At 71.9% G+C, this 54486-nt stretch carries 53 protein-coding genes, 1 tRNA gene and 5 pseudogenes (1 of these 59 only partly in view); 29 read left to right on the top strand and 30 right to left on the bottom strand.

Annotated elements, in window-relative coordinates; genetic code table 11:
- The 6 genes from ACWD1U_RS30865 to ACWD1U_RS30840 form a co-directional block, all read right to left on the bottom strand.
- A protein-coding gene (locus tag ACWD1U_RS30865; RefSeq protein ID WP_451112480.1) for a glycosyltransferase family 9 protein crosses the window boundary here: on the bottom strand, positions 1 to 951 show its 5' portion. The gene continues 123 nt to the left of window position 1, outside the view; only the first 951 of its 1074 coding nucleotides appear in the window; its start codon is at positions 949 to 951; the stop codon falls past the left edge of the window.
- Positions 948 to 1568, bottom strand: a complete 621-nt coding sequence (locus tag ACWD1U_RS30860) for a D-glycero-alpha-D-manno-heptose-1,7-bisphosphate 7-phosphatase (RefSeq protein WP_451112478.1) — start codon at positions 1566 to 1568, stop codon at positions 948 to 950. Before ACWD1U_RS30860 ends, ACWD1U_RS30865 begins: the two co-directional genes overlap by 4 nt.
- Positions 1565 to 2638, bottom strand: a complete 1074-nt coding sequence (locus ACWD1U_RS30855) for a glycosyltransferase family 2 protein (protein ID WP_451112476.1) — start codon at positions 2636 to 2638, stop codon at positions 1565 to 1567. Before ACWD1U_RS30855 ends, ACWD1U_RS30860 begins: the two co-directional genes overlap by 4 nt.
- Entirely contained in the window at positions 2635 to 4323 is a 1689-nt protein-coding gene (locus ACWD1U_RS30850) for a carbamoyltransferase family protein (protein ID WP_451112474.1), read from the bottom strand. The genes ACWD1U_RS30855 and ACWD1U_RS30850 overlap by 4 nt, the downstream gene beginning before the upstream one ends.
- A gap of 67 nt (positions 4324 to 4390) precedes the next feature.
- Positions 4391 to 5356 carry an NAD-dependent epimerase/dehydratase family protein gene (locus ACWD1U_RS30845; RefSeq protein WP_451112472.1) on the bottom strand — a complete coding sequence of 322 codons (966 nt, stop codon included), beginning with the start codon at positions 5354 to 5356 and terminating at the stop codon, positions 4391 to 4393.
- Positions 5357 to 6254: 898 nt separating this feature from the next.
- Positions 6255 to 6494: a hypothetical protein gene (locus ACWD1U_RS30840; protein ID WP_451112470.1), complete on the bottom strand. Its 240-nt coding sequence runs from the start codon at positions 6492 to 6494 to the stop codon at positions 6255 to 6257.
- A 13-nt stretch (positions 6495 to 6507) separates the two neighbouring features.
- Between ACWD1U_RS30840 and ACWD1U_RS30835 the strand changes: the two genes are divergently transcribed.
- Both ACWD1U_RS30835 and ACWD1U_RS30830 read left to right on the top strand, forming a co-directional pair.
- Positions 6508 to 6792: a helicase associated domain-containing protein gene (locus ACWD1U_RS30835; RefSeq protein ID WP_451112468.1), complete on the top strand. Its 285-nt coding sequence runs from the start codon at positions 6508 to 6510 to the stop codon at positions 6790 to 6792.
- A 255-nt stretch (positions 6793 to 7047) separates the two neighbouring features.
- Positions 7048 to 7653: a dihydrofolate reductase family protein gene (locus tag ACWD1U_RS30830; protein ID WP_451112466.1), complete on the top strand. Its 606-nt coding sequence runs from the start codon at positions 7048 to 7050 to the stop codon at positions 7651 to 7653.
- Positions 7654 to 7946: 293 nt separating this feature from the next.
- Here ACWD1U_RS30830 and ACWD1U_RS30825 read toward each other — a convergent pair whose 3' ends face one another.
- Positions 7947 to 8945 (bottom strand): YdcF family protein, encoded by a 999-nt coding sequence (locus ACWD1U_RS30825; protein WP_451112464.1) that lies wholly within the window; start codon positions 8943 to 8945, stop codon positions 7947 to 7949.
- A gap of 852 nt (positions 8946 to 9797) precedes the next feature.
- Between ACWD1U_RS30825 and ACWD1U_RS30820 the strand changes: the two are divergent.
- Positions 9798 to 11284 (top strand): annotated as a pseudogene (locus ACWD1U_RS30820) (peptidoglycan D,D-transpeptidase FtsI family protein).
- A 135-nt stretch (positions 11285 to 11419) separates the two neighbouring features.
- Positions 11420 to 11511 (top strand) — tRNA-Ser (locus ACWD1U_RS30815).
- A 52-nt stretch (positions 11512 to 11563) separates the two neighbouring features.
- Here ACWD1U_RS30815 and ACWD1U_RS30810 read toward each other — a convergent pair.
- Together ACWD1U_RS30810 and ACWD1U_RS30805 are read right to left on the bottom strand one after the other, a co-directional pair.
- Positions 11564 to 12534: pseudogene (locus ACWD1U_RS30810) on the bottom strand (MerR family transcriptional regulator).
- A gap of 123 nt (positions 12535 to 12657) precedes the next feature.
- On the bottom strand, positions 12658 to 12807 hold the full coding sequence (locus tag ACWD1U_RS30805) for a hypothetical protein (protein WP_451112632.1): 150 nt from the start codon (positions 12805 to 12807) through the stop codon (positions 12658 to 12660).
- Positions 12808 to 13019: 212 nt separating this feature from the next.
- Here ACWD1U_RS30805 and ACWD1U_RS30800 point away from each other — a divergent pair.
- Positions 13020 to 13788 (top strand): annotated as a pseudogene (locus ACWD1U_RS30800) (transposase).
- A gap of 68 nt (positions 13789 to 13856) precedes the next feature.
- Here the strand turns inward: ACWD1U_RS30800 and ACWD1U_RS30795 are convergent.
- From ACWD1U_RS30795 to ACWD1U_RS30780, 4 genes are all read right to left on the bottom strand, one after another.
- Positions 13857 to 14288 (bottom strand): VOC family protein, encoded by a 432-nt coding sequence (locus tag ACWD1U_RS30795; protein ID WP_171166537.1) that lies wholly within the window; start codon positions 14286 to 14288, stop codon positions 13857 to 13859.
- A 597-nt stretch (positions 14289 to 14885) separates the two neighbouring features.
- A complete protein-coding gene (locus ACWD1U_RS30790; RefSeq protein ID WP_451112462.1) occupies positions 14886 to 15602 on the bottom strand; it encodes an MOSC domain-containing protein in 717 nt (238 codons plus the stop codon).
- A gap of 27 nt (positions 15603 to 15629) precedes the next feature.
- The gene (locus ACWD1U_RS30785; RefSeq protein ID WP_451112460.1) at positions 15630 to 16247 is read right to left on the bottom strand and encodes a LysE family translocator; all 618 of its coding nucleotides are present in this window, start codon (positions 16245 to 16247) and stop codon (positions 15630 to 15632) included.
- Between the two features lie 437 nt (positions 16248 to 16684).
- Positions 16685 to 17212 carry a hypothetical protein gene (locus tag ACWD1U_RS30780; RefSeq protein ID WP_451112458.1) on the bottom strand — a complete coding sequence of 176 codons (528 nt, stop codon included), beginning with the start codon at positions 17210 to 17212 and terminating at the stop codon, positions 16685 to 16687.
- A gap of 177 nt (positions 17213 to 17389) precedes the next feature.
- Between ACWD1U_RS30780 and ACWD1U_RS30775 the strand changes: the two genes are divergently transcribed.
- The gene (locus ACWD1U_RS30775; RefSeq protein WP_451112456.1) at positions 17390 to 18049 is read left to right on the top strand and encodes a hypothetical protein; all 660 of its coding nucleotides are present in this window, start codon (positions 17390 to 17392) and stop codon (positions 18047 to 18049) included.
- A gap of 37 nt (positions 18050 to 18086) precedes the next feature.
- On the opposite strand, the gene ACWD1U_RS30770 is transcribed toward ACWD1U_RS30775, so the two are convergent.
- Positions 18087 to 18410, bottom strand: coding sequence for a hypothetical protein (locus ACWD1U_RS30770; RefSeq protein WP_451112455.1), 324 nt, complete (start codon positions 18408 to 18410; stop codon positions 18087 to 18089).
- A gap of 335 nt (positions 18411 to 18745) precedes the next feature.
- Here ACWD1U_RS30770 and ACWD1U_RS30765 point away from each other — a divergent pair, with 335 nt between their 5' ends.
- The gene (locus ACWD1U_RS30765; protein WP_451112453.1) at positions 18746 to 19600 is read left to right on the top strand and encodes a fructosamine kinase family protein; all 855 of its coding nucleotides are present in this window, start codon (positions 18746 to 18748) and stop codon (positions 19598 to 19600) included.
- Between the two features lie 7 nt (positions 19601 to 19607).
- Here the strand turns inward: ACWD1U_RS30765 and ACWD1U_RS30760 are convergent, their stop codons facing one another.
- Positions 19608 to 21266, bottom strand: coding sequence for a catalase (locus ACWD1U_RS30760; protein ID WP_451112451.1), 1659 nt, complete (start codon positions 21264 to 21266; stop codon positions 19608 to 19610).
- A gap of 408 nt (positions 21267 to 21674) precedes the next feature.
- Between ACWD1U_RS30760 and ACWD1U_RS30755 the strand changes: the two genes are divergently transcribed.
- Positions 21675 to 21860 carry a hypothetical protein gene (locus ACWD1U_RS30755; RefSeq protein ID WP_451112449.1) on the top strand — a complete coding sequence of 62 codons (186 nt, stop codon included), beginning with the start codon at positions 21675 to 21677 and terminating at the stop codon, positions 21858 to 21860.
- A 63-nt stretch (positions 21861 to 21923) separates the two neighbouring features.
- Here ACWD1U_RS30755 and ACWD1U_RS30750 read toward each other — a convergent pair whose 3' ends face one another.
- Positions 21924 to 22160 carry a hypothetical protein gene (locus tag ACWD1U_RS30750; RefSeq protein WP_451112447.1) on the bottom strand — a complete coding sequence of 79 codons (237 nt, stop codon included), beginning with the start codon at positions 22158 to 22160 and terminating at the stop codon, positions 21924 to 21926.
- A gap of 345 nt (positions 22161 to 22505) precedes the next feature.
- Between ACWD1U_RS30750 and ACWD1U_RS30745 the strand changes: the two genes are divergently transcribed.
- Genes ACWD1U_RS30745 through ACWD1U_RS30720 form a run of 6 tightly spaced genes read left to right on the top strand, consistent with a single transcriptional unit; the run spans position 22506 to position 27923 of the window.
- On the top strand, positions 22506 to 24089 hold the full coding sequence (locus ACWD1U_RS30745) for an ATP-binding protein (RefSeq protein WP_451112445.1): 1584 nt from the start codon (positions 22506 to 22508) through the stop codon (positions 24087 to 24089).
- The gene (locus tag ACWD1U_RS30740) at positions 24086 to 24508 is read left to right on the top strand and encodes a roadblock/LC7 domain-containing protein (protein WP_451112443.1); all 423 of its coding nucleotides are present in this window, start codon (positions 24086 to 24088) and stop codon (positions 24506 to 24508) included. Before ACWD1U_RS30745 ends, ACWD1U_RS30740 begins: the two co-directional genes overlap by 4 nt.
- Positions 24505 to 24867, top strand: a complete 363-nt coding sequence (locus ACWD1U_RS30735; RefSeq protein ID WP_451112441.1) for a DUF742 domain-containing protein — start codon at positions 24505 to 24507, stop codon at positions 24865 to 24867. The genes ACWD1U_RS30740 and ACWD1U_RS30735 overlap by 4 nt, the downstream gene beginning before the upstream one ends.
- Complete coding sequence (locus ACWD1U_RS30730) at positions 24839 to 25465, top strand: GTP-binding protein (protein WP_451112439.1); 627 nt, start codon at positions 24839 to 24841, stop codon at positions 25463 to 25465. The genes ACWD1U_RS30735 and ACWD1U_RS30730 overlap by 29 nt, the downstream gene beginning before the upstream one ends.
- Positions 25462 to 26700 carry a cytochrome P450 gene (locus tag ACWD1U_RS30725; RefSeq protein ID WP_451112437.1) on the top strand — a complete coding sequence of 413 codons (1239 nt, stop codon included), beginning with the start codon at positions 25462 to 25464 and terminating at the stop codon, positions 26698 to 26700. Before ACWD1U_RS30730 ends, ACWD1U_RS30725 begins: the two co-directional genes overlap by 4 nt.
- Positions 26697 to 27923: a cytochrome P450 family protein gene (locus tag ACWD1U_RS30720; protein WP_451112436.1), complete on the top strand. Its 1227-nt coding sequence runs from the start codon at positions 26697 to 26699 to the stop codon at positions 27921 to 27923. Before ACWD1U_RS30725 ends, ACWD1U_RS30720 begins: the two co-directional genes overlap by 4 nt.
- Positions 27924 to 28153: 230 nt before the next feature.
- On the opposite strand, the gene ACWD1U_RS30715 is transcribed toward ACWD1U_RS30720, so the two are convergent.
- Positions 28154 to 29647: a helix-turn-helix domain-containing protein gene (locus ACWD1U_RS30715; RefSeq protein ID WP_451112434.1), complete on the bottom strand. Its 1494-nt coding sequence runs from the start codon at positions 29645 to 29647 to the stop codon at positions 28154 to 28156.
- Between the two features lie 138 nt (positions 29648 to 29785).
- On the opposite strand from ACWD1U_RS30715, the gene ACWD1U_RS30710 reads away from it, so the two are divergent.
- The 4 genes from ACWD1U_RS30710 (at position 29786) to ACWD1U_RS30695 (ending at position 33814) form a co-directional block, all read left to right on the top strand.
- Complete coding sequence (locus ACWD1U_RS30710) at positions 29786 to 30406, top strand: L-threonylcarbamoyladenylate synthase (RefSeq protein WP_451112432.1); 621 nt, start codon at positions 29786 to 29788, stop codon at positions 30404 to 30406.
- Between the two features lie 146 nt (positions 30407 to 30552).
- Positions 30553 to 31308: a dienelactone hydrolase family protein gene (locus ACWD1U_RS30705; RefSeq protein WP_451112431.1), complete on the top strand. Its 756-nt coding sequence runs from the start codon at positions 30553 to 30555 to the stop codon at positions 31306 to 31308.
- A gap of 119 nt (positions 31309 to 31427) precedes the next feature.
- Positions 31428 to 32261, top strand: a complete 834-nt coding sequence (locus ACWD1U_RS30700) for an MHYT domain-containing protein (RefSeq protein ID WP_451112430.1) — start codon at positions 31428 to 31430, stop codon at positions 32259 to 32261.
- 47 nt (positions 32262 to 32308) lie between these two features.
- Positions 32309 to 33814 carry a metallophosphoesterase family protein gene (locus ACWD1U_RS30695; protein WP_451112428.1) on the top strand — a complete coding sequence of 502 codons (1506 nt, stop codon included), beginning with the start codon at positions 32309 to 32311 and terminating at the stop codon, positions 33812 to 33814.
- Positions 33815 to 33925: 111 nt separating this feature from the next.
- Here ACWD1U_RS30695 and ACWD1U_RS30690 read toward each other — a convergent pair whose 3' ends face one another.
- Positions 33926 to 34900, bottom strand: a complete 975-nt coding sequence (locus ACWD1U_RS30690) for a TauD/TfdA dioxygenase family protein (protein ID WP_451112426.1) — start codon at positions 34898 to 34900, stop codon at positions 33926 to 33928.
- A gap of 274 nt (positions 34901 to 35174) precedes the next feature.
- Between ACWD1U_RS30690 and ACWD1U_RS30685 the strand changes: the two genes are divergently transcribed.
- The gene (locus ACWD1U_RS30685; RefSeq protein WP_451112424.1) at positions 35175 to 35366 is read left to right on the top strand and encodes a GH32 C-terminal domain-containing protein; all 192 of its coding nucleotides are present in this window, start codon (positions 35175 to 35177) and stop codon (positions 35364 to 35366) included.
- Here the strand turns inward: ACWD1U_RS30685 and ACWD1U_RS30680 are convergent.
- Together ACWD1U_RS30680 and ACWD1U_RS30675 are read right to left on the bottom strand one after the other, a co-directional pair.
- A complete protein-coding gene (locus ACWD1U_RS30680) occupies positions 35329 to 35511 on the bottom strand; it encodes a substrate-binding domain-containing protein (protein ID WP_451112422.1) in 183 nt (60 codons plus the stop codon). The genes ACWD1U_RS30685 and ACWD1U_RS30680 overlap by 38 nt on opposite strands.
- Positions 35512 to 35515: 4 nt before the next feature.
- On the bottom strand, positions 35516 to 35755 hold the full coding sequence (locus ACWD1U_RS30675; RefSeq protein ID WP_451112421.1) for a hypothetical protein: 240 nt from the start codon (positions 35753 to 35755) through the stop codon (positions 35516 to 35518).
- A gap of 56 nt (positions 35756 to 35811) precedes the next feature.
- Between ACWD1U_RS30675 and ACWD1U_RS30670 the strand changes: the two genes are divergently transcribed.
- Positions 35812 to 36642 carry an aldo/keto reductase gene (locus ACWD1U_RS30670; RefSeq protein ID WP_451112419.1) on the top strand — a complete coding sequence of 277 codons (831 nt, stop codon included), beginning with the start codon at positions 35812 to 35814 and terminating at the stop codon, positions 36640 to 36642.
- 40 nt (positions 36643 to 36682) lie between these two features.
- On the top strand, positions 36683 to 37288 hold the full coding sequence (locus ACWD1U_RS30665; protein WP_451112417.1) for a DNA polymerase ligase N-terminal domain-containing protein: 606 nt from the start codon (positions 36683 to 36685) through the stop codon (positions 37286 to 37288).
- A gap of 58 nt (positions 37289 to 37346) precedes the next feature.
- On the opposite strand, the gene ACWD1U_RS30660 is transcribed toward ACWD1U_RS30665, so the two are convergent.
- From ACWD1U_RS30660 to ACWD1U_RS30650, 3 genes are all read right to left on the bottom strand, one after another.
- Positions 37347 to 39689, bottom strand: a complete 2343-nt coding sequence (locus tag ACWD1U_RS30660; RefSeq protein ID WP_451112415.1) for a SpoIIE family protein phosphatase — start codon at positions 39687 to 39689, stop codon at positions 37347 to 37349.
- Positions 39690 to 39750: 61 nt separating this feature from the next.
- Complete coding sequence (locus tag ACWD1U_RS30655; RefSeq protein WP_451112414.1) at positions 39751 to 40218, bottom strand: peroxiredoxin; 468 nt, start codon at positions 40216 to 40218, stop codon at positions 39751 to 39753.
- A complete protein-coding gene (locus tag ACWD1U_RS30650) occupies positions 40215 to 40595 on the bottom strand; it encodes a DoxX family protein (RefSeq protein WP_451112412.1) in 381 nt (126 codons plus the stop codon). The genes ACWD1U_RS30655 and ACWD1U_RS30650 overlap by 4 nt, the downstream gene beginning before the upstream one ends.
- A gap of 1073 nt (positions 40596 to 41668) precedes the next feature.
- Here ACWD1U_RS30650 and ligD point away from each other — a divergent pair.
- The 4 genes from ligD to hemC all read left to right on the top strand — a co-directional run bounded on the left by ligD (position 41669) and on the right by hemC (position 45691).
- Positions 41669 to 42649 (top strand): non-homologous end-joining DNA ligase, encoded by a 981-nt coding sequence (gene ligD, locus ACWD1U_RS30645; RefSeq protein WP_451112631.1) that lies wholly within the window; start codon positions 41669 to 41671, stop codon positions 42647 to 42649.
- A gap of 144 nt (positions 42650 to 42793) precedes the next feature.
- Positions 42794 to 43567, top strand: a complete 774-nt coding sequence (locus ACWD1U_RS30640; RefSeq protein ID WP_451112410.1) for an NPP1 family protein — start codon at positions 42794 to 42796, stop codon at positions 43565 to 43567.
- Positions 43568 to 43664: 97 nt separating this feature from the next.
- On the top strand, positions 43665 to 44687 hold the full coding sequence (locus ACWD1U_RS30635) for a questin oxidase family protein (RefSeq protein WP_451112409.1): 1023 nt from the start codon (positions 43665 to 43667) through the stop codon (positions 44685 to 44687).
- A 68-nt stretch (positions 44688 to 44755) separates the two neighbouring features.
- On the top strand, positions 44756 to 45691 hold the full coding sequence (hemC, locus tag ACWD1U_RS30630; RefSeq protein ID WP_451112407.1) for a hydroxymethylbilane synthase: 936 nt from the start codon (positions 44756 to 44758) through the stop codon (positions 45689 to 45691).
- A gap of 35 nt (positions 45692 to 45726) precedes the next feature.
- On the opposite strand, the gene ACWD1U_RS30625 is transcribed toward hemC, so the two are convergent.
- From ACWD1U_RS30625 to ACWD1U_RS30610, 4 genes and pseudogenes are all read right to left on the bottom strand, one after another.
- A complete protein-coding gene (locus tag ACWD1U_RS30625; protein ID WP_451112405.1) occupies positions 45727 to 46248 on the bottom strand; it encodes a hypothetical protein in 522 nt (173 codons plus the stop codon).
- Positions 46249 to 46439: 191 nt separating this feature from the next.
- Positions 46440 to 47303, bottom strand: a complete 864-nt coding sequence (locus ACWD1U_RS30620; RefSeq protein ID WP_451112404.1) for an ABC transporter permease — start codon at positions 47301 to 47303, stop codon at positions 46440 to 46442.
- Positions 47263 to 47877, bottom strand: a pseudogene (locus tag ACWD1U_RS30615) (ATP-binding cassette domain-containing protein); the annotation flags it as partial. The gene ACWD1U_RS30620 and the pseudogene ACWD1U_RS30615, both read right to left, overlap by 41 nt.
- Before the next feature lie 8 nt (positions 47878 to 47885).
- Positions 47886 to 47963, bottom strand: a pseudogene (locus ACWD1U_RS30610) (MarR family transcriptional regulator); the annotation flags it as partial.
- A 296-nt stretch (positions 47964 to 48259) separates the two neighbouring features.
- Between ACWD1U_RS30610 and ACWD1U_RS30605 the strand changes: the two are divergent.
- A complete protein-coding gene (locus tag ACWD1U_RS30605; RefSeq protein WP_451112402.1) occupies positions 48260 to 49051 on the top strand; it encodes an RNA polymerase sigma factor SigF in 792 nt (263 codons plus the stop codon).
- Between the two features lie 37 nt (positions 49052 to 49088).
- Here the strand turns inward: ACWD1U_RS30605 and ACWD1U_RS30600 are convergent, their stop codons facing one another.
- On the bottom strand, positions 49089 to 49409 hold the full coding sequence (locus ACWD1U_RS30600; protein ID WP_451112400.1) for an ANTAR domain-containing protein: 321 nt from the start codon (positions 49407 to 49409) through the stop codon (positions 49089 to 49091).
- 247 nt (positions 49410 to 49656) lie between these two features.
- Between ACWD1U_RS30600 and ACWD1U_RS30595 the strand changes: the two genes are divergently transcribed.
- Entirely contained in the window at positions 49657 to 50460 is an 804-nt protein-coding gene (locus ACWD1U_RS30595; protein ID WP_451112398.1) for a VOC family protein, read from the top strand.
- Between the two features lie 54 nt (positions 50461 to 50514).
- Here ACWD1U_RS30595 and glgX read toward each other — a convergent pair whose 3' ends face one another.
- Positions 50515 to 52671: a glycogen debranching protein GlgX gene (gene glgX, locus ACWD1U_RS30590; protein WP_451112396.1), complete on the bottom strand. Its 2157-nt coding sequence runs from the start codon at positions 52669 to 52671 to the stop codon at positions 50515 to 50517.
- The gene (locus tag ACWD1U_RS30585; RefSeq protein WP_451112395.1) at positions 52668 to 53180 is read right to left on the bottom strand and encodes a pep a2; all 513 of its coding nucleotides are present in this window, start codon (positions 53178 to 53180) and stop codon (positions 52668 to 52670) included. Before ACWD1U_RS30585 ends, glgX begins: the two co-directional genes overlap by 4 nt.
- A 357-nt stretch (positions 53181 to 53537) precedes the next feature.
- Here ACWD1U_RS30585 and ACWD1U_RS30580 point away from each other — a divergent pair, with 357 nt between their 5' ends.
- Complete coding sequence (locus ACWD1U_RS30580; RefSeq protein ID WP_451112393.1) at positions 53538 to 53837, top strand: DUF5133 domain-containing protein; 300 nt, start codon at positions 53538 to 53540, stop codon at positions 53835 to 53837.
- 74 nt (positions 53838 to 53911) lie between these two features.
- Positions 53912 to 54486, top strand: a 575-nt coding sequence (locus ACWD1U_RS30575) for a maltotransferase domain-containing protein (protein ID WP_451112391.1), incomplete at its 3' end; no start/stop codon positions are given.

Below are 54486 nucleotides of genomic sequence, written 5' to 3'. Positions count from 1 at the left end.
GCAGTGCCGTGCCCGGGTGGCCGCGCACGGGGCGTGCGGGTCGCCGAGCAGGAGGTGCGGCACGCCGTAGGGGGCCCACCGCTCGGCTGGTACGACCGGCGCGAACAGGCTGACGACGGGTGTGCCGACGGCGGCGGCGAGATGCGCCGGGCCGGTGTTCCCGGCCACCACGACCCGGGCGGCGGCCAGGACTCCGGCCAGGTGCGGCAGGTCGGTGGCCCCGCCGAGGTCCAGGGCGTGCCGCCCGGCGACCCGTGCGGTCAGCTCACGCTCGGCGGGTCCGCCGGTGACGACCACCCGGTGCCCCGCCGCGGCCAGGGCGGCCACGGCCTGTGCCGCCCTCCCGGGGGTCCAGGCGCGGGCGGGCACGGCGGCTCCCGGGTGGACGACGACGTACGGCTCGGGGCCGGTGAGGTGGGTGGTGCGGGGCGGTGGTGTGACGGCGAGGGAGCCGTCGTCGCCGTCCGGCAGCGCGAAGCCGGCGGCCTGCGCCAGGTCGAGGGCGGCCAGGACCTCGTGACGGTGCGGCAGCCGGTGGTGTCTGAGGTCGAGCAGGGCGCCCGGGTAGTCCTCGCTGTCGGCGGCGGTCCAGGCGATCCCGGCCAGCTTCAGCAGCAGGGCGATCGGCAGGGGGCTCTGGTGGTACGACACGAGCACGAGCGCCCGGTCGAAGCGGCCCGCCGTGAGCGTCTCCATCAGCCGGCGGGTGGCAGCCCGGGTGACCGGCGGCGGTTCCAGTCCGACCCAGGGGGCGTCGTGGACCAGCACGTCGTCCACGCCGGGCAGCATCCGCCCGGCCGCCGCGCCCTGGGGTCCGCACAGCAGCGCGGTGTACGAGGATCCGGCGGCGACGGCCCGGACGGCGGGTCCTGCCAGGAGCACGTCTCCGGCGCTGTCCAGACGCACGACGAGGGTGCGGGGCCGACGGTCGCGAAGGGACAGGGGGGTCATCGCGGCTCCTCGGCCGGCGCGGCCGGGCGGAGGACGCGACCCACCGCCTCCAGCAGGTCCGAGGCCGTGGCCCCGGCCGCCCGGACCTCCTCGGCCCGGGTCGCGTCGGTGGGGACCAGGATCCCGCGGGCCCCCGCGGCACGCGCGGCCTCCATGTCGGCCCCGATGTCGCCGATGACGACGGTGCGTTCCGGCGGGACGGCGAGCCGCCGGCACGCGGCCAGGACCAGGCCGGGGGCCGGTTTGCGGCAGCCGCAGCCCTCCCCCGGCCCGTGCGGACACACGGCCCAGACGGCGAACGGTCCGAGCAGTTCCTCCACCCGCAGGCGGACGTCCTCCACCTGGCGGCGGGTCAGCAGGCCCCGGGCCACGCCCGACTGGTTGGTCACCACACCGACGGGCACCCCCGCGGCGCGCACGGCGTCGACGGCCTCCCGCGCACCCGGCAGGAGCGCGACGCGCGACGGGTTCCCGTTGTAAGGGACGTCGGCGACGAGCGTGCCGTCCCGGTCGAAGAGGACGGCCGCCGGGAGCGGGCCGCCGGAGCCGCGCGGGTGCCGCCGCTCGAGGGGGGACCCGTGCGGCCGCGTGAGCAGCCAGGGGGCGGGGCGGGTCATGAGCGCAGCCGTTCCCTGACCACGGGGCGGGACGGGGCCGCCGGCTCCCCGGTCCCCGGCGGGGTGTGCGGCGCGGCCCTGCGGTGCGTCACCCGGCCGCGCAGCCAGTGCCAGGTCGCCACGGGCGGGACGAGCACGCTGGTCACGGTCATGGTGAGGACCTCGTCGCGGGTGCCCGGCCCGGGCAGGATCCGGGCGAGGGCGAACTCGGCCGTGCCGGCCAGCCATGCGGCGGCGCAGAACGCGGCCGCGCGGTGCCGGCCGAGCAGGCCGCAGCCGGCAGCCGTCACCCCGGCAGCGGTCACCGCGAGGTGCACGGGCAGGCGGCCGCGGTGTGCCTCCGCCCGCCGCCACCAGTGGCGGCCGTGCAGCCGGGTCATCAGCACGTCGTCGGCGTTGCCGGCCTGGAGCCGGATGGAGATCCAGCGTCCGGCCGGCCGCACCGGGTGGGTGGTGGTGCGCCGGCCCGCCGTGAGGGTCCAGCCGGCGTCCAGCATGCGCAGCGCCAGGTCGGCGTCCTCCCGGAAGGCCCGCCGGAAGCGTTCGTCGAATCCGCCGACGGCCATCAGCGCGGCCCGGCGGTACGCCATGTCGGCGGTGATCCAGCGGGCGCCGGCGAGACCGGCCGTGTTGCGTTCCCAGTCGGTGGGGCGGCGGTCGGCGGGCAGGGGCACCTCGATCCGGGCGGTGATCCCGGCGGTCCGACCGGTCGCGGCGGCCAGGTCCAGGGTCAGGTCGTCGCCCCAGGTGGGGCCGGGTACGACGTCGTCGTCGAGGAAGACGATCCAGGGCACGTCGCCGGCCGCCCGCCAGCCGCGGTTGCGTGCGGCGGCGGGTCCGCGCGCCCCACCGGGCACGACGATCGTGCGCGAGCGCAGGGACGGCGGAACGTCGGCGGTGAGGGGCACCCGGGCCGCGCCGGGCCGGTCGTCGACGAGGACCACCCGGACCGGCCCGGGGCCGGTCGCCTCGGCCAGGGCGTGCAGGCACGCGCTCAGGCTGGGCCGGCCGAGGGTCGGGATCACGACGGCGTACACGGCGTCCCGGGCCGGGGTGTCGGACTCGGTCATCGCGGGCCTCCGGCGTCGTCGCTGCGGGAGTCGGTACGGGAGTCGGTACGGAAGAGATCGCCGCGCCGGATGGCGTACGGGCCGATGGCCAGCAGGTCGACGGGTGAGGAGCCGAAGCACTCCAGGGCGTCGCGCGGGTCGTCGACCATGGGCCGGCCGGCGGTGTTGAGGCTGGTGTTGACGACCACGGGCAGCCCGGTGAGCCGCTCGAACTCGCCGAGCACGCGGGCCACCAGGGGTTCGCGGTCCGGGTCGACCGTCTGGATGCGGGCGGTGCCGTCGACGTGCACGACGGCGGGGATGCGGTCCCGCCACGCGGGGTGCACGTCGTGCACGAACAGCATGTACGGGCTGGGCAGCGGGCCGTCGAAGATCTCGGCGGCGCGGTCGGCGAGGACCATCGGCGCGACGGGCCGGAACTGCTCGCGGCCCTTGACGTCGTTGAGCCGCTCCAGGTTGCCCGCGTGCCCGGGGTGGGCCAGCAGGGAGCGGTGGCCGAGGGCGCGGGGGCCGTACTCGGAGCGGCCCTGGAACCAGGCGACGATCCCGTTGTCCGCCAGGGCGCGGGCGACGGTCGCGGCGATGTCCGGGGGCCGCTCGAAGGGGACCCCGGCGGTCTTCAGCCAGGCGCCGAGTTCGGCGTCGGACCAGTCCCGGCCGAGGTCGGCCCCGGTCATGGCCTCCGGTGCGTCGCCCTCGCGCACGGACAGCAGCAGGGCGCCGCCCAGGGCGGTGCCGGCGTCACCGGCGGCGGGCTGCACCCACACCCGGGAGAACGGTCCGTCGCGGGCGATACGGGAGTTGGCGACGCAGTTGAGGGCGACGCCGCCGGCGAGGGTGAGCACCCGGTCGTGGGTCCGTCCGTACAGCCAGCGCACGAGGTCGAGCAGGGTCTCCTCCAGTACGGCCTGGGCACTGGCGGCGACGTCGGCGTGGTCCTGCGTCCACGGCTCGTCGGGCCCGCGGGGTGCGCACAGCTCCTGCCAGGGCACGCCGGTGGCGTGGAAGCCGCCGTCGCCGGTGGCGTACACGTGGCGGCGCAGTTCGGCGAGCATGCGCGGGGTGCCGTGGGAGGCGAGGGCCATCACCTTGAACTCGTCGGAGGAGCGCAGGAAGCCGAGGTGTTCGGTGAGTTCCTCGTAGACCAGGCCGAGCGAGTGCGGCAGCTCCTGGGCGTGCAGCGCCTCCAGCCGGTCCCCCACGCGGCGTGCGGCCAGGTGGGAGGCGCGTTCGCCGCGTCCGTCGAGGACCAGGACGGAGGAGTCGCCGGCGTCCGGGGCGGCGAAGGCGCCGGAGGCGGCGTGGGCCATGTGGTGCGGCACGAAGCGGACGATGCCGGCGTCGAGGCCGGGCAGGGCCGTGCGCAGGAAGCCGGGTGCTTCGCGGGCGTAGGTCAGCCGCAGGTGGTCCCAGGGGTCGTCCAGGCCCATGTCGTCGGCGGGCCGGGCGAGTTCCGGGTCGAAGGAGTAGGCGACCGCGTCGAGGTCCTGCGGGCGCAGCCCGGCCCGCTTCAGGCACCAGGCGGCGGCCTTCTCGGGCAGTTCCCAGGCGGAGAACGGCAGGGGCCGCTTGCCGTGCTTGCGCCGGGAGAACCGCTCCTCCTCCGCGGCGGCGACGGTCCGTCCGTCGATCACCAGGGCGGCGGCGGGGTCATGGAAGAGGGCGTTGATTCCGAGGATGCGCATGGGGATGCGGGCCTTTCGGCGGTCGGGAGATCCGGACGCGGCGGTTCGGGAGGCCCCCTGGCGGGGGTCAGCCGTCCGATTCGTGCTCGCGGAACCAGGCGATGGTGCGCCGCAGCCCTTCCTCGGCGCGCACCTGCGGTTCCCAGCCGAGCTTGTCGCGGGCCAGGGTGATGTCCGGGCAGCGCACGGCGGGGTCGTCCACCGGCCGTTCGATGTAGCGGATCTCGGAGGGGGAGGCGGCGAGTTCGACGACCAGCCGCGCCAGGTCGAACATCGTGATCTCGGTGGGGTTGCCGATGTTGACGGGGCCGCGCATGCCGTGGGCGGCCGCGGCGAGGACGCCACGCACGGTGTCGTCGACGTAGCACAGTGACCGGGTCTGCCGGCCGTCGCCGGTCACGGTGAGGGGTTCACCGGCCAGGGCCTGCCGGACGAACGTCGGCACCGCGCGTCCGTCGTGGCCGCGCATCCGCGGGCCGTAGGTGTTGAACAGCCGCACGATGCAGGTGTCGGTGCCGTGGGTCTCGGCGTGGGCGGTGGTCAGCGCCTCGCCGAAGCGTTTGGCCTCGTCGTAGACGCTGCGCGGGCCGACGGGGTTGACGTTGCCCCAGTAGCGCTCGTCCTGGGGGTTCTGCTGCGGGTCGCCGTAGACCTCGGAGGTCGAGGCGAGGACGAAGCGGGCCCGGGAGGAGTGCGCGAGTTCCAGGGCGGCGCGGGTGCCGAGGCTGCCCGTCTCCATGGTGTGCAGCGGCAGCCGCAGGTAGTCCGCCGGGGACGCCGGAGAAGCGAAGTGCAGGACGAGGTCCGGCGTCCGCTTGATCCGCAGCCCCTCGGCGACGTTCGCCTGGACGAGGGTGAAGCCGGGCTGTTCGAGCAGCGGAGATATGTTCTCGGGCCGGCCGGTGCTGAAGTCGTCCACGCAGGTGACGGCCGCGCCCGCGTCCAGCAGGGCGGCGCACAGATGCGAGCCGACGAACCCGGCGCCGCCGGTGACGACGGCGTGTTTCCAGCTCCCTGAGAAGGCGGTGGTCATGTCGGTCTCTCCTCCGTCAGCACTGCGCCCTGCCCGGCACGACGGTTGCGCCCCGGGCCGCCGAGGGTCCGGAGGCCGTCGAGCCCACGATCAGGGTCCGCCGACCGCGGCTACGGGGCACGGTCGCTTACGGCGAACCGGTGAGTCACGGAGAGTGAGACAGTGTGCTCGACCGACTGTCGGAGCAGGTCACGCGGGGTGTTCGCGGGTTCGGCAGCGGTCCAGCCCGCAGCGCTCGCCCGGGCCGCCTCGGACAGGCGCTGTGCGGCGATCACAAGCCGGGGCACCGGCGCCGAGTTCTGACGGAGTTCGCCGACGGGATCGCCACGGACGGCACGGTCGTCGAGAAGGGCTACCTCGGGTCCGTGAAAGTCCTGGGCGAAGGCGTCGACACAAAGAACTGTGACTCCGTGTACTTCGCCGACGTACGCGGCTCCATGCCCGACCTCGTCCAGGCCGTCGGGCCGGGCGCTACGGATGCAGCCCGGCGAGGGGAAGGTCGCCTCCCTCGTGGTGCCGGTCCTGCTCGGGCCGGGTGAGACGGCGGACAACATGCTCACCTCACGGGCATTCGGTGGCCTGGCGAAGCGGCTGGAGGCGCTCAGGGCACACGACGCCCGGGTCGTGGAGGCGCTGGCGCAGCAGCAGGCGCCAAGCCACGTCAGGGGCGTACAGAGCCGCAGCGGGCCCGAGGAAGACGAAGCATCTGGCAGCGACCGAAGCGACCGTGGTCTGTCAGTACCGGCCAGAGAGCTGCTGAAATTCAGCACCCCCCGCGACCCCGCCCAGCTGGCCGCCTTCATCAACCTGCGCGTCCTCAACCCCGAACGACGCCAGGGCCGCCGCCCGCCGGGCCGCCGAGAACGAGCAGCGGCATGCCGAAGGCCTGCCGGTTCAGTCAGCTGCCGGCGCCCTGTCGGAGGAACGGCGCGAACAGCTCGAGGAGATCGACCCCTCGCAACGCGCCTTCCACCTCACCCGGCAGCACCTGGAGCAGGGCGGCAAACTGCCCACCGAACCAGGCGACGTCATCCACCAGAGCGAGGACCTTGGACGGCGGGTGAGGGCGCAGCGGCTCGGCTGGGACAAGCTCACCACCGTGCAGCAGTGGATGTGCGAACACATCCTCGGCATCCAACCCGCCGGCGAAGATGAGAAACCCAAACCGCGGACCAGCCAAGCCGACAAATGGGCCCTACACCGCTGCCCGCCAGTTTTACGAGCGTGAGGGGCACCTTCGCGTACCCAGGAAGCACGTCGAGACGATCGTCGTCACCAGCGGGAACGGAGAGGTGGACGGCCACGAGGACAGTGAGGGACAGGAGGTACGACAGCTTCGGCTAGGGGCATGGATCAGCAACCAGCGGAGCAGGGCCGCGACGCTCTCCCCGAAGCGGATCGAACAGCTCTCCGACATCGGCATGCGCTGGACGTAGCCAAGGTGGCGGACACCGCATTGCCTCCCTCCCAGCGGGAGAAGCAGTAGCGTCGCCAAGAGGGTCGGCTCGTTCCCTCGAGTGGGTCGTTCGCTAAGCCACACATGTAGGGCTCCGGGGCCTCCGAAGCGGTGCCGCTGCGCCGACCTGATCTGCTGCAGCGTCATGGGTTTTCTCGTTACTCCACAGCGCGGCCGATGAGTTCGTGACTCCCGGCCGGTCCAAGCTAGTGACACCCTGGGAAAGGACATCGCCATGTCGGAGCTTCTCGTCGACTTCATCACCTCCCTCGACGGCCACGCATCGGGAGAGGGATGGCCCGGGTTCTGGGGCCTGGAGGGCCCGGAGTACCTCGCATGGCTCGGCAAACAGCCCGAGGCCACCTACCTGATGGGAGCGAACACCTACCGCCTGATGTCGGGCTTCGCCGCAGGCGAGGTCCCGGATGGCCAGGACGAGTTCAGGCCCGAAGAAGAGGCGTCCGTGGACGAGCTCACGCAAGCGTCCAAGGTGGTGTTCTCCTCCTCACTCGAGGAACCACTGACGTGGGCCAACTCCACGCTCGTCCGCGACGACGCCGTCGAGGCGGTCCGCGCCATGAAGTCCAGTGGCTCGGGGCTCCTCAGCACGATCGGAAGCCTCAGCCTGTGCCGGTCCCTGCTACGAGCCGGACTCGTCGACCGCTTCCGGGTCGTGATGTTCCCGGTGATCACCGGGGCCACGGGCCAAGAGCGCATCTACGACGGCTATCCGGACGTTGCCCTCGAGATGATCGAGCACCGCACCTTCGACGGCCGCATCCAGCTGGTCGAGTACAAGCCCCGCGTGCTCGAGCACCCGCCGCTCGGCGTTCCTGGATGACGTCGCCCCGTCCGCCGGTCCGGACGGCCGCCAAGCCGGCGCCGGGCACGGAGCAAGACCTGACAGAGGGCGAACGGGGCAACGTCAGGACGCCCGGTCCACATCGCGTCGAAGGAGCAGATCAGCCGAGCACCCTCCTCGCGCAGTACCCTTCCGGTGTCATCGGCGATGCGCAGGCGCAGCGGGCTGCGCGCACCGCGGTCGAGCAGCCCTGCCAGCCCTCCCCTCTCTACTCAACCGCGTCATGTACGGCGCATTTGTCAGGACCTCTTACAAGGTCCCCGGCCGGCGCTTCAGTGCTCGAAGAGCGCCGTCGCCACCGGCACCGCCAGCAGCAGGCTGAGTCCGAGCAGGGGGAGGCGCTCCAACCACAGGATGGCGGCGAATTCGCGCAGCGTCGCGGCCAGCCAGTAGGCGGGAGAGGTCGGCGCACCCACGACGTGCACGGGCACGCCGACACGGCGGGCCAGCAAAGTCGTGCGGTAGACGTGGAAACCGCTGGTGACCACCGTGGCACGCTGGCCGGCAGCGGTGCCGTCCACGAGGGCCGCGCTGAAGCGGAGGTTCTGCCCGGTGTTGACGGAGCGGTCCTCCCGCACGATCCGGTCGGCGGGCACTCCGCGACCGCGCAGATAGTCGGCCATCGCGTCCGCCTCGGAGCGGACCTCGTCGTCGCCTTGGCCTCCCGAGACGACGAACACCACACCAGGCGCGTCCGGTGCGCGGGCGGCGTCGATCGCGAGGGCGCGCTCCAGCCTGCGGGTCAGCAGCGGGCCGGGCCGGTCGCCGTTGAGCCCGGCGCCCAGGACGACGACATGGGTGGTCTCCGGCAGGGGGGTGCTACGGCCCCGGACGAACACGTAGCCGGCGAAGACGAGGAAGAGCAGAGTGAGGTATCCAGCGGCCGCGTTCACCGCGACCACGAGGGCACCGAACGCCTCGCCGCCGACCGCGTGGAAGACCGCGTCGAGGCCGAGCACCGCCAGCAGCGCGCAGCCGGCGGCCCCGGTCGCCGGCAGGGCTGCCTGCGGTCCGTAGCGCCGGACCAGGAGGACGCCGTCGGCCAGCAGCAGCAGGCCCAGCGCGAGCGCCAGGAGCAGGGCGGCGACGGCGAGGACGGTGGCGATGGTCGGGTGGGCTGCCGCACTGCGACCGGCCACGCCGAGTCCGGCAGAGGTCACCGCGAGGCAGAACAGGACGGCGGTGGAGAACCGGTGCGGTGCCAGCAGGGCGTTGACGACGCCACCCGCGGCGAACACGACCGCGGCGAGGTACTCCGGGTACTGAGGCATGTGCCGCACCGCTCCTCTCTCCCGCCCGCCGGGCCGCTGCCCGTACCCGCCCGCCTCTCGCCGCCCGCAGGTTCCCGGACCCGGTACGGACGGCTGCCGTCCATCCTCCCAGACCTGCTGTGGTGCGCCGAACGCGGGCGGGCGGTGGTGCGTTCGACACCACCGGCATGTCGTGCCGGTGGCGCTGCCCGGCAACCGCGCCACCAGCACCGGCCCGGACACCCCCAACCCCGCCGCGACCTCACCCCACGCGCCCGGCCCCCACCCCGCACCCTCCCGCCCACGCAAAAACCGACACCGACCTCCGTGCCGCCGCGCAACCCTCGGAAGGCTCAGAAGTGCCGTTCTCAAGACAGTCGAGCGGAGTGGGGTGTGCCGCCCCATGACAGCCGTATCCGCTACAGAAACCGCCCCCCGGCAATGACCACGCTCTTCCTCAACACCCGACCAGCGAAAACACCCCGGCCTGACAAGCCGTCACTGACACCCACCCCACCGACACCAACCCAGCACCGCAGCTTGGTCATGTCGACCCACGAAGGCGGTTTATCTTCAGAGGCCCAGTGAGGACGTTCTATGACTTCCACCGTCAGGTTGGTCGGGAGGCTGGAACGCGAAGCGTGGTGGAAGCCTGAATCGAAACTGCGGGGCCTGCGGGGAGGATGGGCACCCGAACCATCAAGTCCCCAAGGGGATTCGCCTGGTTGTCGATCGGAGCGGCGGCTCGGGGCTCTTGGTCGTCTAGTGTGAAGGCATGTTGCGTAGACCCATCTCCATATCCGTCCAGCTGAGCGGACGCGGTGGCCTGTCTTCCAGGGGCACCGCGTCCTCGTGCGTCGACGGAGGGTGTTGGTGAACAAGCCGCTGAGGGCTGTGGCGATCTTCTGTGGGTTACTGATGCTGGGCCTGCCCATACGCGCAAACTGGGTGCAGTACGTTCGGGCTCCGGAACTTGCCGCCGACCAGGAGAACCGGCGTGTGCAGATCGAGCAGTTCGCTGCCCCACGCGGAGACATCGTCGTAGGGGGTCAGGCCATCACCGGCTCCACCGAGGTACGGGGCACCGACCTCAAGTACAAGCGCACCTACGTCAACGGGCCGATGTATGCACCGGTTACGGGATACGCGTCGCAGTCGCAAGGCATGACGCTGTTGGAGAAGACGTACGACGGCATCCTGACTGGAAAAGACGATCGACTGGCTTTCCAGCGGTTCGCCGATGTCGTCAGCGGTAAGGGCCATCGCCCCGGCTCGGTAGTCACCACCATCGATCCGAAGGCGCAGAAGGCGGCTTACGACGGGCTGACCGAGCTGAAGGGCGCAAGGGGGGCCGTGGTCGCTCTGGATCCCGAGACCGGGAAGGTGCTGGCCTTGGTTTCAGCGCCCTCCTACGACGCGTCGCGGTTCGCCGGCAGCACGTTCAAGGAGTCGGACCGGTTCGTGGCACTTGATAAGGACAAGCGCAAGCCACTGGCCAACCGGGCGCTACGAGAAATCTACCCCCCGGTTCCACGTTCAAGATCCTCACGGCAGCGGCCGCCTTGGAGCACGGGGTCGTCACCGACATCGATGCCCGTACGGATGCGGTCTCCCCCTATCCGCTGCCGCAGTCGAGCAACAAGATCGGCAGCGAGGCTGGTGACGCTATCTGCGACAAGGCGTCGTTGAAGACCGCGATGCAGTACTCATGCAACAACGTGTTCCTCGACGCTGCCGCCAAACTCGGCCAGGACAAGCTGCGCGAGACGGCTGAGAAGTTCGGCTTCAACGATGACGTCTACTCCGACGACATCGGCGACCTGCTCGCCACCAAGAGCATCTACCCCGAGAACCTTGACAAGCCCGGCACCGCGCTCACTGGCATGGGGCAGGGCAGCCTCACGAGCACACCGATGCAAATGGCCATGGTCACCGCTGCACTGGCCAACGACGGAAAGCTGATGCAGCCCTACATCGTCGATGAAGTTCGTGGCCCAGATCTCAGCACTCTGGACAAGACCCAGCCCGCGGCAATGGGGCAGGCAGTCTCCGCTGCCACCGCTCAGAAAGTCCAGCAGATGATGGAGTTCACTGCCAGGGAAGGAAGTGCTCGCCGCGCCCAGATCGATGGGATCACGGTCGGGGGCAAGACTGGCACCGCTCAGCGTGGTGTTGACGTAGCCGAGCAAGTGCCCTACGGCTGGTTTGTTTCCTACGGCACGAAGCAGGATGGCTCGTCGGTCGCTGTAGCTGTCTTCATCGACCCGACCGACATGGACATCTCACGCGCGGACATCTCCGGTGGCCGTCTCGGAGCGCCCGTCGCGCGCAGTGTCATGAAGGCGGTCCTGCAGTCGTAGCGCAAGGCGTCCTGAAGGAAGGTGCTTTCTCCGTTCCGGCAGCCTGAGCCAAGTGGACCCCGTATGGACCACTACCCACCCGCAAAACGCTTGGTGGCGGTGCGCTGTAGCCGCTCTGCCCCTGGTGGGCGATGCGAAGGCGGGCTGCCCGAGCGGCCGAAGGGAAGGGTCTTGAAAACCGTAGTGACGTGAGACCGTCACCGTGGGTTCGAATCCCACCGCCTCCGCAGGTAGGTCACAGACGTGCTGGTCAGTAGGGGTGTCGCTTGAGAGCAATGCTCAGATCCTGTGGATCGGCCCCGGGAGGACGTACCTTCCCGGGCGATTAACGCGCAGCGCCTGGACGGACCAATCGAACACTGGAGCCAGACTCTCCGGGGCCGGCCAGCCGTTGACCACTGCGAGCAGCTGGAGGTACCGCTCCCTGCGGGGGCCACTCACGCTCTCCAGCCGAGTCGCCAGCCGACGGCGAAGCTCAACGTCGTCGGGGCGGCCGAGAAGGTGCGCGCAGTGCGCCGTGAACGCCGCGACGATCGGATCGGCCTGGGGCGAGGCCGGGTCGATGCCGGCGGCCAGGGCCGGGCCGACCTGGTCACGGACGACTGCGGCAATGTCGCGGCGCGGGCCCATCATGTCCTTCGGGTCTGCTCGGCTGCCTGGTCCTCGGCCATCCGCCGCACCATGGTGCGGAAACCCGGGTCCAGAGACATTTCGGCTAATTCCACCCACGCTTGGACCTGCTCTGCCTCCGGGTTGTCGGACAACTCGGGGGTCATCGAGCGCACGACCCCCGCGAATGCGGGGGCGGCGTCAAGACCGCCGAAGACGGCGTCGAGGAAATCGCCGATCAGACGTCGGCGTTCGTCCTCGGAAAGCTGGGCCAGCCGGTGCATGAGTTCCGTCTCCTCAGGTGCGGCCCCTCGCTCGGCCACCGCCATCAGCACCGCGCGCCGCAGGCGCAGGACGCGGATCTGCGCTGCCAGTGCTTCGGCGTGCGCCGCGGCGACCTCGGGAAGCGAGAGCTCGCGGTCCACGATCTTGCGGATCGTGGGAAGGTCCAGTCCCAGCTCGCGCAGGGTCCGCACGAGGTCCAGGCGTGCGACGGCGTCGATACCGTAGAGGCGGTAGCCGGCCGGGCTGCGGTCCGTCGGCGCCACGATTCCGCGATCGGAGTAGAACCGAATGGTCTTGACCGTGAGACCGGTCCGTCGAGCGAGTTCGCCGATCGAGTAGAGCGTGTCGCCGTCCATGACCCCACCTTTGTGTCTCCCCCTACTGGAGACTCAAGCCCCTTCGCCTGCCGGCAGGCAACCACTCCTCATCCACAAGTCTTGACAATTCCTCCAGCTCGACCACGACCGTGTCGGGGCTGGTTAGCCTGCTGCGGCAGCGGAGCAACGGGCCCCACTTGCGGGGGTGTTGGTGCTGCCGACCGTGCCCGTATCGTCGAGAACGGCGGACACCCGGTCTCCGCACAGCCCGCGTTCGGTGACCGCAACGCTTGTCAGAGCCTCGCCGAGCATGGACTTCACCGGGTACCGGCGTAACGCCGTCACCATTCCCATGGATCAATCATGGGCGCTGTCACACCGCCCCGGGTGCGTTTCAGACCAGGGTGATGGCGTCTTTGACGCCACCCGTTTGTGGCTGGGCGCGTTCACGTGTGCGCCAGCATGATCAGGCACTCACCTAAGGGTTGTCCCGTAAGTGGTCTCGCCCTGCAATGATCTTGATCGTGTCAGGTGTGATCACGGCGTCGGAACCGTCCTGGATAGCCCCGTTTGCCGGGCTGAGCCCGCGCGTCTTCGGCAAGTTGGTGACCGCGCTTCGCCGCGAGGGCGCCAGCTCCCCGGGCCAGGGGCGGCCGTGGGGTCTGCCGCTGGAGGACCGGGTGCTGTTGGTAGTCGCTTACTGGCGCACGAACCTGACGATGCGCCAACTCGCCCCATTGTTTGGCATCTCGAAGTCGGCGGCCGACCGCATCATCGACCAGCTCGGCCCGCTCATCGCATTCCAGCCTCGGCGCCGGTTTGCCAAGGACACCGTGCTGGTAGTCGACGGCACCCTGGTGCCTACCCGGGAACCACAGCATCGCTGAACAGTCAAAGAACTACCGGTACTCCACCAACCACCAGGTCGTCATTGACGCGGATACCCGCCTGGTCGTTGTGGTCGGTGAGCCTTTGCCCGGCAATCGCAACGACTGCCGGGCATGGGAGGAGTCTGGCGCGAAGGCCGCCGTGGGCAGGACCCTCACGATGGCCGACGGCGGCTATCCGGGCACCGGCCTCCTCATGCCCCACCGCCGCACCCCGGGCGAAGAGTTGCCGGGCTGGAAGCGCGAGCACAATCGCTCACACAAACAGGTCCGGGCCCGCGTCGAGCACGTCTTCGCCCGCATGAAGACCTGGAAGATCCTCCGCGACTGCCGTCTCAAGGGCGACGGGGTCCGACACGCCATGCTCGGCATCGCCCGACTGCACAACCTCGCTCTCACGGGATAGCTTCTGCCGCATACGAGACCTGAGAGGTCCCCGGGAGACGGCTCCCCCCTCGCAGTCTCGGAGGAGAATCAGGCGAGGCAGAACTCGTTGCCCTCGATGTCCTGCATCGTGATGCACGACTCGTTGACGCCATCGGCGCGCTGCGTCAGCACGTGTTTCGCGCCGAGCGCCATCAGCCGTGCGCATTCGGCTTCGAGTGTGGCCAGGCGCTCGTCACCCACGAGCCCTGTGCCGACCCGCACATCAAGATGAACCCGGTTCTTGACGACCTTGCCTTCGGGAACTCGCTGGAAGAGCACGCGCGGGCCCACGCCCGAGGGATCAGCGCACGCGAAGTAGACCTCGTCCTCAGGCGGCAGCGAGTGGTGGTACTCCTCCCACGTGGCAAAGCCCTCCGGGACTGTCGGTACGACGTACCCCAGCACCTCGCACCAGAAGGCGGCGAGGCGCGCAGGTTCCGCGCAGTCGAAGGTCACTTGGAACTGCTTGATCGTTGACATCGGCGCACGATAACAGGGGCCCTGCTCATCTCCCCGGGCGGGTGGATCCACACGTTGCCGGGAGGACGGCCCCTGTCATCCGCCGCTGTGTCGTGCGGTCACGGGGGTGAACCGAGGTCGGCGCCTCTTCCAAAGGGTGGGACCCAGGATCCGATCTCAGCCGACCGCTCTCGTGCCAAAGATCAGTTACGGGACAGCCCTCAAGGACTGCGATTTCGGTACGGCCGTCGTCGACCACCACCTCGGAGGCGTGCAGCAGGACAAGGGACCTGGCGGCCGATGAGCCGTACCGGTACCGAGTAGTGGTCCTGACGCACGGTGATCAGCGCGTAGCGGTCGCCCCGTAGTGTCAGCAGCCGCCCGGTCTAAAAGTGGTCTTACGGCAGCGGCTGCAGCAAGGGTTTTTCGATGGCGAAGTACTCGGCGACGGTGCGCGGGCACTCGCTGATCCGCCGCTGGTCGCCCTGCTGGCCCACGCATCGATTTGGGCGTTGAGCTCGGCCGGGTGATGACGTCGGGGACGGGCACCAGGTGGTGGCGGCGGAGTTGGCCGACTTCGCCTTCGACGACCCCCTTTCTCGGAAGTGCCGGAGTGGATCAGGTGAGTTCGACAGTGTCCCCGAGTCGCACACGCCCCGGCTGTGCGACCGTGGCCAGTGCGTCGAGCCGCATGTCATGCCTCTGCGCGATGGCTCGCAGGATCAGCGGGGAGTGCGGCAGGTCCTGCTGGGCCTCGTTGGTCATCACGCACCGTTCGCTGGAACGTTCGAACCGTATACGCAGAGTGCAGCCGAGGCGGGCAGCGCTGCCGAACCACTCGTCCTCCACGAACGCAGGGGTGCCCGGCGGTGTCCGCACCAGCAGGTTCGGCCGGAAGCGGCGCTCGTCGACGGGCACGCCTGGAACGGCCGCGCGGACCCAGTCAAGGGTGGCGGTGGTCAGGACGCTGAGTGGGAGCTGGTCGACATGCGAGACTGTGCCCTCGCGAGCCACTTCGACGTCGTTCCGGCCCAGATAACGCCGCACGTAGGTGGTGGGATTTAATACCGGCACGCCGTCCGGGTCCAGCAGCTCAGGAACCTTTGTAACTGCTCCCCCGGGGTACCGGGATCGCAGCTGTAACAGTCCCGGCATGCGCCGGAACCGGCGCGTGTTCTTGCCCGAGCCGAACTTGCCCTCGGCATCCCGCACCGCGTAGAGCCGGTCGCCCACGAGGCCCCGGGCATCGACGGCGACCTCGTCCAACGGCTCACCACCGGTGGACTTGATCGGGTACCGCCAGATCCGCTCTATCGTGCCGAGCACCGTGCCCATGCGTCCATCCCTCCCGTGAGTTGCTCCTCAGTTGGCTTCCGCAGCCACCCGGACCCCGAAGCCGATGAGCACCACGCCCGTCACTCGGTCCAGCAGGCGCCGGACGCTGGGCCGTTCGAAGACCGAGCGCGCCCTGGAGACGAGGTGGACGTAGCTGCCGAGCCAGGTCAGGGTCAGTGCCGCGTGCAACAGCACCAGCAGTCCCATGCCGACCGCCGTGGGCAGTCCGTCCGGGGCCAGGGTCGGCAGTAGACCGGTGTAGAACACGGCGATCTTCGGGTTCAGGACATTGGTGGTCAGGCCCGTCAGGTACGCGCGCCCAGAGCCAGTGGCCGTCGGCTCAGCGCTCCTCGGCGCGGAACGGCGGCTTTGCCACAGGGCCTGTAGACCGAGGAAAGCCAAGTACGCGGCACCCAAAATCTTGAGAATGAAGTACGCCTCCGCCGAGGCCTCAAGGACAGCCGCGAGCCCGACGACGGTGAACACGCCCCACACCAGTAGCCCGGTGGTGATACCGGCGGCGGTGCGCAGGCCCTCCGACCTGCCGGAGGCGATCGCGCGCTTGGTGACCACGGCCATGTCCGGCCCCGGCACCACGGTCAACAGGGCGAGCACTCCGGCCGCCGCGGCAATCTGCGTCCACATGAGGGTCAGTCTGCTGTGGAACCATCACACTCCGTGTGTGACAACGATCACGGTCACCCCTCCTCCCGCGTGAGTTCAAGCCGACCACCGGGTAGCAGGTCATCCTCGCTGCCGCCGCCTGTCCAGCCCCTGCCGCTCAAATACCTCGATCGCCAAGCTACAGGTGGCGCCACCAGCCCCGAGGAATTGGGCACGGTCGGAACACCACCTCTTCACCAGTAGGACGGCGGCGTGGAGGCGGCGGAGTGCCGGGGGTGGGTCCGCGCCCCCGACCATGTGCGTCCGGAGGCACCGCTCGCGGGGCGTGGCGTCGGCCCGTGCCGGCGGGCTGGTGGGAGCCGTGCGGGACGGGCGCGGCCGGGGGCCGGCGTCTCGGCTGGGCGGTCCGGGCTGCGGCGGAGGAGTGCGGCGCGCTTGAGGTCGCGTCGCGCGGCGCGTCAGGCGATCAGCGTGCGGCCGGGGGCCAGGCGGTCGACCAGCTGAGCGTGGTGCAGTTCGGCGACCGGGGCGAGCAGGTCCGGGTGCCGCAGAAGCGCGGCGGCACCGCGGTCGCTGTCGTCGGGGGCGACGAGCCGCCGGAACTCGGCCGGTGCACCGGTGCCGTGGCTGCCGTCGGCGAGCGCGGCGACCGCCCGGCCGGCCAGCTCGGAGTCGGTGAGCAAGCAGGCCGCCCAGCTCGCGACGACCTCGTCCACCCAGGTGCGCCAGGCGTGCGCGTCCGCGTCGTCGCCCAGGGCCGCGTCGGCGCCGGTGACCCAGTCGAGCCGCGCCGAGCCGCCGGGGCCGGCGATGCCGACCAGGGCGACGTCCATCGCCGTCGGGTACCTGAGCCACGCCGCGACCGTGACGGCCTGCCGGGCCTGCGCCTCGCACAGAGCCGCGGCCAGCGCGCCGCCCGTGGCGGGGAAGGCGCGGGTCAGCCACTGGGCGGTCGCCGCTATGACGGGGGAGAGATCTGCTTGCACTGCCGGGCCGTCCGAACACTGGGGGCGGGGAACTGGTCGTAGACGGTAGCCGCCGCTTCCCGCGTCCGGACGTGACCCGGACCTCCTCCAGGACGTGGCCTCGGCCACATCAACCGGGCCTCGGGGGCCGCCTCCCGGTGTCGTTTCGCCGCGGAGAAGCCGGGGGACCCGGCCCGCGTGCCCTGCCGCGGACCCGCCGACCGGACTCCGCCGCCGGTGCGCACGGTGCGCTTCGACGGCTGGATCGCGGGTATCGGCACGGCGTCCGGGGCTCGCGTGGTGCTCGGGCGCTGGGCGCGGTCGCCGTTCGGGCCGTTCAGCGACGTGATGTTCGAAGGGGCCGACGGGCGGCGGCTGCTGCTGGCGCCTTCGCGGGAGACGGCCGGCTTCGTCGCCGGCACGTACGTCTTCGACGAGGTGCGGGTGGTACCGGTCGGTGTGCGGGTCACCGCCCACGGGCACTGGACCGTCTCCGCGCCGCCCCTCGATCTGAGCTTCAGCACCGGCCGCAGGGGCCTGCCGGGCCTCGCGCTGCGGGCGGTGCCGGGCCGGCTCGCCACGCGTCCGGGCTGGATCGCCCTGTGGGACCTGCCCGCTCGTCTGCTGCTCGGCGCGGGCACCCACGGCAGTGCCCGGCCCGGCCGGCACCAGTGGTACGGCGCCCGGGATCTGCACCCGGTCACCTCGGCCACCGTCAGCTATGAGGGCACGAGCCTCGGCGCTCTCGCCCCGGTGGAGCCGCCCGTGCGGTTCGGGCCCCGTTCGACACCCCGCGACCCGTGCCTCGTGCGGGTCACCACGCGGGTGGCCGTGGAGCAGGACGGGAGTGCGACGTGAGCGGCCTCGTGACCCCGCCCGGGAGGACGGCCACGGCTCACCAGAAGCGGCTGCTGAGGGCGGGCTGATGCGCCAGGTCCACGGCGTCGCGCAGCCGCAGCGCGACGCTGATCGTGGCGCGCAGGGCGGAGGGACGCACGGTCTGGGCGGTCTCGGTGGCGAGGACCAGCAGACAGGACGCCGCCTGCTCGACCACCGAGAGCGGCAGGGTGAAGTCGCTGTCGGCCGCCGAGCGGAACGCCTTCAGCGGGATCGCGGCTCCGTCGATGGCCCGGTGCGCGGCCTGCTCCAGGTACTGGGCGGCCTGTTCGCACACGGGGGCGGGCAGGGCGATGGTGCGCTGGAACGGTGAAGTCGTCATGCCCCGACTGCTCCCCCGGCGGTGGCCGGTTCTGTCGGCGGGCGGCGGGATTTCACCGTCCCGCGTGACCGGCGCGTGGCGCATGTCCCGGGATCGCGACGGCCGCCGGGGACGAGATGTCCACGCCCTGCGTCGGACTCCCCCGGCCCACGGTCCGCCGCGTTCGCGGACCTCGACCCGGCGCATGGCGATGCAGCTGCTCGACGTGGCTCGCGGGTTCGAGGGCTGAGCCTTCGTCCACGCGTGGGTGGGGCCGGTCACGCGGTTCCCCGCGACCCAGGGGCGCGGTCGTACGCTGAGTGCCGATCACACGCGCGGCTGAAAGGGAGCTATGTATGACCGCCTGTGCGGAGGTCGTCGCCCGGCTCACCGGGCAGGCGGTCAGCGGGGAGAGGCCCCTGTCGGGAACCGTCGCCGAGGTCACCCTCGGGACCGGCCGGGTGGTGGTCGTCAAACGATGCGGCGAGCCGGGGGCCGCGCGGGCCGAGGCCGCAGGGCTGCGGTGGCTGGCCGGTGCCGGGACCGTGTGCGTGCCGGTCGTGCACGGGTACGACGCGAACTGGCTGGTCATCGACCGGGTTCCGGAAGGGCGGCCGAGCCGGGAGGCGGCGGTGCGCTTCGGGCGTGACCTGGCCGGGCTGCATGCCGCCGGTGCGCCCGCGTTCGGCGCGCCGCCCCCGGACGGGCCCGCGGACGCGTACATCGGGCTCGCCCCGATGCGGAACGAGCCCGGCACACAGTGGCCTCGCTGGTACGCCGAGCAGCGCGTGCTGCCGTATCTGCGGCGGGCCGTCGACGAGGGCACCGTCCGGTCCGGGGAGGCGGCCGTCGTGGAGCGGCTGTGCGAGCGGCTGCCCGCATTGGCGGGGCCCGCCGAGCCGCCCGCGCGGCTGCACGGCGACCTGTGGAACGGCAATGTGCTGTGGGCGGCCGACGGGCACGTCCGGCTGATCGACCCGGCCGCGCACGGCGGGCACCGCGAGACCGACCTGGCGATGCTGCGTCTCTTCGGCTGCCCCCACCTGGAGCAGGTGCTGGCCGGCTATCAGGAGCAGGCGCCGCTCGCCGACGGCTGGACGGACCGCGTCGGCGTGCACCAGCTGTTCCCGCTGCTGGTGCACGCCGTGCTGTTCGGCCGGGGCTACGCGGAGCAGGCGCTCGCGGTGGCCCGTACGGCCCTGGCGGGGTGACGGCCGGTCAGCGCGTCACGACGTGCCGTTCGTCGGGGACGCAGTGGGTCATGGTGAGCCCCTCGACGTCACGCGGCTTGTTCTTGCCCAGGTGGGACAGGCGCTCGCGGTCCTCGTCGGTGAGGTCCTGGCTCGCCAGCGGCTCCAGACCGGCCACGTCCTCCGGGCCGATGCCCAGGCCCTCGCCGACCCGCAGGCCGAGGTCGTTCTCGACCAGCAGGAAGTGCCAGACCATGCGCTCCTGTACGGCCCGGTCGGCCTGGGACAGTTGATTGATGAAGTTCTTCACCAGGTCGTCGCGCTCCCAGTCCTCCAGGAGCAGGTAGCGCTGACCGGCCTGCAGGTAGTCATTGGTGCGCGGGATGCGCTTGCGGGTCAGACGGCCGTGGATCTCCGGCCCTTGTTCGTCGTGCGTGGGGTACCGGGCCTCGCGCAGCCCGCCGGTGATCGACGGCTCGTAGTTGACGTGCGGGTTCTCACCGCCGCCGTCGACGTAGTACGCCATCTGGCCGTCGCGCTGGTTGGTGCGCACCTCGGCGTTCTTGGCCTGGTTGACGGGGAGTTGGAGGTAGTTCGGGCCTACCCGGTAGCGCTGGGTGTCGCTGTAGGAGAAGGTCCGGCCGATGAGCATCTTGTCGTCGGAGAAGTCCAGGCCGTCGACGAGGACGCCGGTGCCGAAGGAGATCTGCTCGTTCTCGGCGAAGAAGTCCTGCGGCATCCGGTCGAGCACCATCCGGCCCACCGGCTTCGGCGGGAAGTCCTGCTCGGGCCAGGTCTTGGTGTCGTCCAGCGGGTCGAAGTCGAGCTCGGGGTGGTCGTGGTCGTCCATCATCTGGACGAGCAGCTCCCACTCCGGGTATTCGCCGCGGGCGACCGCCTCGTACAGGTCCTTGGTGGCGTGACCGAGGGTGTCGGCCTGGACGTTGGCCGCGTCCTCCTCGGTCATGCTGCGCACGCCCTGCTTGGGCATCCAGTGGTACTTGACGAGTTTGGTCTCGCCGTCGGCGTTGACCCACTTGTAGGTGTTGACGCCGAAGCCCTGCATGTGGCGGTAGTCGGCGGGGATGCCGCGCGGACCGAAAAGGTTGATCAGCATGTGCATGGCCTCGGGCGTCTGCGACATGAAGTCGAAGATGCGCCGGGGCTGCTGTTCGAAGGTCACCGGGTCCGGCTTGAGGGCGTGGATGACGTCCGGGAACTTGATGGCGTCACGGATGAAGAAGACGCCCAGGTTGTTGCCGACCAGGTCCCAGTTGCCGTCCTCGGTGTAGAACTTCACCGCGAAACCGCGCGGGTCGCGGGCGGCCTCGGAGGAGTCGCGCCCGCCGATGACGGTGGAGAAGCGGACGGCCACGTCGGTGCGCTTGCCGCGCTCCTGGAACAGCTTGGCCCGGGTGTAGCGGCTGATCGGCTCGTCACCCCAGGTGCCGTAGGCCTCGAAGTGGCCGTAGGCGGTGACGCCGCGCGCGTGCACGACGCGCTCGGGGATGCGTTCCCGGTCGAAGTGGCTGATCTTCTCGAGGAGTTGGTAGTTCTCCAGCGTGGCCGGCCCGCGGGCGCCGACGGTGCGCTGGTTCTGGTTGTCGTGGACCGGATGGCCCTGACGGTTGGTGAGTACCTTGCGGTCGTCGCCCGGAGCGGGGCCGGTACCGGATACGTCCGTCATATGCGTGGGCTCCTTCGGCTTGTGACCGGTGGCCGGCCGGGCCGGCGCCGCGAGCAGCCGCCCGGCCGGTCCTGGCGGGAGCGTCCGGGTACCCGGAGCGGCGGGGTCAGTCACGTGCCGAAAACGCGGTCGGGTGAGGAGGGCGAGGGCGGGGTTGAACCGTGCCGGTCCTGTGGCGGTGCCGTCCCCGAGGCCGGGAGGCGGCACCGCCATCACTCTCCGTCACATATGGGGCGCGATTTCCTGCTCGCTCGCCTGGCCCAGGCCCTCGGCGCAGCACCGCCCCGGTAGTCGGTCTCCTCCAGGCCGAGCCGCCAGGACGCCTCCCTCGCCCGTTCCGCGCGCGCCGTCCGCCGAGGCGGGCCGGAAGGACACCTCCATACGTCTTCCCAGAAGAAGTCGGGCCGCGTGACCGTGGGCGATGTGGACGGCTGGTTCTGGTGCCCGCTCACGGGCAAGTGCGCCGTCTGCGGGTGCTCGACGGCGAGCGCCGAACCCGCGCCGCTGACGGTGAACCTGCAGTTCAAGCCGTTTCTCGGCTGCTCCGATCCGGGGCACTGCGTCGTGCAGGACGGCAGGGTGCACGCCGGCTGAACCGCCGTCGGCAGCGAAAGGCCCGGCCCCTTGCGGGGTCCGGGCCTGGGCGTGCGGCGGGGCTCAGCCTTCGTCGAGGCGTGCGCGCAGGAGCTTCTTGCCCAGTTCGGCACCCTTGCGGCTGTCCGCCTGAGCCTTGCGGAACAGATCGGCGACCTCGGTGTCCTTGGCGCGCTCGGCGTCCTGGATGTAGCCCTCCAGGCGCAGGGCGTTGTTCAGACACGCCTCGACGTACCAGATCAGGTTGTAGTCCTTGTCCCGCGTACCGGTCACATCGCCGGTCTCCGTCTCGCTGGCCATTCGGACCTCCTTCTCTGCGGAGCGGACCTTTTCGGCGCCGGACGGGTACCCCGGCCTCCGGGCATACACACAACCCACTGCCATTACGTTCGGTGACTGCCCGGCCACGGGGACATCGGGCGCGGGGGCGGCCGCGCCGGACAGACTCCTACGCATCGCCAACTCGCCTGCCGTGTACGGCAATTCCGACACTTGCCACAGAAGCGCCCCGCGACCGATCACTTTCGGAACGATGTGGCTCTCCACCGTGCGAGACCGGTCGATGACGGTGTGTACTGTGCTGCGGATGGCTCGCAAGAGCATCGCGGACTCCGCCCTGCCCGACTCCCCACTGGACTCGACTTCATGATCGACATACCGGACCTGGTCGTCGGTGGTCTCGCCGTCGGCACGCTGTCCGCGTTCGCCCTGGGCGGCGGTCTGCTGCGCTCCCGCCGGCAACTGATCGCGCAGCGCGCGAAAACGGCCTCACTGCGGGCGCAACTGGACGGCACCTCACGGGCGTTCACGGCCGAGGTCGAACATCTGGCGGCACGGCGGGTGCCCGCCGCGGCCCGGCAGGCCGCGCATCCGCACGTCGTCGTGCCCGGCCCGCTGAACGCGCAACTGGCCGGTTCGCCCCTGGAACTGGCCATGGAGCAGGTGCTGCAGGGGCTGCACACCGAGCTGGCCGCACAGCGCACCCGGATCGACGCCGCCGCGCAGGCCGGGATGCGCGGGGCCACCCGGGAGATCCAGGCGGCGCTGTACCGGCTCCAGGACGCCCTGCACGCTCTGCAGCAGCGCTACGACGACCCCGAACTCGCGCAGACCCTGTTCGAGCTGGACCACGAGAACGAGCAGTCGCTGCGCCGCGCGCAGATCGCCGCGGTGGTGTGCGGGGCCTGGGTGGGGCTGGCCCGGCAGGAGTCCCATGTGGTGGACGCGGTGACGGGCGGTCAGGCCCGGCTCGCGGGCTACCGGCGCGTCCGGGTTCACAACCATCTGGAGGCCGGAACCGCCCTGGTGTCCCACGCCGTGGAGCCCGTCGCCATCATCGTCGCCGAGCTGCTCGACAACGCGCTGCGGCACTCCGCGCCCGACACCGACGTGGTGGTCAACCTCGAAGCCGTCCGCCGCGGCGTCTGCGTCACCGTGGACGACTCCGGGCTGGGCATGACGCAGGACGAACGGGCTCGCGCCCAGCGGACGGTCGCCGGTTCCGGGCCGATCCTGCTCACCGAACTCGGCGACCCGCCGCGCATGGGGCTCGCGGCCGTCGGCCGGCTCACCCGGCAGTTCGACCTGAGCGTGGACCTGTCCTCCCCCTCGCCGTACGGCGGGGTGCGGGCGGTGCTGCGGGTCGACAGTCATCTGCTGACGCGGATCGACCCCGAGAAGCAGCCTCCGGCGGCCGGCGCCCCGCGGTCGACCCGCAAGGCGGCGGTGCGGCCCCCGGCGATCGGCTCCGTCCCGTCCGCCGGTCCGGGACAGGACTCGACCGACCCCGCCGCGACGTCCGACGGGGCCGCCCCGTCCGAGCCGGCCTCGGCGCCCCGGCGGCCCGGGCCCCGGACCGCCGCCCCGGACCAGGACCACGGCTACGGCTACGGCTACGGCTACGGCACGGAACAGGACCACGACGCCTCCGCCCCGGTCTCCGGCCACCACGGCCCGCGCGGCGGCGGCCTCCCTCAGCGGCGCCGCCGCGGCCGGACCGCGGCTCCGGCTGGAGCACCCGCGCCCCAGGCGGTACGGCGCAGGCGCCCCGAGGAGTCCGCCGCCGCCCTCGGCGCCCTCCAGTCCGGCACGGCGGCCGCGCGTTCCGCCGCCGCGTCGAACACCGGCGCCGTCCCAGCCGTATCCGAGGATGTGCCGGCCACGACCACGGCCGGCGCGGCATCCGACGAGACCGACAGCAATCACCACGAAGGGGGAACGGCGGGATGACCAGCCGCGCAGCGGGGGACACGGCATGGGTGCTCGAACCGGTCCTGGAGGTGCCGCACGTCGTGGCGGCCGTCCTGCTCACCCGGGACGGGCTGGTGACGGGGTACACCGACGCCCTGTCGCAGCCGTCGGCCGAGCGGGTCGCGGCCATCACCAGCACCGTGCAGGGCGCCTGCCGCACCGCGGCGGCGGCGTTCGCGGACACCGACCGGGCCGACGTCCGGCAGGTCGTCATCGAGTCGGACCACGGCTATGTGCTCATCGTGCCGACGGACCACGGCACCTGCGTGGCGGCGTACGGCGATCCCGAGGTGCGGCTGGACCTGCTCGCCCACCGGGTGCATTCGCAGGTGGCGCGGCTGGGCGAGAAGGCGATGGCCGCCGGGCCCCGGGGCGCCGACGGCGGCACGCCGGCATGACCGGCCGCCGAGGCGGCCGTCCCCTGGTTCCCGCGTACCTGTCGACCGGCGGGGTGGCGCGGCCCAGCCGCGCCCATCTGGAGCGGCTGTCGGTCCTCACCGGCAGCGGTGAGCCGGCTCCCGCCGATCTGCCCGCCGCCCAGGCGGCCCTGCTCGAGGAGTTGGAGCACGGGTCGCTGACGGTACTGGAGGCCGCGGCGCTGCTGCGGCTCCCGGTCTCCGCGGTGCTGGTGCTGGCCGCCGATCTCCTCGACCGCGATCTGGTGCTGGCCCGCGCGCCGATCCCGCCCGCACGGCGCTTCGACCCCGACCTGCTGAAGAGAGTGGCCGATGGCCTCCGCGACCTCAAGCACCGTTGACGCCCCGCCCGGCGGCGTGGACATCCACCTGCCCGACATCGCCCGCGACCTGGTGAAGATCGTGGTCACGGGGCCTTTCGGGGTGGGCAAGACCACCCTGATCCGCTCCGTCTCCGAGATCCGCCCGCTGCACACCGAGGAGCGGCTGACCGAGGCGTCCGCGCAGGTGGACGATCTCGCCGGCGTGCGGGACAAGTCGACCACCACGGTCGCCCTCGACTTCGGCCGGATCAGCCTGCCGGGCGGGATCGTGCTGTACCTGTTCGGCACACCCGGCCAGGAGCGGTTCCGGACACTCTGGGACGACATCGCCTACGGGGCGCTCGGCGCGCTCGTGCTGATCGACACCCGAAGGATCGACGCCTCGTTCGACGTGCTCGGGCTGGTGGAGGAATCCGGACTGCCGTACGCGGTCGCCTTCAACACCTTCCCGGACGCGCCCCGCCACCACACGCCCGAGCAGCTGCGCGCCGCCCTGGACCTGGAGCCCGGCACCCCGATGGTGACCTGCGACGCGCGGGAGGCGGACTCCTCGATCGACGCCCTGCTCGCGCTGGTGCAGCACCTGATCGACCACCACCCCCCGGAGCCCCGGTGACCCGACCCTCCCCCGCCGAGCAGGCGTTCTCCCTCGCGGCACCCGTCCGCCTGTGGGAGGACGGCTTCGCCCGCGACCCCCGCCCCTCCTACGCCGCCCTGCGCGCCCAGGGCCCGGTCGGCTGGGCGGAACTCGCGCCCGGTGTGCCGGCGTACGTCGTCACGGACCGGCGGGCGGCGCTGGAGCTGCTGCACGACACGGAGACGTTCTCCCGCGACCCGCGGCCGTGGGAGGCGACCGTCCCCGACGACTCGCCGGTGCTCGGCATGATGCGCTGGCGGCCCAACACCCTGTTCGCCGAGGGCGCGGCCCACATCCGCTACCGCACCTCGCTGATCGACGCATTCGACCTGGTGGAGCCGCACGATCTGCGCGCCCGGGTGCACCGGGCGGTACGTCTGCTGGTGAGCCGGTTCGGGCCGCACGGCGAGGCCGATCTGGTCGGCGAGTTCACCCGGCCGCTGATGGCGCTGGTGTTCAACAGCCTGTTCGGGCTGCCGGACGGCGCGAGCGACCGGCTCCACACCGCCCTCGGCAAGCTGATCGAGGGAGGCGCGCAGGCCGCGGAGGGCGAGGCGGAGTTCGGCGGGTACGTGCTGGAGCTGATCGCGGCCAAGACCCGGCGGCGCGGCGAGGACCTGCCGAGCTGGCTGCTGGACCACCCGGCGGAGCTGACCCCCGAGGAGGTCACCTGGCAGGTGTTCCTCACCCTCGGCGCGGGGCACGAGCCGACGGCCAACCTGGTGTCCAACGCCCTGTCCAGGATTCTCGGCAACCCGGACTACTACTCGACGCTGACCAGCGGCGCCCGCCCCGTGACGGACGCGGTGCTGGAGGTCCTGCACCACGAGACGCCGCTCGCCAACTACGGCATCCACTACGCCCGCACACCCGTCACCTTCCACGGTGTGTGGATCCGGGCCGCGGTGCCGGTGGTGATCTCCTACGGGGCGCTGGCGCAGGCCGCCGAGGAGGAGCGCGGCGCCGATCGCCATCCCGGCGACGCCTCCCACCTGTCCTGGTCGGCCGGCCCGCACGCGTGTCCGGTCAAGCAGCACACCCTGCTCATCGCCACCGAGGCGATCGAACAGCTCACCCAGTGGCTGCCCGACCTCGAGCCCGTGCTGCCGCGCGAGCGCCTGGCCTGGCGGCCCGGGCCGTTCCACCGCTCGCTGACGGCGCTGCCCGTCCGCTTCAGCCCCCGCTCCCCCGACCAGCCAGGAGGACGACCGTGACCGTCACCGACCGCATCGCTCTCGACCCGTCAGGCGCCGACATCCCCGGCGAGTGCGCCCGGCTGCGCGCCCTCGGCCCGATCGTGCCCGTGGAGCTGCCCGGCGGCATCCCCGCCTGGGCACCCACCCGGTACGACACGCTGAAGGAGCTCATCCTCGACCCGCGGGTCAGCAGGGACCCGCGGCTGCACTGGCGGCTGTGGCCCGAGATCGGCGAGCACCCGTCCTGGGGCTGGATCCTGGGCTGGGTGGGCGTGGTCAACATGCTTTCCGCCTACGGCGCGGACCACACCCGGCTGCGCAAGCTGGTCGCGCCCAGCTTCACGCACCGCCGCACCGAGGCGATGCGGCCCCGGGTGGAGGCCATCACCACGGAGCTGCTGGACGCGCTGGAGGGCGCCGGCAGCGAGGTCGTGGACATCAAGGAGCGGCTCGCCCATCCGCTGCCGATGCGGATGATCTGCGAACTGATGGGCGTGCCGGAGGAGTTGTGGGAGGACACCGGCCGGCTCATCGCGGCCATCATGGACACCTCCGACCCGAGCCCGGAGCACGCGGCGTCCGTGCAGCGGCAGATCGGGACGGTGCTGCCCGCGCTGATCGCGCACCGGGCCGAGCACCCCGGGGACGACATGACAAGCGAGCTGATCCGGGTCCGGGACGAGGACGGCGACCGGCTCAGCGACGAAGAGCTGCTGTACACGCTGCTGCTGGTCATCGGAGCCGGTTTCGAGACCACCGTGAACCTGATCGGCAACGCGGTCGTCGCCCTGCTGCGCCGCCCCGAGCAGCTGGCGGCCGTGCGGTCCGGGGAGATCGGCTGGGACGCCGTCGTCGACGAGACGCTGCGCGCGCACCCGTCGATCGCGTCGTTGCCGTTACGGTTCGCCGTCGGTGACCTCACCGTCGGCGACATCACGATCCCGGCCGGCGACGCCATCATCACGACGTACGCCGCCGCGGGGCTCGATCCCGAGCACTACGGGCCGGACGCCGACGTCTTCGACGCCACCCGCGCCGCAGACGACCATCTGTCGTTCGGGATCGGCGTCCACCGCTGCATCGGCGCCCCGCTGGCCCGGCTGGAGGCGCTGACCGCGCTACCGGCGCTCTTCGACCGGTTCCCGGACCTCGGCCTGGCCGCCGGCGCCGAGGGACTGCGGCAGGTGCCGTCGTTCATCGCCTTCGGCTGGCAGGAGATCCCGGTGCGGCTGCGGGGCTGAAGCCACCAGGAGGTACGACACCTCGCAGGGCCGGCTCGCGGGAGCGCGACCGGTCCCCCGTTCCGGTCGGGCCCCCGCAGTGCGTCGAACCTACGTCCACGTCGGCGGCCTTGGGAATCGTGCCGATGCCCGTTGCACGCTCAACAGGGCTCACCTGTGCACAGCCGCGTCCGGATGGCCCGGATTCGTCCTGCCCGAACCGGCCGACCTTTCGTCCCGGAGGAAGAACGTCAGGCGTGCGGCCGGAAGACCGGCAGGTCGAGGTCGCCCACGGCCAGGTGGGCCAGCACGACCTCGTACAGGTCGGTGCCCCCGGCGAGCAGCTGGCGCTCCAGGACGGGTTCCGCGCTGCGGACGTGTTCGCGCACGGTCTGCGCGTGCACGCCCAGGACCTGCGCGGCCCGTTCGGCGTTACCGCCGGCGGCGATCCAGGTGCGCAGGGTCCGGCGTGGGTTCCTGGCGTCCGCGTCCAGCCGGCCCAGCAGATTCTGTGCCCAGGTGCGGACGGCGGGGCCGGACAGCAGGTCGGCGAGCCGCGGCCCGCAGTCCCCGGTGCCGTCGGCGAACTGGGCGTCGGGCAGGCCGATCTGCGCATTGACCGCCAGGTGGACGACGGCGCGTACCGTGAGCTCGGCGAAGTCGGTGCCGAGCAGGGCCTCGACGCGTTCCATGCGGGCACGGACCGTGTTGCGGCTGACGCCGAGGACCTTGGCGGCGTTGACGGCGGTGAACTCCAGACCGAGCCGGTTGGTGGCGAGGAGTTCGGCGCGGGTGTGGTGCGGCAGAGTGTCGAGCGGGCGCAGCACGGACGCCGTCCAGACGCGCAGCGCCACCGGGTCCATCAGGCGCTCGGGGTGCGTGCGCTCGGCGTACACGGCCGTCTTGTCGGGCCGGAAGCGCGCGACGGCGAGGGCGCTGACGGCCTGCCCGTAGGCGGTGGCGGTCCGGGCGAGGCTCTGCCGGACGCTGCCGCCGAGGAAGAGGTCCGGGTGCCCTCCGACCAGGGACCGCAGGGCGTCGCCCGTGGCGTCCCGGGGACTGACGACGATGACATGGCCGTCCATGGCCGGGCAGCGCACGACCAGGGCGTCCTCCCGGGTGCGGTCCAGGCACTCCTCGGCGATGCGGTCGCGCACGGCGGGCGCGGACTCGACGACGTACACGCACGCCGTGTCGGCGTCGAGCAGTCCGGGCCAGAGTCCGGCTGCGACGCGGCGGGCGGCGATGGTGTCCTCGACCATGAGCAGCTGCAGGATCGCCAGGCGCAGGTCGGAGGTGGCCCGGCGGAGCCGGTGCCCGGCCGCGGTCGACTCGCGTGCCGCCAGCAGCAGCTCGATCACCTGGGCGGTGTGCGTGACGACGTCGGAGGCCCGCCGGTCGAAGGGGGTCTCGCGGGAGACGGCCAGGACGCACGTCTGGGACGGATGCTCCAACCTGACCAGGCGCAGGTGGCGCTCCCGGCTCTCCCAGGCGGCCGAGGCGATCCGGCCGGCGGTGATGTCCGTGACGAGGCCGTCGTCCAGCGGCAGCCGGTTGCCGGCGACGAGGTTCCCGGCGGCGTCCTGCAGGGCCACCGTCGCGTGCACGGCGCCGGAGAGCCAGGCGACGACTCTGCGGACGTCGCGTCCGGCAGGGCGCAGATGCTCGAGCAGTTCCTCCGCCCACGCCCCGTCCGCGCCGCTCGCTGTCTCCCGCTGCCGGTTCTCGCCCTCTCGGCCAGCCACCTCGGCCTTCCCCTCGCTCCTCGTACCGTCTCCGGCACACCGGTCGGGGACGTTACCGCAGACGCCCCCGGTATCCGCCCCCGGGCCGGAGACCCCACCCTGCGCCACCGACCCGCACGCGCGGCATAAGCTCGGCGGATGGCGAAGTACTACGACGTGCACCCCGACAACCCCCAGCCGCGCACCATCGGCCAGATCGCCGACAGCATCCGCGCGGACGCTCTTGTCGCCTACCCCACGGACTCCTGTTACGCACTGGGCTGCCGTCTGGGCAGCCGTGACGGCATCGACCGGATCCGCGCGATCCGCAAGCTGGACGACCGGCACCACTTCACCCTCGTGTGCCAGGACTTCTCGCAGCTCGGCCAGTTCGTGCGGATCGACAACGACGTGTTCCGCGCGATCAAGGCGTCGACGCCCGGCAGCTACACGTTCATCCTGCCCGCGACGCGGGAGGTGCCGCGCATGTTGCAGCACCCCAAGAAGAAGACCGTCGGCGTCCGCATCCCCGACCATGTCGTCACCCAGGCGCTGCTCGCCGAACTCGGTGAGCCGCTGCTGTCCAGCACCCTGCTGCTGCCCGGCGAAGAGGAGCCGATGTCCCAGGGCTGGGAGATCAAGGACCTGCTGGACCACGTGCTCGACGGGGTGGTCGACTCCGGCGACTGCGGCACCGAGCCGACGACGGTCATCGACTTCTCCGGCGGCGAGGCCGAGATCATCCGGCACGGCGCGGGGGACACCTCGCGCTTCGAGTAAAGGACAGGCCAAGGGCCGTTCATGGATGTGCCGCTGGGCGGGGGTGGGCGAATTGCCCCGGGAAGGGGCGTGCCACGATGACCGTGATCCGCCCGGTCACGCGGACGGGTTCCTTGCCCCCACCCCCGCAGAGAGGCAGCCCAGTCATGACCGCCGTACAGCGAACCGCTGTCGACATCCGCACCGAGGACGGCACCGCCGACGCGTATCTGGCCCATCCCGCCGACGGGGCCGCCCACCCGGCGGTCCTGCTCTTCATGGACGCTTTCGGCCTGCGTCCGCAGCTGCGGTCCATGGCCGACCGGCTGGCCGCGGAGGGCTACGCGGTGCTGGTGCCGAACGTGTTCTACCGGGCCGGCCGCGCCCCGCTGTTCGACCTGCCCGAGTTCATCGACCCGGGGGCGCGTCCGGAGATATTCGAGCGGATCATGCCGGTCATGCAGGCCCTGACGAACGAGCGGGCGATGCGGGACGCCGGTGCCTACCTGCGCTGGCTGGCCGAGTCGCCCGCCGTGGCCGACGGTCCGGTCGCGCTGACCGGGTACTGCATGGGCGCCCGCCTCTCGCTGCTCACCGCCGGCACCTACCCCGAGCGCATCGCGGCCGCGGCCGGCTTCCACGGCGGGCGGCTGGCCACGGACACGCCGGACAGCCCGCACCTGGTGGCCGGCGAGGTCACCGCCGAGCTGTACTTCGGCCACGCCGACCAGGACCCCTCGCTGCCCGAGGAGCAGATCGACCGCCTGGCGGAGGCCCTGACGGCGGCGGGCGTCCGCCACCGGTGCGAGGTGTACGCGGGCGCGCCCCACGGTTTCACGCAGGCCGACACCGCGTCGTACCACGAGGAGGGCGCCGAGCGTCACTGGTCGGCCCTGCTCGACCTGCTGAAGCGCACATTCTGACCCCAATCGGTCCGGTGAGCACGGGAGTTGCAGGCCTACCGACGGTAAGGGCTTGCTCTCCAGCGATCCCTGCGCGTAGACCTTGCTGAACACAGCCACGGCTCGGGGGGAGTTGGCTCATGGACGGCACGGTCGACGGGTTCCGCTACGGTGCGGTGACCCCGGTTGCTGCCTATCTGATGGCCTGTCTGGGCGGGGCGCTGGGGCTGCGGTGCATCGTGCGCTCGCTGCTGAACACGCAAGGGTGGAAGCCGGGTTGGCTGGCGTTAGGTGCCGCCTCCATCGGGTGCGGTATCTGGACGATGCACTTCATCGCCATGATCGGCTTCCATGTGGAGGAGACCCGGGTCCGCTACGACGCGGCGACGACGGTGCTCAGTCTCGTCGTGGCCGTCGCCGTGGTCGGCGTCGGCGTGTTCATCGTCGGTTGCCGCGGCACGAGCCGTGCCACCCTGGCGGTCGCGGGCGTGGTCACGGGTCTGGGCGTGGCCTGCATGCACTACCTGGGCATGGCGGCGATGCGGCTGAACGGCGACATCGGCTACGACCTCGTGGGCGTCGCGCTGTCCGTGCTGATCGCCATCGGCGCCGCGACCGCCGCGCTGTGGGCGGCCGTCACGATCCGCGGCCTCCTGACAAGTCTCGGGGCGAGTCTGGTGATGGGGGTGGCGGTGTCCGGGATGCACTACACGGGGATGGCCGCCGTCAGCGTCCATGTGCACGACATGACGGCCGGGACGTTCGCCGGTGACTCCCCCATGTCCCTGTTGTTGCCGATGCTGCTCGGACCGGTCGTCTTCCTGCTGCTGGCCGGCGCCGTGGTGATGTTCGATCCGCTGCTGGTGCTGGGCGAACGGACCGCCTCGCCCCGGCCGGACACCCCGTCCGCCGCCTCCGTCGCCCCCTCGCGTCCTTCGTGGCGCGATGCGACCGCAGGCACCCGCGAGCGGTGAGGAACCCGCCAGCGGACGACTGCTCGACCGGTTGTTACGGTGCACCGGTGTCCGACTCCTCACGCGATACCGCCGAGGGCGCCGGCTGGGGCACCGCCGAACAGGGCGCGTACCAGCAGTTGATGCCGCCGAGGGTGGAGAAGATCTCCTGGCTGAACCCGAGGATGCTGTGGGTGGCGCGCAACGGCGTGCTGGCCTCCTGGTTCGGGGACCCCACCGGCCGGACCCGGAGCCGCTGGGTGGCGCAGCGGGCGGCCACCGGCGCCCCGGCCGACAAAGTGATCCGGCGCGACGACCCGGACCGGTTCTCGTTCCTGGTCCTCGGCGACACCGGCGAGGGCGACGACCCCCAGTACGCCCTCGTACCGGGGCTGCTGAAGACCGGTCAGGACACCCGCTTCGCCGTGCTGGCCAGTGACGTGATCTACCCGGCGGGCAGCACGGACGACTACGGCCCAAAATTCTTCCGCCCCTACCGGGACTACCGGGCGCCGATCTACGCGGTGCCCGGCAACCACGACTGGTACGAGGACCTCGGCGGCTTCATGCGCGTCTTCTGCGACGACGCCCCGCCCCTGCCTCCCGAGCCCCGGCCACGTCCGCTCACCCGGGCCTGGCTGCGGTCCCTGCTGTGGCACCGGCCGCGTCCGGCAGACGAACAACACCTCGCCGAGGCACGCAAGTTGCGCTCCGCTCCCGCTCAGCAGGCCGTCCAGCCGGGGCCGTACTGGGCGATCGACGCCGGGCCGGTGCGGATCATAGGCATCGACACCGGACTGCTCGGTACCGTCGACGCCGAGCAGGGCGCCTGGCTGCGCGAGGTCTCCCAGGGGTCCCGCCCGAAGATCCTGGTCACCGGCTCGCCCCTGTATGTGGACGGCCGACACGAACCGTGCGCCGTCGAAGGGGGCGGCACGGTCGACGACATCGTCCGCGATCCCGCGCACCACTATGTGGCGGCGATCGGCGGTGACATCCACAACTACCAGCGCTACCCGGTCCGGTTGAGCGACGGGCGCACCCTGCAGTATGTCGTGGCGGGCGGTGGTGGGGCGTTCATGCACGCCACCCACACCATCCCCCGCGTCAACGTCGCGAACGTCTCCGAGCAGGACTTCCGCTGCTATCCGCTGCGCGGCGACTCCCTGGCCTTCTACAGCCGGCTCTACGGCCGCCGGCTGCGCATGCCCCGCTTCTTCACCCTCACCGAGGCCGAGGCGGCGGCCGTGATCGCCGAGCGCCTCGGCATCAGGCCGGCGCGCGCCCCGGGCGCCTCGGCGCGCGTGACTTGGCGCGTCCGGCTGGTCGCCGGGCTGCTCGGCACCGGTCGCCGCCCCGACCGGGCCAAGCGGTTCCGGCTGCCCGTGCGCAAGATCTACACCTCGCTGTTCTCGCCGAGCTCGGCGACCTACAGCCCGCCGTTCTTCAAGTGCTTCCTGCGCCTGGACGTCTCCCCCGAGTCGGTCCGGCTGCGCTGCTACGCCGCCACCGGCAACCGCGCCCAGGAGATCGCCCCGCCGGTCGAGGACGAGGTGACGATCCCGCTGCGCTGACCCGCCGGGACGGGGACGGCACGGACTGCCGCCGGGTGGGCGGGGACGCAGGCCGTTGAACGGCCGCCGAAGGCGGCGCGCAGCCGGCCCGGCCCGCCCGACCGGGGCGATTCACCAGCGGCCGGGCGCGGTCCCGGTGACCGGCTCCGACGGTTTGCCGTCCACCCCCACGGGCACGTCCCCGGCGAGCATCACCCGGTGCATGATCCGCGGGTGGTCGAGGTGGGCGGTGTCACCGGGGGCCAGGTGCATGGTGGCGCGGTTGTCCCAGAACGCCACGCTGCCCGGCTCCCAGCGGAACCGGACGGTGTACTCGGGCCGTACCGCCTGCTCCAGCAGCATCTCCGTGATCACGCTGCTCTCGGGCCGGGAGAGACCGGCGATCTGCTCCACGTAGTAGCCGTTGACGTACAGGATCCGCTCGCCCGTCTCCGGGTGGACGCGCACCAGGGGGTGCAGCGAGGCGACCTGACGGTCCAGCAGGTGGCGGACGTACGCGTCGTCGCCGGGCCGGGGCTGGTAGCCGACGCCGAGCCGGTGCTCGGCCCGCAGCCCGTCGACGAACTGCCGCAGCGGGGCGGACAGTCCGGCGTACGCCGCCGCGAGGTTCGACCAGGTGGTGTCGCCGCCGTAGGGCGGGACGGTCTCGGCGCGCAGGATCGTCGCGGCGGGCGGGTCGATGCGGGCGCCGTGGTCGCAGTGCCAGCCGCGCAGCAGGGTGTGCCGACGGCGCCGCAGCCACTCGTCGTGCTCCATGCCGAACCGCCCGCCCAACTCCAGGCGGTCGGCGGTCGTCTCGATCTCGGGAACGTCCGGCGGCGAGGCCTTGCCGCGCCGCGGCAGCACGACAGGCTCCCCGAACCGCCGTGCGAACGCCACGTGCCCGGCGTGATCCAGCCGCTGCTCCCGGAAGAACACCACCTTCCACCGCAGCACCGCCGCCCTGATCGCGGCGACCACGGCGTCATCGAGCTCGCCGGCCAGATCGACCCCGCTGATCTCGGCCCCGATGTACCCGGCGACCGGCCGCACCTCCACCCCGGCCTCCCGCTCCGCCTCGTCCGTCGTCCGGCTGTCCGTCGTCATGAGCGCTCCGCTGGTCGTGGACCTGGTCGTTCCTTCCCGAGGATCGTGACAGTGATCTCCGCCCGAGGCGACACCGTACCGGTGCCCCCCACCCTCGAAGTCCCGGACTCTGACGGACCTGACTCGTCAAAGGGCGCCCGCGGCCGGGCCACCGTGAGTCTCCTGCGCTCGGCTTCGGGCGCCTGCCTGACAGTCTCCCTCGACCCGGACGAGGGCACCGTGACGCTGGACCGGGGGCGACTGGCCCCGTACGGGGTAGGCGGAACCGGTCGTCGTGCGTGTGCCGCCGCAGGCGGAACTCATTCTTCGCGTCCTCGTCGACGGCTCCCTGTACGAACTCTTCGTCGGCGACCGGGCCACGATCACCGAGCGCCTCTACCAGCGCACCGACGACACTAGAGGATTGAGCGTGCCGCCCGGCGCGGCCGTCACGGGCTGGGAGCTGGTCCCACCGACGCGCGGCTGATCACCGGGCAGGCCAGGCGCCGCACCGTGGCGGGCGGCGTCCGGCCGGTGGCGATCGAGTCGAGGACGAGCCGTGCGGCGGCCTCGCCGATCGCCCGGTGGGGCAGCGCGACGGTGGTGCGGGGCGGCGCGAGGTACGCGGCCATGTGCTCAGCCGGGCCGCCGTACGGCCGCCGGCGCGTTCGGCGGGGACGACGGCGGGCAGCGAGTCGTGGCGGGCGAGAGGTTGCCCTGGGCGCGGCCGTTGAACACGAACGACACCGCGGTGTGCGACACGCCGGCGAGCCGGGCGACGTCCCGCGAGGTGGGACGCCCCGATCCCGCCGCCTTCTCCCCGGCACCGCCCACGCCGTCCGCCGCCCTCGATCCCGCACCCGTCCGGTTGATCATTGCCCACCCTGTCCGTGACGCTGGAAGGACGACACAGTCAACGGGAAGGTCCGACCGTGATCAGCATTCCGACGCACACGCTCAACGACGGTACGACGCTCCCCGCCCTCGGCCTCGGCACCTGGCCACTCGGCGACGACGAGGCGCAGCAGGCGGTCCTCTCGGCCCTGGAGGCGGGCTACCGGCTGATCGACACGGCGACGAACTACCGCAACGAGACGGGGGTCGGCCGTGCCGTCGCCTCCGGCGTGGTGCCGCGCGAGGAGATCGTCGTGACGACGAAGCTTCCGGGCCGGCACCACGGCTACGAGGAGACCCTCGCCTCCTTCGAGGAGTCCCGGACCCGCCTCGGCCTGGAGTACGTGGATCTGTATCTGATCCACTGGCCGCTGCCGCGCGTGGACCGGTACGTCGACTCGTGGAAGGCCATGATCAAGCTGCGCGAGGACGGGCTCGTGCGGTCGATCGGCGTCTCGAACTTCATGGCCGGGCACATCGAGCGGCTGGAGAAGGAGACCGGGGTGCTGCCCTCCGTCAACCAGATCGAGCTGCACCCCTTCCTGCCGCAGGAAGAGCTGCGCGCCTTCCACACCGGCAGGAACATCCTCACGGAGAGCTGGAGCCCGCTGGGCCGGGGCACGTCCCTGCTGGAGGACTCCTCCGTGGCGCGCATCGCCGAGGCGCACGGGGTGACGCCCGGGCAGGTCGTGCTGCGCTGGCACACGCAGCTGGGCGCGGTGCCCATCCCGAAGTCGGCGAACCCCGAGCGGCAGCGCGCCAACCTCGACGTCTTCGGTTTCGAGCTGAGCGAGGCCGAGATGACCGCCGTCGCGGACCGGGCACACCGGCGGGTCGGCGGGGACCCCGAGGTGCACGAGGAGTTCTGACGGGTACCCGGAACCTGCGCGAGGCAGGAAGGAGCCGCACGTGGCTGAGCGGGACCGGCTGCGGGACTACTGCGGCAAGCGTGACTTCGACCGGACCGGTGAGCCCTCGGGCAGCGGGGCGTCCCCGGGCGACGAACCCCGTTTCGTGGTGCAGATCCACGACGCGAGCACCATGCACTTCGACTTCCGGCTGCAGGTGGACGACGTCCTGAAGTCCTGGTCGGTTCCCAAGGGCCCCTCGGCGGACCCGAAGGACAAGCGGCTGGCCGTCCCCACGGAGGACCATCCGCTGGAGTACGAGGAGTTCGAGGGCGTCATCCCCCGCGGCGAGTACGGCGGCGGCACGGTGATCGTCTGGGACCACGGCACGTACGAGCCGCTGAGCCACGACCGCAAGGGGCGGCCGGTGGACTTCGCGGAGTCGCTGGAGCGCGGGCATGCCACGTTCCGCCTGGACGGCTCCAAGCTGCGCGGAGAGTACGCCCTCACCCGGTTCCGCGGCGGCGACGGCGAGGAGGCCTGGCTGCTGGTGAAGCGCGCCGGAGGCCGGGCCCGTACGCACGGCGCCCCCGATCCGCGCCGGGCCCGTTCGGCCAGGTCCGGCCGCACCCTCGCCCAGGTCGCCTCGGACGCGGCCGAGGAGTAGAAGCCGCGGGACCGGGCGCGAGACGCCCGCCGGGCACCCGGCCGCCTGAGGGTCCCGGTCAGAACAGCGGCGTGAGTGACTGCTCGCACCAGATCGTCTTGCCCCGGGTGGTCTGCCGGCTGCCCCAGCGCTGGGTGAGCTGGGCGACCAGCAGCAGTCCGCGTCCCCCCTCGTCGTCCTGGTGTGCCCGCCGCAGGTGCGGGGAGGTCGAGCTGCCGTCCGAGACCTCGCAGATGAGTGTCTGATCACGGATCAGGCGGAGCTGGATGGGCGGGGCGCCGTACCGGATGGCGTTGGTGACCAGTTCGCTGACGACGAGTTCGGTGACGAAGGCCGTCTCGTCCAGCCCCCAGGCGGTGAGCTGGTCGGTGGCGGCCTGACGGGTGACGGCCACCTGCGCGGGGTCCGGTACGACGTCCCAGGTGGCGACCTGGTCGGCGCCCAGCGCCCGGGTGCGTGCCAGGAGCAGCGCCACATCGTCGCTGGGCTCCTCCGGCAGTACGCCCTTCAGCACGGTGTCGCACAGGGCGTCCAGTGAGTCGGCGGGCACGGTCAGAGCGCGGCACAGCTCATCGGTGGCATGGTCGACGTCGCGGTCGCGGTCCTCGATGAGTCCGTCGGTGTAGAGGGCGACGACGGAGCCCTCGGGCAGCTGGAGCTCCGTCGCCTCGAACGGCAGCCCTCCGACGCCCAGTGGGGGCCCCGCGCTCATGGGGATCAGCCGGGCGGACCCGTCGGGCAGCACCAGGGCGGGGGCCGGGTGCCCGGCGGCGGCCAGGTTCAGGCGGCGTGTGACGGGGTCGTAGACGGCGTAGAGGCAGGTCGCCCCGAGTTCCGCGACCTCGTCGCCCTGGTCGTCCGACGCCAGGTGCGTGACCAGGTCGTCCAGGTGGGTGAGGAGCTCGTCCGGGGGCAGGTCCACGTCGGCGAGGGTGCGCACGGCCGTGACCAGCCGGCCCATGGTCGCCGAGGAGGGGATGCCGTGGCCCACGACGTCCCCGACGACCAGCGCGACCCTGCTGCCCGAGAGCGGGATCACGTCGAACCAGTCGCCGCCGATGCCGGCCGCCGAGCCGGAGGGCAGATAGCGGTGGGCGACCTCCACGGCGGCCTGGCCGGGCAGTCCCCTCGGCAGCAGGCTGTGCTGGAGGGCGAGGGCGGTACTGCGCTCCCGGGCGAAGCGGCGGGCGTTGTCGACGCAGACCGCGGCCCGGCTGGCGAGTTCCTCGGCGAACACGGCGTCGTCCTCGGCGTAGTCGTCCGGCTGCGCCACGCGTACGGCCACGGCGACGCCCAGCGTGGTGCCGCGGGCCCGCAGTGGTACGGCCATCATCGAGTGGGCGCCCTTGCGGTAGGGGCGTCCTTGCGGGGCGCGGGAGTTGCGCTCGGCGACCCAGCGCATGAACGCCGGCTCCCCTGCCTGGCTGAGGATGGCCCGGCCCTCCCGCATGGCCCGGGCGATCGGGGAGAACGCGGGGTAGACATCCACTTCTCCCAGATGCACGGCCGCTTCCGGGGTGCCCTCGGTGACGGAACCGTGGGCGACCCGCCGCAGCGATATCTCCTCGGCCGACACCGCCGGCGGCTCGTCCGCGCCCAGCACCCAGTCGAACAGGTCCACGCTCGCGAAGTCCGCGAACCGGGGCACCACGATCCCGATGAGCTCCTCGGCCGTGCGCACCACGTCCAGGGTGGTGCCGATGGCGGCCGCGGCCTCGTTCAGCAGGGCCAGCCGCTCCCGGGCCCAGTACTGCTCGGTGCTGTCGAACGCGGCGAGGGCGGTGCCCAGGAGTTCGCCGGCGGCATCCCGGACCGGCCACATCTCGGTGACCCAGGCGTGCTCCCGGTTCAGCGCCGGTGCGCCGGTGTAGCTCTCGTAACGCAGTGGTCGGCCCGTCTCCACGACATGGCGGAGATGCCAGTTGAAACCGCGGCTGTGCTCGGCCTCCTCCACGGTGTCCGGGAAGTGCCGGCCGAGCAGGGTCTCCTCGGACACGCCCATCACATGGCAGGCGGCGTCGTTGAGGCGCAGGTAGTGCTGATCGGTGTCGAAGACCGACATCGACATGGACGCCTGCTGGAACGCGCGGCCCGCGAGAGAGGTCTCCGCGCGGCCGGGCGGCGCGGCGGTGATCACATATCCGCCCGGCTCCCCGCGCCGGCCGGCCACGGCGCAGGCTCTGACCCGGACCCCGACGAGGTATCCGTCGCGGTGCCGCACCATGACGGTGCCCGACCGCGCGGACACGGCATCGGGCGGCACGGCCTCGGCGAGCAGTTCCCGTGCGGCCCGGCCCACGACCTCGTCGGCCGGGTAGCCGGTCAGCAGCCGGGCACCCTCGCTCCACCCCGTGATGATGCCGCGGGCGTCGATGATCGCAGCAGCGGAGGCGTCCTCCATGTCGTCCAGGATTATCCCTTTGTCGTCCCCTATCAACCGCGGCGCAGCATTCGTGGCAGTGTCAGGCCCGGTGGACGCGCAGCGTCGCCAGCGCCCGGTCGGCGTGGGCGTTCATGCGCAGTTCGCTGCGTACGACGTCGAGGACGGTGCGGTCCTGCGCTATGACGAACGTGGTCCGCTTGGTGGGCGCCATGGAGAAGCCGCGCTTCACGCCGAACCGTTCGCGGACCGTGCCGTCGGCGTCGGACAGCAGCGGCATGCCGAGGCCGTGCCGTCCGGCGAACTCCTGCTGCCGCTCGACGGCGTCGCCGCTGATGCCCACCGGACGTGCGCCGACGGCGGCGAACTCGGCGGCGAGGTCACGGAAGTGGCAGGCCTGGGCGGTGCAGCCGGGGGTCAGGGCGGCCGGGTAGAAGAAGAGCACGACCGGGCCCTCGGCGAGCAGCCCGGACAGGCTGCGGACGGTGCCCGTCTCGTCGGGCAGGGAGAAGTCCTCCACCCTGCCCCCTGCCTCCAGGCGCGCGGTCACGACCGGCCCTCCGCGTCGCGGGCGACACCGCGGGCCCAGAGGACCAGGGGCACCTGCAGGGGCAGGCGGCAGAAGGCCGCGGCCTTCTGTGGCGCGGGGCGGTGGCGCCAGTCGGCGGCCATCTTCACGTTGGCGGGGAACACCCCGACGAAGAACGCGGCCGTGGCCAGCGCGGCCGCCTTGCGGGTACGCGGCAGCGCGAGGCCCGCGGCCAGCGCGAGCTCGACGACGCCGCTGGCGTAGGTCCAGGTCCTGGGCGTGCCGGGGAGGCCGCGCGGGATGGTCGCGTCGAACAGGCGTGGGGCGGCGAAGTGGGCGACGCCCGCGGTGGCCAGCAGGCCGGCGAGCAACTGGGGCGAGCGTTCGGACCGGGGCACGGTTCCTCCTCAGATGACCTGCGGTGCGATATTACTGGACGGTAGCCAGGTCACGTTCTCCGGTCCCCGGAGCGCCTGTGGTGGACGCCCGGCGTGTAGCCGGGGGACCGGCGGAAGACATCGGTGAACGCGCTCGTGGAGGACCGGCCGCAGCAGTGGGCGACGGTCGTGACGGGCAGGCCTCGGCCGGCATCCGCAAGGCGTGGCAGAGCCGCGACTGAGTCCCCCCTGGGGGAACGTCATGCCGAACTCGCCGCGGGAGAGCCGGCTGAGGGGGCGCTCCCCCACAAACCCGGTCGCGGCGCACAGGGCGGCGAGGGTGCGGGCATCGGCCGGGTCGGCGTGGACGAGTACGCAGACGGCGGCCAGGCCCGGGTCGGTGGGCGTCGGCAGGCACAGCGGTTGCCGGGGCGAGAGACGCAGCCGGTCGAGCAGGCCGGCGCAGCCGGCGCCGCTCGGGGCTGCGGTCGCCGGGGGCGCGGGTGTAGGCGAGGATCAGCTCGCGCAGCAGCGGGCTGAAGGAACGGCCTGGTGGTCCGGGCCGAGGGGTTGTCGCCGGCGGGCAGACCGACCAGGTGCAGGTCGAGGGGGCCCTGGGCGCGGCGGGCGTGCAGGGACCCGGATGGCGCGGGTGCCGGGCACGAACCAGGTGCCGGCTCGGTGGCGACGACGCCGGAGCCCGCGTGATGTCGTCGACCGTGGCCGAGCGGGCTTCGGGTTCCTCGTCGGCGGCAGGGGCGAGGAAGTCGTCGACCACGCGGTGGAGGAGCGTTGCGAGCCGCCCAAGGGCCTCGGGCGACCAGAGGGAGGGGGCCGGCCGCATGCCGCGGACTTCCGGCCTGGCGGACCCTGGCGAGCCCCCCGGCCCGCGTCGGTGGGCTGGATGCGCCGGACGCGGCGGTCGTCCGGGGGGCGGGGACGCGGGTGACGTGGCCGGACGTCTGCAGCTGCTGCACGGTTCGGGTGACGTGCGACGCCTGCACCTTCGGCCGGGCGGCGAGCTCCCCCGGCCGTTCAGGGGAAAGACGCGGCAAACGCGCGTGACCGCCCGCCGGCTCGTCGACAACTCACCCGTGGACCTGCCGCTGATCCCGCCCATGCTCGCCACGTCCGGCTCCCTGCCACCGGCCGCGCAGGACATGCGCTGGGCCTACGAGACCAAGCAGGACGGCCAGCGGGTGGTGGTCTACCTCCCCGGGGACGGCAGCGTGCTGCTGCGCGCCCGGTCCGGCGAGGAGATCACGGCCGCCTACCCGGAGCTGCGACCGCTGGGAACCGCCCTCGGCGCCACACCCGCCGTACTGGACGGCGAGATCCTCGCCCTGGACGCGCAGGGCCGCGCGAACTTCCAGTTGCTGCAGTCCCGGATGGGTCTGGCGCACGCTCCCGCAAGGGCCGCGCGGCGGGCGGCGGAGGTCCCGGTCCACCTCGTGCTGTTCGACCTGATGCACCTGGCGAACCAGTCACTGCTCCGGCTCCCCTACGCGCGACGCCGCTCGGCACTGGAGGACCTCGCTCTCGCCGGGCCCTCCTGGTCGACCCCGACCGCGATCGTCGGTCACGGCGCCGAGGCGCTGCGCGCCACCCGCGAGCACGGGCTGGAGGGCCTGGTCTGCAAGCGGCTGGACTCGGTGTACGAGCCGGGGATGCGCTCCCGGGCCTGGATCAAAATCCGCAACATGCGCACCGAGGACGTCCTGGTCGGCGGCTGGCAGCCGGGCAAGGGACGGCTGACCGGTCTGCCGGGCGCGGTGCTGGTCGGGCAGCGCGCAGCGGGGCGGCTGCGATACGTCGGGAGCGTGGGCACCGGCTGGAGCGAGGCCGAACGCACGGAACTCGCCGCACTGTTGGGCGCCGTCGCGACCGACGTCTGCCCCTTCGACCCGGCCCCGCGGGCCCCGGGCGCGCACTGGGTCGTCCCCCGGCTGGTGGGCGAGGTCCGCTACAGCACCCGGACCCGGGAGGGACTGCTGCGGCAGCCGTCCTGGCTGCGGCTGCGGCCGGACCTCGCACCCGAGGAGGCGGCGGCCGACATCCCGGACGACCTGGTCTGAAACGGCGCCCGGACTCCAACTATTGGGCTGCGATTCACCTTTGGGACGATCCCTCCCTCTTGGCATGAACGCGTTCAACCTGGAAGCTGAACCTCCCTTTCCCCCACAGCCGTTGGGCTGCGCCCGGACCAAGAGGAGGACGCGGTGTCGTCACACCCGTTCGCACACCGCAGGAGATGGCTCACGGGGGCGGCCGGTGCCGCCGCCCTCGTCCTCGCGTTCCCGGCCACGGCCTTCGCCGCCCCACCGGGGGCGCTGCCCGCCGACGCGGAGGCCCTGGAGCGGACCTACCAGCCCGCCTACGACTACGACACCGACGGCTGCTACTCCACGCCCGCGATCGGCCCTGACGGCACCGTGAACGGCGGGCTCAACCCGACCGGTGCCCTCAACGGCGACTGCCGGGCCGCCTCGGACCTCGACAACACCAACGGCTACTCGCGCTCCAAGTGCAACAACGGCTGGTGCGCGATCCTGTACGCCCTCTACTTCGAGAAGGACCAGGCCGTGGCCGGCAGCGGCCTCGGCGGCCACCGGCACGACTTCGAGCACGTCGCGGTGTTCGTGCAGGACGACCAGGTCAAGTACGTCTCGACGTCCGCCCACGGCTCGTTCAGCGTGCACCCGGCGTCCCAGGTCCGCTTCGACGGCACGCACGCGAAGATCGTCTACCACAAGGACGGCGTCCGCACGCACTGCTTCCGCCTCGCGAACTCGGGCGACGAGCCGCCGGAGAACCACGAGGGCACCTGGCAGTACCCGCCGCTGGTCGGCTGGAACGGCTACCCGGCCGGGGTGCGCGACAAGCTCACGTCGTACGACTTCGGCAGCGCCAACTTCGGCCTGAAGGACGCCGACTTCGCCCGACACCTCGCCTCGGCCAAGCCCTCGGGCATCGCCTTCGACCCGTACGCCTGATGCCGGCCGTCCCGGCCGGGTCCTAGGTCCCCGGCCGGGACCGTATTCCGCCCCGCGCCCGATCCGCAGGCGCGGAGCGGCCGCATAGCGTCCCGTCATGGACACGCACGACACGACAGGGACCCTCGAAGAAGCCCTCCAACGGCTCCACGCGTCGGGGCCGGAGCGGCTCGGCCGGCTCACCAACCACGCCCCGATGGTCGTGGAGGCGCTCACCGCGCACGGCCGGGCGGACGCCGTGCACCGCTGGCTGGACCTGTACCGGCCCAAGCTGGAGGACTTCCCGACGCCCGTGACTCCGGTGACGGACGTCAACTGGCGCGAGGCGCTGGGCGATCACCGCCGGGCCGCCGACTGGATCGGCCACTTCACCCGCGTCCTCGCCGAACAGCCGTGGCGGGACGTTCTCGCCGTGTGGTGGCCGCGCCTGCTCCCCGGCCTGTACGGCGGCGCCACACACCCCGTCATCCGGGTCGGGCACGCGGTACGGGCCCTGGAGGCGGGCGAGAACGCGCCTCGGCTCGCGGAACTCGCGCACGGCCTGGGCTACTGGGCGGCCCGGCACCGCCCCGTGCCCGGCATCGTCCCGCTGCCCGCCGCACCGAGTGCGGCGCGGTCCTTGGACGCCGTCCCGCCGATCGCCGACCCCCGGGGCGGATTCCCCGACCGGCTGGCGGCCGTACGACGGCTGCCACGCTGGGCGGGCGACGTCACCGACCCGGACACGGCCCGGGCCCGCCTCACCGAACTGGTCCGGGCGGCGACCCACCGCTACGCCACCCACGGCCACGGCGAGGAGACCATGCTCGTGCACGCGGCGACGGCACCCAACGCCGTGCTGCGCGCGCTCGGTTCCCTGCCGCGCGCACTGTGGGCACCGAGCCTGCACGCCGCGTGGACCGCGTCCGCGGCGGTCACCGCCATGTACGCCACCGCCGAGCCCGTCGACCACGTCCCCGCGCCCGGCCGCACCGCCGAGGAAGTGCTGGAACGCGCCCTCGCCCACGGCGACGAACACGTCATCAAACTCACCGACACCGCCCTGGACGTCGGTGACGAACAGGCCCTCGCCGCGGCCCTGCGCGCGACCGAACTGAGTGAGCCGCTCAGCCCGAACTGACGTGCCCTGCCGGGCGGACGGGGAAGGTACGGCGCGTACGCCCCCTCGGGAGGGTCTATCGTGTCCGCATGTCCGTCCCCGAACTGATCCGCATCGTCTCCCGCGACTCCCCCATGGCACTCGCCCAGGTGGAGCGCGTCCGGGCCGAGTTGGCCGCCGCCCACCCGGGAGTGCGCACCGAGGTCGTCCCGGTGAAGACCACCGGCGACAAGTGGATGGGCGACCTGTCCGAGGTCGAGGGCAAGGGCGCGTTCACCAAGGAGGTCGACGCGGCGCTGCTCGCCGGGGAGGCCGACCTCGCCGTGCACTGCGTGAAGGACGTGCCCGCCGACCGGCCGCTCCCGGCGGGCACGGTGTTCGCCGCGTTCCTCAAGCGGGACGACATCCGCGACGCCCTGATCCACCCGGGCGATCTCACCCTGGACGAGCTGCCCGCCGGGACGCGGGTCGGCACCTCCTCGGTGCGCCGGGTCGCGCAACTGGCCGCCACACACCCGCATCTGCAGTGCGTGCCGTTCCGCGGCAACGCCAACCGCCGCCTGGCCAAGCTGGAGGCCGGCGAGGCCGACGCCCTGCTGCTCGCGGTCTCCGGGCTGGAGCGCATCGGCCGCGAGGACGTGATCAGCGAGATCCTCTCCACCGAGACGATGATGCCCCCCATCGGCGCGGGCGTCCTGGCGCTGCAGTGCCGCGAGGACGACGCGGACCTGATCGACGCTGTGAGCGGTCTGGGTGACCCGGACACCCACCGGGAGACCACCGCCGAGCGCATGTTCCTGCATGTGCTGCAGGGCCACTGCAACAGCCCTATCGCCGGGTTCGCGCGGGTGGACCGCAGCGGTGAACTGTCGCTGCGCGCCTGCGTGTTCACCCCGGACGGCAAGACGCGGCTGAACGCCCACGAGTGGGCGGGCCGGCTCGACCCGGCCACGCTCGGCACCTCGGTCGCCGTGGCGCTGCTGCGTCAGGGTGCCCGCGAGATCATCGACGGCATCCCGCACTGAACGCACGGCGCCCTGACGGGCGCCCTGTCGCCGGATCAGGCGGTACCTTCCTCCGCCTGGTCCCGCAGGAACGTGCTCACCTGGTGCGCCAGGCTCTCGCGCGCCGCCACCTGCTGGGACCCGCCATTGCCCTCGTGAGCGCCGATACCGCCCGACCAGAGCCGGCGGTCGGTCCACTCCTCCTCGACCCGCAGCTGGACCTGCACGTCCACCAGGCCCAGGGACGCCTCGGCGCCGGCCGCGTACAGCACGGCGGTGACCCGGCGCAGCGGGTAGACGTCGAAGCCCTCGATGAACTGCGAGTTGCGCCAGTCGATGAAGGCGCTCTCCCCGTCGGGGCCGATCCGCACGTCGATCTGGCCGTCCTCGAGGTGGATGCCGAGATGCCGGCTGCCGCGGTTCTCGACCGTCACGCGGAGGCAGAAGTACGTCAGTCCGTCGGCGGCGTCGTCCCGGCCCCGGGGCGGCTCGGCCGGTTCCAGACGGTGGACGCGGACCCGCAGACCGGCATGCTCGTCGTACTCCTGCCAGTCCCCGACCACGTTCGGCTCGTACACGCTGCACCTCTCGACCTCTGGGAGCTGCTTCCTATCTGTGGTCTCAGCGCACTGTCAAATGAGCAGAATGCGCTGTGGCCAGGCAGTTCACCCCATTTGATCGGTGATCAAGCCGTGCCCAGCGGTTATCCGGGAGCAGCGCGTGAAAGCGCTTGCCACGGCGTGCCGCACATCACTTCCACGAGTGAAGATCAACGGGCCAGCCGGCCCAGCAGGGCCGAGGCGGCCGCGACGCCGAGGGCGGCGGCCACGAGCAGCACCACGAAGTCGGACGCCAGATGGTGCGGCGTGCCGAGCAGGAGGCCCCGCAGGTCGTCCACCTCGTAGCTGAGGGGGTTGGCCTTGCTGACCGCCTGGAGCCAGCCCGGCATGACGGACACCGGATAGAGGGCGTTGGAGCCGAAGAACAGCGGCATGGTGATCGCCTGCCCGAAGCCCATCAGGCGGTCGCGGCTGAGGACGATGCCGGCGATGGTCATCGACAGGCAGGAGAAGAAGGCAGACCCGAGGACGACGATCGCGGCGACGGCGAGCAGCTTGAGCGGGTTCCAGGTCAGCACCACACCCAGCAGCGCGGCGATGAGGAGGACGACGACCGCCTGGACGAGCGACTTCACCCCGGCCGCGAACGCCTTGCCGGTGATCAGCGCCGACCGCGGGGTGGGTGTGACCAGGAGCTTGTTCAGGATTCCGGCATCCCGCTCCCAGATGATCTGGATGCCGTAGAAGATGGCGATGAACATCGCGGACTGGGCGATGATGCCGGGCGCCAGGTAGTCGATGTGGGGGATGCCGCCGGTGGGGATGGCCCTGATCCTGCTGAAGGTCTGGCCGAAGATCAGCAGCCACAGGGCCGGCTGGACCGCGCGGGTGTAGAGCTCGGTGCGGTCGTGGCGCAGCTTCTGCAGTTCGACCGCGCACATGGCGCCGACGCGGGCGGGCAGCAGCCGCCAGCCGGCGGACCGGGGCCGCGAAGGCTTCAGCAGCAGGCCGATGCCGTCGGCGCGGGCGGGGTCAGCCGACACGGCGCGCGGTGCGGCGGGTGCTTCGGACATCGCGGAAATCTCCTGCCCCGTCGTCGAGACCGCTGCCGGCCACGTCGCGGAAGACGTCCTCCAGCGTGGGCAGCGTGTCCCTGGCCGCGCCCGGGGCGCGGCGGCGTGCGCCGAGGCCCTCCCGGAGCTCGGTCGGGGTGCCGAGGGCCCTGATCCGCCCGCGGTGCATCAGCGCGACCCGGTCGCAGTACTGGTCGGCCTCGTCCATGTAATGGGTGGTCACGAGCACGGTCATGCCGGTGGCCGCGCGCACGGCGCCGATGTGCTCCCACACGCCGGTGCGGGCGATCGGGTCCAGGCCGATGGTGGGCTCGTCGAGGATCAGCAGCCGCGGGGCGCTGACCAGGGCCTGGGCGAGTTCGAGCCGGCGGACCATGCCCCCGGAGTACGTGGCGGCCAGCCGGTCGGCGGCATCGGCGAGGTCGACGGCCGCCAGGGCCTGGGCGACGCGTTCGGCGCGTTCCCGGCGGGGCACGTCGAAGACGCGGGCGAACAGGGCGACGTTCTCCCGCCCGGTGAGTCCGGCGTCCGCGGACAGCTGCTGCGGGACGTAGCCGAGCAGGCGGCGTCGGGCATCTCCCGCCGCAGGCGCCGCCGGATCAGCCGCTGGACGCCGACGAGCGCGTGAGCCAGCTCTTCGGGGAAGGTCTCCGGCTCCATGCGGCCGAAGTTAGCTCTGCAACAGAGCTAACCGGCCCAAAACCAGGTCAAGGGAAGTCAGGAGATGCACTCGAAACGTCATGCGCTCCACGCGGCGGCGAGGCCAAGATGCCCCGGATGCCGTATTGTCTGAATTGTTTCGTTATATCCCTGCCCGGGAATGGGCAGTGAAGTGCTTCGGCCAGGAGGCACGTCCGTGGGAGCCGGCGGTCCGGACCCCGGTGCTCTCCGTGAGGTCCGAGTCCGCGCTTCCCATGGTGTCTTCCCGTCAGCACCTGCTCAGGGAGGTGCGCACCATGCGTATCGCCGGCAGCACCAGAACGCACCCCCACGACGACGCACCCGACACCGCCGCGGCGTTCGATCGTCTCGCACGGCTGCCCGAAGGACCCGAGCGCAAGGCCCTGCGTGACGAGCTGGTCGAGGCCTGGCTCCCCATGGCCGAGCGGATCGCCGTCCGCTTCCGGGGCAGGGGCGAGGCCCTGGAGGACCTGTACCAGGTGGCGGCCCTCGGCCTCGTCAAGGCCGTCGACCACTACGACCCGGCACGCGGCAACGCCTTCGAGGCCTACGCCGTGCCGACGGTCACCGGCGAGATCAAGCGCCACTTCCGCGACCACATGTGGACGCTGCACGTCCCTCGCCGGGTCCAGGATCTGCGCAACCGGGTACGGCACGCCGTCAAGGAGCTGTCACAGACCACCGCCGGCCACTCCCCCACGGTCGCCGAGATCGCCGAGTACGCCCAGCTCACCGAGGGCGAGGTGCGGACCGGCATGGAGGCACTGGAGTGCTTCTCCGCGCTGTCCCTGGAGGCGGAGATGCCGGGCACCGACGGCTACGCCCTCGGTGACGCGATCGGCGAGCCCGACCCCGCCTTCGACATCGTCGTCAACCGCGTGGCCGTCCGGCCCTGCCTGGAGGCACTGCCCGAGCGCGAGCGGATCATCCTCTACCTGCGGTTCTTCAAGGGCATGACGCAGAGTCGCATCGCGGAGCAGCTCGGCATCTCGCAGATGCACGTCTCCCGGTTGCTCAGCAGTTGCTTCGCCCATCTGCGTGAGGAGCTTCTCACCGAGGCCCGGTGAGTCCGGGAAACGAAACCGGTGGGGCCGCCGGGGCCGATCAATGCTCCGGCGGCACCCGCGGGATCCGTGTCGGCACGGCGCGGTGCAGGGCCTCTTCCAGCGCGGACCGGATCTCCCGGGGCATCATGCCGGTCCGACCCCAGACGAGGATCACTTCCGCGACGTTGCGCAGCTTGACGTTGGTGTGCTGGGAGACCTCCTTCAGCACGGCCCAGCCCTGGTCGGGCGAGACCCGCCCGAGCGCCACGACCACCCCGATCGCCTGGTCCACGACCGCGTGGGAGACGACCGCCTCCTTCAGCTGCTGGATCTCCTCCTGCAGCTCGAAGATCCGCTCCGAGCCCCCGTCCGTGGGCATGGTCACCTCCGGGTCCGGTGCGCCGCTGTCCCGATGGCCTCACAGAGTGCTTGAGTACCTTGACGCAGTGTCCGATCCATCCATCGTCGTCACTCGGCCCGCCCGGTGCCACCGGGGCGGACCAGGCCGGTTCATCGTTTCGGCGCCGCCGCCGGGGTACTCGACAGGCGCCCACAACGGTTCCGGTCGGACACTGGTGTCATTCCTCCGGTGGCTGCCAGGCCGACGAGATCAGGACGCGACTGCCATGAACCACGACATGCCCACCCCTTCCGGCACAAAGGACGTCATCTCATCGCACTCCGTGTTCGGCGCACCCTGCTGGGTGAGCCTGACCAGCCGGGACGTCAAGGCCACCGAGGAGTTCTACGGGGCCGTGCTGGGCTGGCAGTGGCGGCCGGCCAAGCTCGGCGACCGGTTCCGGATCGCGCTGGCGGACGGATCGCCGGTGGCCGGGATCGCGGGGGTGGCGACCATGTGGCAGATGGCGGTGGCGTGGACGCCGTACTTCGCGGTGCGCAGCGCGGACGACGCGGTGGCGCGAGTGCAGGAACGCATGGGCACGGTCGCGGTCGGGCCGATCTCCCTGCCGCCCGGGCGGGCTGCCCTGCTGGCCGACCGGGACGGGGCGGCCTTCGGCATCTGGGAGGGCGACCTGTTCACCGACTGGGAGACCTGGCGCAACGCGCAGCCGGCCTTCATCACGCTCCACACCCGTGACGCCTTCGACGCGGCCATCTTCTACGGCGAGGTCCTCGACTGGGCGTCCCGGACCCCCGGCTGCTGCGAGGTCCACTACGAGGGCGGCGAGGTCGTGCTGCGCAGCCGCGGCGACGTGGTCGCACGGATCGAGTCGGGCGCCCTGGAGGCGGCCCCCGACCCCGCGATCCGCCCCCACTGGCAGGTCCACTTCACCGTCGACGACGTCGAGGCCTGCGCCCGCGCCGCGGAACTCCACGGCGGCAGCGTCCTGTCCAAGGGCAGCGACGAGGCGGTGCTGCGCGACCACGACGGGGCGCAGTTCACGGTCACGGCGCGCCGCGACCGTTGACCCCGAGCATCCGCCGGCCCCGCGGGCGCTGTGCTCCCGCGGGGCCGGCGCATCTCATCCGGCCTGATCGCGAGTCGCCCGTGAGGGCCGGGACAGCAGGACCAGGCTGCGCGCCCCGACGGTGAGGCCGGTCCCCGCCTTGTGCTCCGACTCATCCGGCGTGCCCTCCGGGGCGGCCGTGTCGATCAGGGCCGTCCAGCGTTCGCCGTAGGCGGCGGCCGGGAGGCGGAAGTCGATCGGCTCCCAGTGGCTGTTGAGCAGCAGGAGGAACGAGTCGTCGGCGACCGGTCGGCCTCGCGGGTCGGGTTCGGCGATGGCGTCGCCGTTGAGGAAGACGCCCAAGGAGTGTGCGTCGCCGCGCTGCCAGTCGTCGTCGGTCATCTCACGGGCGTCGGGCGCCAGCCAGACGAGGTCGGGCAGCGGCTGGTCGGCGCGGGTGATCGTCTCACCGCGGAAGAAGCGGCGCCTGCGCAGTACGGGGTGCCCGGTGCGCAGCTTGATGAGGCACCGGGTGAACTCCAGCAGCTCGCGCTGCTCCTCGGTGAGCCGCCAGTCGATCCAGGAGATCTCGTTGTCCTGGCAGTAGGCGTTGTTGTTGCCGCGCTGGGTGCGCCCGAGTTCGTCGCCGTGGCAGAGCATCGGGATGCCCTGGGACAGCAACAGCGTGGCGAGGAAGTTGCGCTGCTGGCGGGTGCGCAGCTCCCGCACGGCCGGGTCGCGGCTCTCGCCCTCGGCGCCGCAGTTCCAGGACCGGTTGGCGCTCTCGCCGTCCTGGTTGTCCTCGCCGTTGTCCTCGTTGTGCTTGTCGTTGTAGGACACGAGGTCGCGCAGGGTGAAACCGTCGTGCGCGGTCACGAAGTTGACGCTGGCGCGGGGGCGGCGCCGGCTGTGCTGGTACAGGTCGGAGGAGCCGGTCAGCCGGGAGGCGAACTCGCCGAGTGTGTGGTCCTCGCCGCGCCAGAAGTCGCGTACGGCGTCGCGGTACATGCCGTTCCACTCCGACCACAGCGGCGGGAAGTTGCCCACCTGGTAGCCGCCCTCGCCGACGTCCCACGGCTCGGCGATCAGCTTGACGCGGCTGATCACCGGGTCCTGCTGGATGAGGTCGAAGAACGCCGACAGCCGGTCCACCTCGTGGAACTGCCGGGCCAGGGTGGCCGCCAGGTCGAAGCGGAAGCCGTCGACGTGCATCTCGGTCACCCAGTACCGCAGCGAGTCCATGATCAGCTGGAGTACGTAGGGGTGGCGCATCAGCAGGCTGTTGCCGGTGCCGGTGGTGTCGTAGTAGTGCTCCCAGTCACCGTCGACCAGGCGGTAGTACGAGGAGTTGTCGATACCGCGGAAGGACAGGGTGGGGCCCCTCTCGTTTCCCTCGGCGGTGTGGTTGTAGACCACGTCGAGGATCACTTCGAGCCCGGCCGCGTGCAGGGTCTTCACCATCTGCTTGAACTCGGCGACCTGCTGTCCGCGGGTGCCGTGGGCGGCGTAGCCGTTGTGGGGCGCGAAGAAGCCGATGGTGTTGTAGCCCCAGTAGTTGGACAGGCCGCGGTCGTGCAGCACCCCGTCGTGGACGAACTGGTGGACCGGCATCAGCTCCACGGCCGTGACACCCAGGGAGGTCAGGTGCTCGACGACCGCGGGGTGTGCCAGCCCGGCGTAGGTGCCCCGGAGCTCCCCGGGCACCTCGGGGTGGGTGCGGGTCATGCCCTTGACGTGCGCCTCGTAGATCACCGTGTCGGCGTAGGGCCGGCCGGGCCGGGGGTCGTCGCCCCAGTCGAAGGCGGGGTCGGTCACCACACCGAGCATGGTGTGCCCGGCGCTGTCGGCCGGGTCGGGGCCGTCGGGATCGCGCTCGTAGAGCGAGGGATGGTTGTCGATCTGCCCGTCCACCGCGCGGGCGTACGGGTCGAGCAGCAGTTTCGCCGGGTTGCAGCGGTGGCCGGCGGCCGGGGCCCACGGCCCGTGCACGCGGTAGCCGTAGCGCTGGCCGGGGCCCACACCCGGCAGGTACCCGTGCCACACGAAGCCGTCGACCTCGTTCAGCGGCACCCGGGTGTGGGTGCCGTCGTCGTCGACGAGGACCAGTTCGACGCGTTCGGCGACCTCGCTGAAGAGCGCGAAATTGGTGCCCTCCCCGTCGTACTCCGCACCCAGCGGGTAGGGGCGCCCGCCCCAGGCGCACGCCCCTTTCCGGGTCTCCCGGCGGGTCACCGGGCCTGCTCCAGGACCTCGGCCGGGGTACTGGCCGGGTTTGCCAGCTGGGTGATCGGCACCTCGCGAGGCACGTCGAGGCCCTCGCTCTCCCGCGGCGCGGGCGCGGTCGGCACCAGCGGGACGCGCTCGCCGGCGCGGGCGCGCTGCGAGAACCAGATGACCTTGCTGCCGGTCTCGGTGGCGCAGCAGCCCCAGCCGTCGCTCATGGCCGCGAGGTGCTCCAGGCAGCCTCGCAGTTCCTGGTCCGGGCGCAGGGCTCGGTCGTTGTCACCGATGGCGGTGATCAGGTGCTGCCCGTTCCACCACATCTCGATCGACGTGTTCTTGTCCCTGGCGTGCTCGTCGATGGCCTTGAGCAGCATCTCGGCACCGCCGCAGACGGGCTGGATCAGGTTGTCCAGGTCCCAGAACCTCAGGTGAGCGGCCAGAATGCGGCTGACCTGTCCCACCCGTTCCGGGCTGACTTCCACGTCGAGGTGGTAGTAGCAGGGCACTGCGGTCTTCATCGGTCGGCTCCTCACCGCGAAGCTCAGTTCCTTCTCGTCCGCGGTCTGCGGAACGAGCCCCGAACACGGAACGTGAACGCCTATCGCTTCTGAGTCACCATCAGCCTGAGGGTGCTGCTCCGTTCGTGCAACACGAGCGCACGGCTGAGCCGATGGGGCACACAAGTGAGCACAGGACACGGCCCGAACGGCCTACTCGAACCGCTACTGGTTGAAGCTCCAACAAGACGATGTGTCACAGCGCATGCACCATGTGTGAAGAACTCGATCGCCGTTACGGGTCCGTGTCGCTGTGCGCGCGGCCGCCGTCCGACCGTCGGGAGACCGTCCCCTCGAGCCCGAAAGGTGATCGGCGCCATGCTGCTACCCGCCAAAGCCGAAGTCGCCCGACAGTTGCGGCGTTACCGGGCCTGGGAACGTGTGATGCTCGCGGCACCGAACGACCGCACCGTGCGGACCACGTTCGAGGACTCCGGCTACACGCTCTGCGTGCTCATGGGCAAGCGCTGCGCCCGGGAGGCGGCGGACGCGGCCGAGCGGTACCTGCGCACGAACCAGGTCACCTCTCTGCAGGAGCAGAACGAGCGGCCCCGTCCGCCCACTGCGGTCAGACGCAGGCCGCCGGCGGCGGAGCGGAGATCCCCGGCGGGAAGGTAACGCCCTTCCCGCCGCATCTTGTCCCCATGACCGGGCCCGCGGCCCGGCTTTCGAGCACGGTGGAGGTGAGGACCATGAGGAGAACCCGGGCCATCGGCCGTATCCCGGTACGGGACGTCCGTCCGGCCGTGGAGAGCGGCAACCGGCCGGCCAAGGCGGTCGTGGGCGAGACGTTCGAGGTCACCGCCACCGTGTTCCGGGAAGGGCACGACGCCGTGGCCGCCAACGTCGTGCTGAAGGATCCCGAGGGCCGCCCCGGGCCGTGGACGCCGATGCGGGAGCTGGCCCCGGGCAGCGACCGCTGGGGTGCCGAGGTCACCGCGAACGCCGTCGGCCGCTGGACCTACCGCGTGGAGGCCTGGAGCGATCCGGTCGCCACCTGGCGGCACGCGGCCGGCATAAAGGTTCCAGCGGGCATCGATCCGGGCCTGGTGCTGGAGGAGGGCGCAGAACTGTTCGAGCGGGCGGCGGCCGGCGTACCGAAGAACGCCGGCCGCGGCGTGTTGCTCGACGCGGCCGGGACACTGCGCGACGACTCACTGCCCACGACGGCACGGCTGGCGGCGGCGTTGACGCCGGAGGTGGACGCGGTCCTGTCCCGGTACCCCTTGCGGGACCTGGTGACCAGCAGCGAGCCGCTGCCGCTGCT

This window comes from Streptomyces sp. NPDC002788, from assembly GCF_053592115.1.
This window is presented reverse-complemented; position numbering and strand designations above follow the sequence as displayed.

What these genes read in the sequence shown, in the direction of transcription:
- ACWD1U_RS30795 (WP_171166537.1), bottom strand. Translation starts at nt 14,288, where the DNA reads ATGTCAACGATCAAGCAGTTCCAAGTGACCTTCGACTGCGCGGAACCT.
- ACWD1U_RS30690 (WP_451112426.1), bottom strand. Translation starts at nt 34,900, where the DNA reads ATGACGACGGACAGCCGGACGACGGACGAGGCGGAGCGGGAGGCCGGG.
- ACWD1U_RS30745 (WP_451112445.1), top strand. Translation starts at nt 22,506, where the DNA reads ATGATCGACATACCGGACCTGGTCGTCGGTGGTCTCGCCGTCGGCACG.
- ACWD1U_RS30805 (WP_451112632.1), bottom strand. Translation starts at nt 12,807, where the DNA reads ATGCTCGGCGAGGCTCTGACAAGCGTTGCGGTCACCGAACGCGGGCTG.
- ACWD1U_RS30620 (WP_451112404.1), bottom strand. Translation starts at nt 47,303, where the DNA reads ATGTCCGAAGCACCCGCCGCACCGCGCGCCGTGTCGGCTGACCCCGCC.
- ACWD1U_RS30835 (WP_451112468.1), top strand. Translation starts at nt 6,508, where the DNA reads ATGAGAAACCCAAACCGCGGACCAGCCAAGCCGACAAATGGGCCCTAC.
- ACWD1U_RS30765 (WP_451112453.1), top strand. Translation starts at nt 18,746, where the DNA reads ATGACCGCCTGTGCGGAGGTCGTCGCCCGGCTCACCGGGCAGGCGGTC.
- ACWD1U_RS30600 (WP_451112400.1), bottom strand. Translation starts at nt 49,409, where the DNA reads ATGCCCACGGACGGGGGCTCGGAGCGGATCTTCGAGCTGCAGGAGGAG.
- ACWD1U_RS30705 (WP_451112431.1), top strand. Translation starts at nt 30,553, where the DNA reads ATGACCGCCGTACAGCGAACCGCTGTCGACATCCGCACCGAGGACGGC.
- ACWD1U_RS30700 (WP_451112430.1), top strand. Translation starts at nt 31,428, where the DNA reads ATGGACGGCACGGTCGACGGGTTCCGCTACGGTGCGGTGACCCCGGTT.
- ACWD1U_RS30635 (WP_451112409.1), top strand. Translation starts at nt 43,665, where the DNA reads ATGGACACGCACGACACGACAGGGACCCTCGAAGAAGCCCTCCAACGG.
- ACWD1U_RS30730 (WP_451112439.1), top strand. Translation starts at nt 24,839, where the DNA reads ATGGCCTCCGCGACCTCAAGCACCGTTGACGCCCCGCCCGGCGGCGTG.
- ACWD1U_RS30740 (WP_451112443.1), top strand. Translation starts at nt 24,086, where the DNA reads ATGACCAGCCGCGCAGCGGGGGACACGGCATGGGTGCTCGAACCGGTC.
- ACWD1U_RS30675 (WP_451112421.1), bottom strand. Translation starts at nt 35,755, where the DNA reads ATGATCAACCGGACGGGTGCGGGATCGAGGGCGGCGGACGGCGTGGGC.
- ACWD1U_RS30605 (WP_451112402.1), top strand. Translation starts at nt 48,260, where the DNA reads ATGCGTATCGCCGGCAGCACCAGAACGCACCCCCACGACGACGCACCC.
- ACWD1U_RS30790 (WP_451112462.1), bottom strand. Translation starts at nt 15,602, where the DNA reads ATGGGCACGGTGCTCGGCACGATAGAGCGGATCTGGCGGTACCCGATC.
- ACWD1U_RS30660 (WP_451112415.1), bottom strand. Translation starts at nt 39,689, where the DNA reads ATGGAGGACGCCTCCGCTGCTGCGATCATCGACGCCCGCGGCATCATC.
- ACWD1U_RS30860 (WP_451112478.1), bottom strand. Translation starts at nt 1,568, where the DNA reads ATGACCCGCCCCGCCCCCTGGCTGCTCACGCGGCCGCACGGGTCCCCC.
- ACWD1U_RS30850 (WP_451112474.1), bottom strand. Translation starts at nt 4,323, where the DNA reads ATGCGCATCCTCGGAATCAACGCCCTCTTCCATGACCCCGCCGCCGCC.
- hemC (WP_451112407.1), top strand. Translation starts at nt 44,756, where the DNA reads ATGTCCGTCCCCGAACTGATCCGCATCGTCTCCCGCGACTCCCCCATG.
- ACWD1U_RS30735 (WP_451112441.1), top strand. Translation starts at nt 24,505, where the DNA reads ATGACCGGCCGCCGAGGCGGCCGTCCCCTGGTTCCCGCGTACCTGTCG.
- ACWD1U_RS30785 (WP_451112460.1), bottom strand. Translation starts at nt 16,247, where the DNA reads ATGTGGACGCAGATTGCCGCGGCGGCCGGAGTGCTCGCCCTGTTGACC.
- ACWD1U_RS30760 (WP_451112451.1), bottom strand. Translation starts at nt 21,266, where the DNA reads ATGACGGACGTATCCGGTACCGGCCCCGCTCCGGGCGACGACCGCAAG.
- ACWD1U_RS30585 (WP_451112395.1), bottom strand. Translation starts at nt 53,180, where the DNA reads ATGAAGACCGCAGTGCCCTGCTACTACCACCTCGACGTGGAAGTCAGC.
- ACWD1U_RS30830 (WP_451112466.1), top strand. Translation starts at nt 7,048, where the DNA reads ATGTCGGAGCTTCTCGTCGACTTCATCACCTCCCTCGACGGCCACGCA.
- ACWD1U_RS30680 (WP_451112422.1), bottom strand. Translation starts at nt 35,511, where the DNA reads ATGGCCGCGTACCTCGCGCCGCCCCGCACCACCGTCGCGCTGCCCCAC.
- ACWD1U_RS30825 (WP_451112464.1), bottom strand. Translation starts at nt 8,945, where the DNA reads ATGCCTCAGTACCCGGAGTACCTCGCCGCGGTCGTGTTCGCCGCGGGT.
- ACWD1U_RS30750 (WP_451112447.1), bottom strand. Translation starts at nt 22,160, where the DNA reads ATGGCCAGCGAGACGGAGACCGGCGATGTGACCGGTACGCGGGACAAG.
- ACWD1U_RS30770 (WP_451112455.1), bottom strand. Translation starts at nt 18,410, where the DNA reads ATGACGACTTCACCGTTCCAGCGCACCATCGCCCTGCCCGCCCCCGTG.
- ACWD1U_RS30710 (WP_451112432.1), top strand. Translation starts at nt 29,786, where the DNA reads ATGGCGAAGTACTACGACGTGCACCCCGACAACCCCCAGCCGCGCACC.
- ACWD1U_RS30595 (WP_451112398.1), top strand. Translation starts at nt 49,657, where the DNA reads ATGAACCACGACATGCCCACCCCTTCCGGCACAAAGGACGTCATCTCA.
- ACWD1U_RS30845 (WP_451112472.1), bottom strand. Translation starts at nt 5,356, where the DNA reads ATGACCACCGCCTTCTCAGGGAGCTGGAAACACGCCGTCGTCACCGGC.
- ACWD1U_RS30580 (WP_451112393.1), top strand. Translation starts at nt 53,538, where the DNA reads ATGCTGCTACCCGCCAAAGCCGAAGTCGCCCGACAGTTGCGGCGTTAC.
- ACWD1U_RS30855 (WP_451112476.1), bottom strand. Translation starts at nt 2,638, where the DNA reads ATGACCGAGTCCGACACCCCGGCCCGGGACGCCGTGTACGCCGTCGTG.